General features: G+C 63.5%; 37 protein-coding genes, 1 tRNA gene and 1 pseudogene (1 of these 39 running past the window's edge). 13 read left to right on the top strand and 26 right to left on the bottom strand.

The features are described 5' to 3' along the window. On the top strand, positions 1-1,888 hold the 3' portion of the coding sequence (locus J9893_RS17825; protein WP_210599934.1) for a TonB-dependent siderophore receptor. The gene continues 257 nt to the left of window position 1, outside the view; only the last 1,888 of its 2,145 coding nucleotides appear in the window; its start codon lies beyond the left edge, outside the window; it ends in the stop codon at positions 1,886-1,888. 62 nt (positions 1,889-1,950) lie between these two features. Then, a complete protein-coding gene (locus J9893_RS17820; protein WP_328222756.1) occupies positions 1,951-2,739 on the top strand; it encodes a siderophore ferric iron reductase in 789 nt (262 codons plus the stop codon). Positions 2,740-2,812: 73 nt separating this feature from the next. Here J9893_RS17820 and J9893_RS17815 read toward each other — a convergent pair whose 3' ends face one another. Next, a complete protein-coding gene (locus J9893_RS17815; RefSeq protein ID WP_210599936.1) occupies positions 2,813-3,748 on the bottom strand; it encodes a LysR substrate-binding domain-containing protein in 936 nt (311 codons plus the stop codon). Positions 3,749-3,909: 161 nt separating this feature from the next. Here J9893_RS17815 and metE point away from each other — a divergent pair, with 161 nt between their 5' ends. Next, entirely contained in the window at positions 3,910-6,174 is a 2,265-nt protein-coding gene (gene metE / locus J9893_RS17810; protein WP_210599937.1) for a 5-methyltetrahydropteroyltriglutamate--homocysteine S-methyltransferase, read from the top strand. A 93-nt stretch (positions 6,175-6,267) separates the two neighbouring features. Here the strand turns inward: metE and J9893_RS17805 are convergent, their stop codons facing one another. Continuing rightward, on the bottom strand, positions 6,268-7,380 hold the full coding sequence (locus J9893_RS17805; protein WP_202041661.1) for a glycosyltransferase family 9 protein: 1,113 nt from the start codon (positions 7,378-7,380) through the stop codon (positions 6,268-6,270). Between the two features lie 177 nt (positions 7,381-7,557). Between J9893_RS17805 and J9893_RS17800 the strand changes: the two genes are divergently transcribed. Continuing rightward, the gene (locus tag J9893_RS17800; RefSeq protein ID WP_128272572.1) at positions 7,558-8,682 is read left to right on the top strand and encodes an HPP family protein; all 1,125 of its coding nucleotides are present in this window, start codon (positions 7,558-7,560) and stop codon (positions 8,680-8,682) included. Positions 8,683-8,759: 77 nt separating this feature from the next. Here J9893_RS17800 and J9893_RS17795 read toward each other — a convergent pair whose 3' ends face one another. From J9893_RS17795 to nrfA, 11 genes are all read right to left on the bottom strand, one after another. Further along, the gene (locus J9893_RS17795) at positions 8,760-10,013 is read right to left on the bottom strand and encodes a D-amino acid dehydrogenase (protein WP_042882483.1); all 1,254 of its coding nucleotides are present in this window, start codon (positions 10,011-10,013) and stop codon (positions 8,760-8,762) included. A 153-nt stretch (positions 10,014-10,166) separates the two neighbouring features. After that, positions 10,167-11,687 carry a cryptochrome/photolyase family protein gene (locus J9893_RS17790; protein WP_202041660.1) on the bottom strand — a complete coding sequence of 507 codons (1,521 nt, stop codon included), beginning with the start codon at positions 11,685-11,687 and terminating at the stop codon, positions 10,167-10,169. Beyond that, a complete protein-coding gene (locus J9893_RS17785) occupies positions 11,687-11,827 on the bottom strand; it encodes a DUF2256 domain-containing protein (RefSeq protein ID WP_080944260.1) in 141 nt (46 codons plus the stop codon). Before J9893_RS17785 ends, J9893_RS17790 begins: the two co-directional genes overlap by 1 nt. Before the next feature lie 161 nt (positions 11,828-11,988). Beyond that, positions 11,989-12,909, bottom strand: a complete 921-nt coding sequence (locus tag J9893_RS17780) for a serine hydrolase (RefSeq protein ID WP_029314613.1) — start codon at positions 12,907-12,909, stop codon at positions 11,989-11,991. A 349-nt stretch (positions 12,910-13,258) separates the two neighbouring features. Further along, entirely contained in the window at positions 13,259-14,449 is a 1,191-nt protein-coding gene (gene nrfF, locus J9893_RS17775; protein ID WP_210599938.1) for a heme lyase NrfEFG subunit NrfF, read from the bottom strand. Beyond that, the gene (locus J9893_RS17770; RefSeq protein ID WP_201996969.1) at positions 14,446-15,033 is read right to left on the bottom strand and encodes a DsbE family thiol:disulfide interchange protein; all 588 of its coding nucleotides are present in this window, start codon (positions 15,031-15,033) and stop codon (positions 14,446-14,448) included. The genes nrfF and J9893_RS17770 overlap by 4 nt, the downstream gene beginning before the upstream one ends. After that, a complete protein-coding gene (gene nrfE / locus J9893_RS17765) occupies positions 15,030-16,991 on the bottom strand; it encodes a heme lyase NrfEFG subunit NrfE (protein ID WP_202041658.1) in 1,962 nt (653 codons plus the stop codon). The genes J9893_RS17770 and nrfE overlap by 4 nt, the downstream gene beginning before the upstream one ends. A gap of 162 nt (positions 16,992-17,153) precedes the next feature. Beyond that, the gene (gene nrfD, locus J9893_RS17760) at positions 17,154-18,107 is read right to left on the bottom strand and encodes a cytochrome c nitrite reductase subunit NrfD (protein ID WP_202041657.1); all 954 of its coding nucleotides are present in this window, start codon (positions 18,105-18,107) and stop codon (positions 17,154-17,156) included. An 87-nt stretch (positions 18,108-18,194) separates the two neighbouring features. Next, the gene (gene nrfC, locus J9893_RS17755) at positions 18,195-18,869 is read right to left on the bottom strand and encodes a cytochrome c nitrite reductase Fe-S protein (RefSeq protein ID WP_201996961.1); all 675 of its coding nucleotides are present in this window, start codon (positions 18,867-18,869) and stop codon (positions 18,195-18,197) included. Then, positions 18,866-19,492 (bottom strand): cytochrome c nitrite reductase pentaheme subunit, encoded by a 627-nt coding sequence (gene nrfB, locus J9893_RS17750; protein WP_210599939.1) that lies wholly within the window; start codon positions 19,490-19,492, stop codon positions 18,866-18,868. The genes nrfC and nrfB overlap by 4 nt, the downstream gene beginning before the upstream one ends. 51 nt (positions 19,493-19,543) lie before the next feature. After that, positions 19,544-20,986 (bottom strand): ammonia-forming nitrite reductase cytochrome c552 subunit, encoded by a 1,443-nt coding sequence (gene nrfA, locus J9893_RS17745; protein WP_210599940.1) that lies wholly within the window; start codon positions 20,984-20,986, stop codon positions 19,544-19,546. A 739-nt stretch (positions 20,987-21,725) separates the two neighbouring features. On the opposite strand from nrfA, the pseudogene J9893_RS21790 reads away from it, so the two are divergent. Continuing rightward, positions 21,726-32,672, top strand: a pseudogene (locus tag J9893_RS21790) (retention module-containing protein). A 312-nt stretch (positions 32,673-32,984) separates the two neighbouring features. Here J9893_RS21790 and glpC read toward each other — a convergent pair. From glpC to J9893_RS17715, 4 genes are all read right to left on the bottom strand, one after another. Further along, entirely contained in the window at positions 32,985-34,187 is a 1,203-nt protein-coding gene (gene glpC, locus J9893_RS17730; RefSeq protein ID WP_042017056.1) for an anaerobic glycerol-3-phosphate dehydrogenase subunit GlpC, read from the bottom strand. Positions 34,188-34,238: 51 nt separating this feature from the next. Further along, positions 34,239-35,519 carry a glycerol-3-phosphate dehydrogenase subunit GlpB gene (gene glpB / locus J9893_RS17725; RefSeq protein ID WP_201996951.1) on the bottom strand — a complete coding sequence of 427 codons (1,281 nt, stop codon included), beginning with the start codon at positions 35,517-35,519 and terminating at the stop codon, positions 34,239-34,241. Beyond that, on the bottom strand, positions 35,509-37,188 hold the full coding sequence (gene glpA, locus J9893_RS17720) for an anaerobic glycerol-3-phosphate dehydrogenase subunit A (protein ID WP_201996950.1): 1,680 nt from the start codon (positions 37,186-37,188) through the stop codon (positions 35,509-35,511). Before glpA ends, glpB begins: the two co-directional genes overlap by 11 nt. 221 nt (positions 37,189-37,409) lie before the next feature. Further along, complete coding sequence (locus tag J9893_RS17715; protein ID WP_080768035.1) at positions 37,410-37,865, bottom strand: YchJ family protein; 456 nt, start codon at positions 37,863-37,865, stop codon at positions 37,410-37,412. A 128-nt stretch (positions 37,866-37,993) separates the two neighbouring features. On the opposite strand from J9893_RS17715, the gene J9893_RS17710 reads away from it, so the two are divergent. From J9893_RS17710 to J9893_RS17695, 4 genes are all read left to right on the top strand, one after another. After that, positions 37,994-39,661: a methyl-accepting chemotaxis protein gene (locus J9893_RS17710; RefSeq protein WP_010674921.1), complete on the top strand. Its 1,668-nt coding sequence runs from the start codon at positions 37,994-37,996 to the stop codon at positions 39,659-39,661. Between the two features lie 104 nt (positions 39,662-39,765). Next, positions 39,766-40,977 carry an ROK family transcriptional regulator gene (locus J9893_RS17705; RefSeq protein ID WP_029314606.1) on the top strand — a complete coding sequence of 404 codons (1,212 nt, stop codon included), beginning with the start codon at positions 39,766-39,768 and terminating at the stop codon, positions 40,975-40,977. Then, entirely contained in the window at positions 40,974-42,557 is a 1,584-nt protein-coding gene (locus J9893_RS17700; protein ID WP_201985394.1) for a sensor histidine kinase, read from the top strand. The genes J9893_RS17705 and J9893_RS17700 overlap by 4 nt, the downstream gene beginning before the upstream one ends. Then, positions 42,558-43,223: a response regulator gene (locus J9893_RS17695; RefSeq protein WP_201996949.1), complete on the top strand. Its 666-nt coding sequence runs from the start codon at positions 42,558-42,560 to the stop codon at positions 43,221-43,223. It abuts the gene before it with no gap. 137 nt (positions 43,224-43,360) lie between these two features. Here J9893_RS17695 and J9893_RS17690 read toward each other — a convergent pair whose 3' ends face one another. From J9893_RS17690 to J9893_RS17665, 6 genes are all read right to left on the bottom strand, one after another. Then, complete coding sequence (locus J9893_RS17690; protein ID WP_201985397.1) at positions 43,361-44,890, bottom strand: tripartite tricarboxylate transporter permease; 1,530 nt, start codon at positions 44,888-44,890, stop codon at positions 43,361-43,363. A 9-nt stretch (positions 44,891-44,899) separates the two neighbouring features. Beyond that, the gene (locus J9893_RS17685; RefSeq protein ID WP_201985399.1) at positions 44,900-45,361 is read right to left on the bottom strand and encodes a tripartite tricarboxylate transporter TctB family protein; all 462 of its coding nucleotides are present in this window, start codon (positions 45,359-45,361) and stop codon (positions 44,900-44,902) included. A gap of 57 nt (positions 45,362-45,418) precedes the next feature. Beyond that, a complete protein-coding gene (locus tag J9893_RS17680) occupies positions 45,419-46,384 on the bottom strand; it encodes a tripartite tricarboxylate transporter substrate-binding protein (RefSeq protein ID WP_201985400.1) in 966 nt (321 codons plus the stop codon). 171 nt (positions 46,385-46,555) lie between these two features. Then, complete coding sequence (locus J9893_RS17675; protein ID WP_201985402.1) at positions 46,556-48,088, bottom strand: lytic transglycosylase F; 1,533 nt, start codon at positions 48,086-48,088, stop codon at positions 46,556-46,558. A gap of 178 nt (positions 48,089-48,266) precedes the next feature. Continuing rightward, positions 48,267-49,952 (bottom strand): aspartate:alanine antiporter, encoded by a 1,686-nt coding sequence (locus J9893_RS17670; RefSeq protein ID WP_029314601.1) that lies wholly within the window; start codon positions 49,950-49,952, stop codon positions 48,267-48,269. A 770-nt stretch (positions 49,953-50,722) separates the two neighbouring features. Beyond that, positions 50,723-50,798, bottom strand: a tRNA-Asn gene (locus J9893_RS17665). A gap of 132 nt (positions 50,799-50,930) precedes the next feature. Between J9893_RS17665 and uvrB the strand changes: the two genes are divergently transcribed. From uvrB to J9893_RS17650, 3 genes are all read left to right on the top strand, one after another. Further along, a complete protein-coding gene (gene uvrB, locus J9893_RS17660; RefSeq protein WP_210599942.1) occupies positions 50,931-52,943 on the top strand; it encodes an excinuclease ABC subunit UvrB in 2,013 nt (670 codons plus the stop codon). Further along, positions 52,940-53,197 carry a DUF1232 domain-containing protein gene (locus tag J9893_RS17655; RefSeq protein WP_041215068.1) on the top strand — a complete coding sequence of 86 codons (258 nt, stop codon included), beginning with the start codon at positions 52,940-52,942 and terminating at the stop codon, positions 53,195-53,197. The genes uvrB and J9893_RS17655 overlap by 4 nt, the downstream gene beginning before the upstream one ends. 147 nt (positions 53,198-53,344) lie before the next feature. Continuing rightward, complete coding sequence (locus J9893_RS17650; RefSeq protein WP_010674909.1) at positions 53,345-54,007, top strand: DedA family protein; 663 nt, start codon at positions 53,345-53,347, stop codon at positions 54,005-54,007. 246 nt (positions 54,008-54,253) lie between these two features. On the opposite strand, the gene dsbB is transcribed toward J9893_RS17650, so the two are convergent. Together dsbB and nhaB are read right to left on the bottom strand one after the other, a co-directional pair. After that, the gene (gene dsbB / locus J9893_RS17645) at positions 54,254-54,775 is read right to left on the bottom strand and encodes a disulfide bond formation protein DsbB (protein WP_010674908.1); all 522 of its coding nucleotides are present in this window, start codon (positions 54,773-54,775) and stop codon (positions 54,254-54,256) included. A gap of 86 nt (positions 54,776-54,861) precedes the next feature. Further along, on the bottom strand, positions 54,862-56,436 hold the full coding sequence (gene nhaB, locus J9893_RS17640; protein WP_010674907.1) for a Na(+)/H(+) antiporter NhaB: 1,575 nt from the start codon (positions 56,434-56,436) through the stop codon (positions 54,862-54,864). Positions 56,437-56,769: 333 nt separating this feature from the next. Between nhaB and fadR the strand changes: the two genes are divergently transcribed. Then, positions 56,770-57,483, top strand: coding sequence for a fatty acid metabolism transcriptional regulator FadR (gene fadR / locus J9893_RS17635; protein WP_010674906.1), 714 nt, complete (start codon positions 56,770-56,772; stop codon positions 57,481-57,483). Between the two features lie 47 nt (positions 57,484-57,530). Here the strand turns inward: fadR and J9893_RS17630 are convergent. Further along, positions 57,531-57,671: transposase (locus J9893_RS17630; protein WP_210537842.1), on the bottom strand; the 141-nt coding region annotated here is incomplete at its 5' end.

Raw genomic sequence — 57,671 nt, 5'->3', positions numbered from 1 at the left:
CTACGTGCCCGGCGTCAACACCGAGCTGCGGGGCGGGGCGGTCAACCGGCTGGATCTGTTCAACATCCGTGGCTTTGACAACTACCAGAACTTCTATGACGGCCTGCTGCTCCAGTACAACGACTGGAACCTGCAACCCCAGATCGATCCGGTGGCCATCGAGCAGCTGGAGGTGTTCAAGGGGCCGACATCGGTGCTCTATGGCAGCATGCCCCCCGGCGGCATGGTCAACCTCATCGCCAAGCGCCCCCAGCGGGAGAGCAAGCACAACGTGAGCGTGGCGACCGGCACGGGCACCCTCAAGGAGATGACCCTCGACAGCACCGGTGCCATCAACGAGCAGCTTGCCTATCGGCTGGTGGGACTGGCCCGGGAGAAGGATGGCCAGGCGGTGACCTCGAAGGAGGAGCGCTACGTCTTTGCGCCGTCCCTGGACTGGCAGCTCGGCGAGCGCACCCTGCTGAACCTCAACCTTTACTACCAGAAGGATCCCGAGGCCGGCATCTACACCACTGTGCCCGCCAGCGGCTCGGCCAAGTCCAATCCCCTGGGGCAGCTTGGCAGCGACACCTTCCTTGGCGACGAGAACTGGAACGAGTACAACCGGGATGTGACCCTGCTGGGCTACAAGCTGAGCCACGACTTCAACGAGCGCTGGCAGGTGCTGCAAAATGCCCGCTACATGGATGCGTCCGCCTATCAGCGCAACACCTACAACGCGGCCCTGGCGGCGGACAACCGCACCCTGGCCCGCAACGCCTATCTCACCGATGAAGACTCTCGCGGCGTTGTCATCGACAACCAGCTGGCGGGCAAGGTACAGACGGGCTCTGCCCAGCACAACCTGCTGCTCGGGGTCGATTACCAGTACCTGGATGCCCATGTCCTCTACCGGGATACCCTCGACTACTCGGCGCCCAGCATCGACATTTTCAACCCGAACCATAGCCAGATAGTCCCAGGGGCACTCACTTTCAACTACCAGGATAAAAAGGTGATCCGTCAGTCCCAGACCGGCGTCTATCTGCAGGATCAGGTGCGCCTCGATCGGCTGGTGGCCATCGGCGGCGCCCGCTACGACCGCTACCGGATGGACACCGACAGCCGGACCCTCTATCAGGGGGCGGACAGCCAGTCCCTGGCCCACATCGATCAGGACAACCTCTCCTTCCGCGTCGGCGCCCTCTATGAGCTGGATGGTGGCTTCTCCCCCTATGCGAGCTATGCCGAGAGTTTCGAGCCGGTGCCGGGGGCGGACAAGCAGGGCCAGGCGTTCAAACCGGCGACCGGTCATCAGTGGGAAGGGGGCGTCAAGTTCCTCTCCGATGACATGAGCAAGACGGCGACCCTGTCGGCGTTCCACATCACCAAGAAGAACGCCCTGGTGACGGATCCGGACAATGTCTACGGGCCCAAGCTGCAGACCGGGGAGACGGTCTCCAGGGGCATCGAGCTTGAGGGGAGAGCCGATCTCACCAGCCAGCTGGATCTGGCCCTCAACTACACCCTGATGGACATGGAGATCACGCGTGACACCACCACGTTGCAGGGCAAGACGCCGGTCTGGGTCCCCAGACAGATGGCGTCGCTGTGGAGCAACTACTACCCCGGCGGCAACCTCGAGGGGATGCGGGTGGGCGCCGGCCTGCGCTACGTGGGGGAGGCCGAGATGGATGCCGCCAACACCGACAAGGTACCGGACTACCTCCTGATGGACATGTCCGCCTCCTACGATCTTGCCGCCCTCAGCGCAAGCCTGAAGGGGATGGGGGTATCGCTTGGCGCCAGCAACCTGTTCAACAAGACCTACTACTCCTGCTACGACCAGAACAACTGCTGGTTCGGGGCCGAACGAAGCGTGGAGGCGCGACTCAAATACGCATTCTGACCTTGCGCCCCGGCACGCGCCCGGGGCCCTTTCAACGAATGGGCGAGGAGAGGGGGCGCGGTGTGCCGCGCGGCCTTGGCCAGGAGAAAGCGGACGCGGAACGCGCCCTCGTCTCGGATCACCAGGCCCTGTTCGCGGCGGCGGCCAGCCTGATCCCATCCCTCAAGGGGAACCTGGTGGCAGCCGGTGACGTGCGCCCGCCACTCACGGATGTCGCCGGGGCGACGTCGGCCGCGGTGGCCGCAGCCCTCCATGCTCACTGGCAGCAGGCACACCCGGAGGCGGGGCCCGCCTACTGGCTCACCCGCAGCTGGGGCATGCTCTGCTGGCAGTCCATCTATCTCGCCATGGTGGCCGTCTACCGCCATCAGGCCGTGCCAGCCCTCGACAGGCTGGGACAGGGGCATGAGGCCGGCGTGGTATCGGGCTTTACCCTGCCGGCCGAGCCCATGATCAGAGGGGAGGCCGGCGTGTTGATCAAAACGGCCGGGGAGCGACTCCAGGCGCACTGGCAGGGGCTGTTCACCCTCCTTGGGACGGCGCAGCGGCTGCGCCCCGGTTTCGTGCGCCCGCTCCTGGCGGACGATCTGCTGGCGGCCCTGGTGCGGGTGCCCGATTTCTTCGGGGAGGTGAGTCGGGAGGAGGTGAGGGCCCATGCCCCCCTCTGGCTTGAATCCTGTGGCCTGCCGTCGGCACATCTGACGGGTTGGCGCGAGGCGGGGCTGCCTCGGGACGAAGCCTTCCCGGGCTATGTGCGCCAGCGCTGCTGCCTGCACTACAAGCGCCGGGATGGGGAACTGTGTGGCAACTGCCCGCGAAGGCTGGGTGGGGTGAGGGGTGACGAGTGCTGATACCCGACTCTTCGTCTGCGCTGGCAACCCGTGATGAAAGCCGCCTGATCCTGGCGGCTTTTTTGTGCCCGGCTTACTGGACAGCCATCCGGGTGCGGATGCGCTCGAACAGGCTCTGCAGGCAGGCCTGATCTTTGTCGGCGGCGCGCACGGCGCCATACATGTGGCGGCGAATGCCCTCCCCGAGAGGGCGCGCCTCAAGCAGGCCCTGGCGCACGAACTCCTCGCTGGCCCAGCGGGGCAGGGCGGCGAGCCCGAGCCCGGCGGCGGCCATCTGCAGCATGACAGAGGTGTTGTCCACCGGTTTGCAGCGGGCGGGCTCCACCCCGGCCGGTTGCAGGAAACGGCTGAACACGTCCATGCGCGCCCGCTCCACCGGATAGACCAGCAGCACCTCCGGCCGCAGATCGTCCGGTGCGATGCGCCGCTGCTGGCAGAGGGGGTGATCCGGCGCCATCACCAGGGTGAGATCGAAGGCGAACAGCGGCTCGAAGTGAAGATCCCCGCGGGCCTGCACATCCGAGGTGAGCAGCAGATCGAGCTGGCCGCCAAGCAGGGCACTGATGGCATCGAAACCCGGCACCGACTCCACCTCCAGATCCACGCCGGGCCACTGGCGGCGAAAGTCCGGCAACAGCGGCAGCAGCCACTGGATGCAGCTGTGGCAATCGAGGGCCAGATGCAGCCTGCCCGCCTCGCCGCTGTGCAGGGCGACCAGCTGGCGCTCGGTCTGGGCCAGGGCGGGCAGCACCTGACGGGCCAGGGCCAGCAGATGCTGGCCTGCCGCCGTCAGCACCAGAGGGCGGCTTTTTCGAAGAAACAGCTCCAGATTGAGGCGGGTCTCCAACTCCTTGAGCTGGTGGGAGAGGGCGGACTGGGTGAGGTTGAGGGTGAGTGCGGCCCCGGCCAGGGACCCTTGCTCGGCCAGGGCGCTGATGGTCTTCAGGTGTTTGAGATCGATGCCCAGATTGCTGCTCTGAGGGGGGCTGGATGGGGTGGGCGCGACCATGGCACTGCTCCTTTGTGCGTCAGTTGAGAAATTCTTGAGAGCCAGTTGAAGAGGATTCAATAGCCAAGGTCACCTTATCTTGTCATTTTGGATGTGTAAACATCTGGATGGCCAAACAATCCAGATCCTCATCAGATAAACGAGCATAAGGAATGGAACCTATGACCTTCGCACACACCCTGGGCTTTCCCCGTATCGGCGCCAAGCGCGAACTGAAATTTGCCCTCGAATCCTACTGGCGTGGCGAAACCACCCAGGCCGAGCTGGTCGCCGTGGGCAAGAGCCTGCGTGAGCGCCACTGGCAGGCCCAGCGTACCGCCGGGGTCAACCTGCTGCCGGTGGGGGATTTTGCCTGGTACGATCAGGTGCTGGGTACTAGCCTGCTGGTAGACGCCGTGCCTGCCCGTCACCGCCACGGCGACACCGACCTCGACACCTTGTTCCGGGTGGCCCGTGGCCGTGCGCCGACCGGCCCGGCGGCGGCCGCTGCCGAGATGACCAAATGGTTCAACACCAACTACCACTACCTGGTGCCGGAATTTTACAGTGACCAGCGCTTCAAGCTGGGCTGGAGCCAGCTCTTTGACGAGGTGGAAGAGGCCAAGGCCCTTGGGCTGCCGGTCAAGGCGGTGTTGCTGGGCCCCGTCTCCTACCTGTGGCTTGGCAAGGAGAAAGAGAGCGGCTTCTCCCGCCTCGAACTGCTGGATCGCCTGCTGATCGTCTACCAGGAGATCCTGGCCAAACTGGCGGCCCAGGGGGTGGAGTGGGTGCAAATCGACGAGCCGGCTCTGGCGCTGGACCTGCCGGATGAGTGGCGCCTGGCCTACCTCAAGGCGTATGAGCGCCTGAGCGGCCCCTGCAAGCTGCTGCTCACCACCTACTTCGGGTCCGTGGCCCATCAGCGGGACATCATCACCAGTCTGAAGGTGGACGGCCTGCACCTGGATCTGGTGGCGGCCCCCGAGCAGCTGGAGACCCTGGTCCCGCACCTGCCGGCCCAGTGGGTACTCTCGGCGGGTGTCATCAACGGCCGCAACGTCTGGCGTGCCAACCTGGCCAAGCTGGCGCCGACCCTCAAGGCCTTGAAAGAAAAGCTTGGCGAGCGCCTCTGGGTGGCCTCCTCCTGCTCCTTGCTGCACAGCCCGGTGGATTTGACCCTGGAGCACGAGCTGGATCCCCAGACTCGCAGCTGGTTCGCCTTCGCCCTGCAAAAGTGCTATGAGCTGGGGCTGCTGTCCGACTACCTGGACGGTGGCGCCCTGGACAAAATCGAGGCTTACAGCCAGCCCATCGTGGATCGGGAGTCCGACAGCCGGGTTCACAAGAAAGCGGTGCAGTCACGACTCGCCAGCCTGACCAACAGTGACTTCGATCGCCAGAGCGCCTACCCGGTGCGTGCCGACGCGCAGCGCTCGGATCTGAAGCTGCCGCTCCTGCCCACCACCACCATCGGCTCCTTCCCGCAGACCTCTGAAATCCGGGTGCTGCGTCAGGATTGGCGTGCCGGGCGCATCGATGACCAGGCCTACGAGGCGGGCATCCAGGCCCAGATCAAGGATGCCATCGAGCGCCAGGAGGCCATCGGGCTCGACGTGCTGGTGCACGGTGAAGCGGAGCGCAACGACATGGTGGAGTATTTCGGGGAACTGCTGGACGGCTTTGCCATCACCCGCTTTGGCTGGGTACAGAGCTATGGCTCCCGCTGCGTGAAGCCGCCGGTGATCACCCGTGACATCGACCGTCCGACCCCCATGACCCTTGAGTGGACGAAGTTTGCCCAGAGCCTGACCGACAAGCCGGTGAAGGGCATGCTGACCGGCCCCGTGACCATTCTCTGCTGGTCCTTCCCGCGGGAAGACGTGAGCCGCGAGCAGTCCGCCCTGCAGATTGGCCTGGCCATTCGCGACGAGGTGGCTGACTTGGAAGCCGCCGGCATCAAGATCATCCAGATCGACGAGCCGGCGATCCGCGAAGGGCTGCCCCTGCGCAAGCAGGATCACCAGGCCTATCTCGACTGGGCGGTGCGCGCCTTCCGCCTGAGCGCAAGCCCGGTGGTGGACAGCACCCAGATCCACACCCACATGTGTTACAGCGACTTCAACCTCATCATCGAGGCGGTGGCGGCGCTGGACGCGGATGTGATCACCATCGAGACGAGCCGCAGCCAGATGCAGTTGCTCGAAGCGTTCGAGCGCTTCAACTACCCCAACGAGATCGGCCCGGGCGTCTACGACATCCACTCGCCGAACGTACCGAGCCAGGGCTGGATTGAAGACCTCATCCGCAAGGCTGCACAACAAATCCCGGCAGACCGGCTCTGGGTGAACCCGGACTGCGGCCTCAAGACCCGCGGCTGGGAAGAGACCACCGCAGCCCTGAAGGTGATGGTCGATGCGACCCGGGCGCTGCGCGCCGAGCTGGCCTGAGGGCTTCCATTCACCCGGACGAGCGCCCGGTGAGTGTCACCAAGACGAGAGAGGGAAGGCGACAGCCTTCCCTCTTTTTTGCATGGCCGCTCCCTAGAGGGGGATCAGGGCGGGGTGGGAGGCGGGCTGGTAGCGGGTGGGGGAAACCGACATCGTCACCGGGTGAGGGGCGCTTGCGAGCGCCTCGGCCAGCCACTGTTGGTCGAGGGGGATGGCATTGCGATCCTCGATCACCAGATTGAGGTGCTGGGCACCCAGGCACCCGTAGCGGGCGGGGTCGGTCTGGGTAAAGAGGCCAAGACAGGGCACACCGCTGGCGGCAGCCAGGTGCAGGGGACCGGTGTCGGCGCTGACGAAGAGGGAGAGGCCGCCCGTGAAGCGGGCCAGCTCCCCCATGTTGCCAAGGGAAACGTGCACGTCCCCGAGCAGGTGCTCGGGGGCGGCGGGATCCGCGAGCTGGATCAGCAGGGCATCCGGGCTGTGACGGCGCAGATCCCCAAGCAACCGCTGCCACTGGGGCTGGGAGAGCCCCTTGCCCTTGCGGGCGCCGGTGAAAAAGCCGATCAGGGGACGGCCAGGATGGGCTCGTCGCAGCGCACTCAAGGCCGGGCTTGGCCCCTGCAACAGGCTGCCAAGGGGAATGGGTTCGGCCGGATTGCCCGGTATGCCGAGCAGTTGCAGGGGCTGGTGGGCGTAGTGGCACTCACTGTCCGCAGCCCGCGGACGCGGGAAGATGAGATCCCCGTGGCCATCGTCGAAGCCGCATTTCTCACGGGCCTGTACCCAGGCGGCGATGAAGTGATCCGTACTGGAGGCGAAGGGGACGTAGACCCTGTCGTAGTGTTGGCGGCGCAGACGCGAGAGTGCCGAGAGGGCGCCCGGCAGGTGTCTGCCCTGCAACCGGATCTGATGAATGTGCCGCAGGGGCAGATCGGCCAGGAAGGGGAGCAGGGCGGTGGGGCTGCACACCAGCTCCAGCTCGGCGTGGGGATGGGCGCGATGAAGCTGGTGCAGGAAGGGCAGCAGGAAGAGGTTGTTGCCGATGCGGTTGGTGCTGCGAATGACCAGGATCCGGCGGGGTGCCTGCGAAGAGGGCGGCAATGCGCTGCGACTGGCAAGCCAGCCGAGCAGGGTTCGCTCCAGTCCCGCCGTCCAGACCCGGCGTTGGCCGTCGAAGCGGCGCAGGGCATCGTTGAGGTGAGTCATACCGTTGGGCTCCAGTGTTGGGATGGCGTAAAGGGTGCCAGCGGACTCTTAAGACAATGTTAAGAAGGGAAAACGCGTGCGGATGATGGCCATGGCGGAGCGGGGGGCTGGTGCGGGACGGGGGAAAGTGGCTAGAATTGCGCATTTGAAATAAATGTTATCGTCCGCGGGAGCACCATGCAGTTCAGGGATTTTTTGCCGGTATCGACCAATACCAGCGTCAAAGAGAGTTGTTACGGCGCCCTTGGCGCCCTCATCGGCTTGCTCGGCACCGCCTTGCTGTGCCGCTGGGGGTTGGGGCTCGAGGTGCACTGGCTCATCGCCCCCATGGGGGCCTCCGCCGTGCTGCTGTTTGCCGCCCCGGCCAGCCCCCTGGCCCAGCCCTGGTCCATCCTTGTGGGCAACGGGGTGTCGGCCCTGATGGGGGTATTGAGTGCGAGCCTGGTGCCGGACATGGCTATCGCCTCGGCCCTGGCGGTGATGCTGGCCATCGCCGCCATGTTCCTCACCCGCAGCCTGCACCCGCCCGGCGGCGCCGTGGCCCTGACCGCCGTCATCGGCGGCGAGGGGATCCGGGCGCTCGGGGTCGGCTACGTGCTGCTGCCGGTGCTGCTCAACTCCCTGTTGCTGCTGAGTCTGGGCTTGCTCTACAACCGCGCTCTGGGGCGTCGTTATCCCCATGGCGGCAAGGCGGCGCCCAATCGCCACCAGACGGCGGATCCCCAGCCGAGTGCCCGACTCGCCACCCAGGACATCGACTTTGCCCTGCAAAAACACGGGGAACTGCTGGACATCAGCCGCCAGGATCTGCAGGAGCTGCTGCAGGAGGCCCAGCTTCACGCCCTGCGCGAGCGAGTGGGGACGGTACGGTGCCAGGATGTGATGTCGCGGGATCTCGTCGTGACGACGCCACAGGCGCTCGCCATGGAAGCGTGGCATCTGCTCTCCCACCACCAGATCAAGGCGCTGCCGGTGGTGGATGAGGGGGAGAGGCTGGTCGGCATCATCACCCTGCATGATCTGATGATCGACCGGGCGGGTCACCAGCCGAGGGCGAAGGAGGCCCTCGAGCAGCAGCAGGTCGCGGATCTGATGACCCGGGAGGTGCAGACGGCGCGGCGCTACCAGCCTCTCTACGATCTGGTGGAGGCCTTCTCCGACGGGGGGCTGCACCATATGCCGGTGGTGGAGGGGGAGCAGCTGGTGGGCATCATCACTCAGTCCGACATGGTGGCGGCGCTCTTCACATTGGCACTGAAACCCGGACTGACGAGCGAGGAGGCGACCCCGGTGTTGTCATAGCCAGGGGGGCAAGAAAAAAGAGGGCGTGCCAGGCATGCCCTCTTTTTTCGCAGACTTGCACAGACGGTGGCCAATGCCTAGCCGTAGCGGGCCAGGGTGAGCCCCTCGTCGCTGATATCCGGGGTATTGCCCGAGATGAGATCGCTGAGCAACTGGCCCGATCCTGCCGCCATGGTCCAGCCCAGGGTACCGTGGCCGGTATTGAGCCAGAGCCCGGGAATGGGGCTTGGGCCGACCAGGGGTGTGCCGTCCGGCGTCATGGGGCGTAGCCCGGTCCAGAAGGTGGCCTGCTCCAGATTTCCCCCCTGGGGGAAGAGATCCCTCACCACCATGGCCAGGGTATCGTGGCGTCTGGGGTTGAGCGCCAGGTTGAAGCCCGAGAGTTCGGCCATGCCGCCCACCCGGATCCGTTCGTCGAAGCGGGTGATGGCGACCTTGTAGGTCTCGTCCAGCACAGTGCTGCGCGGGGCACCCTCGGCATCCGTCATCGGCAGGGTGAGGGAGTACCCCTTGACCGGGTAGACGGGGAGCTCAATTCCGAGGGGGCGCAGGAAGCCGGTGCCATAACTGCCGAGGGCACAGACGATGGCGTCGGCTTGGAAGCGCTGCTCGCCGGCACGGACCGCCACGGCGCGTCCCTTCGCGATCTCGACCTCGTCGATGGCGCAGTTGAAGACGAAGCTCACCCCGAGCTTGCGGGCCTCGTCCGCCAGGGCCTGGGTGAAGCGGAAACAGTCACCGGTTTCATCTCCCGGCAGGCGCAGGCCCCCCACCACCTTGCCACGCACCCTTGCCAGGGCGGGCTCGACCTCCTCGCAGCCGTCGGCATTCAGAGACTGATAGGGGACGCCGTACTCCTCGAGCACGGCGATATCGCGCTGGCTGGCATCGAGCTGGGCCTGACTGCGAAACAGTTGCAGGGTGCCGAGCTGGCGCCCTTCGTAGTCGAGCGCCAGCTCGCCCCGCAACTGCTTCATGCAGTCGCGGCTGTATTCGGCCAGCCGTACCATGCGCCCCTTGTTGACCGCATAGGCCGCCGGCGTGCAGTTGGCGAACATCTTCAGCATCCAGCGCAGCTGGAAGGGGTCCGAGGTGGGCCGCACCGTGAAGGGGGCGTGCTTTTGCAGCAGCCATTTGGCGGCCTTGAGGGGAATGCCGGGTGCAGCCCAGGGGGAAGCATAACCCGGGGAGATCTGACCCGCGTTGGCATGGCTGGTTTCAAGGGCCACCCCGTCACGCCGCTCCAGCAGGGTCACTTTGTGACCGGCCTTGGCCAGATACCAGGCGCTGGTCACACCGACCACGCCACCACCGAGTACCACTATGTCCATCTTGTCTCTCCTTGACTGGGGCCTCCACCTTAATCAGCCGCCACAGGATATTCAACTGGTGTCGATGTCATTGGTGGTTATCGCTATTCACATTTTGTTAACTGGCTCTCAATGTTGTCATTTGCTCACTTTCTGGCATGAAATCCGGTCGATTCAGAGCCGCTCCAGGTGGAGCAGATGATGCTCTGCCGTCGTCAGGATGGCTTGCTGCTGTTCTGTGGTTTGGCCATCCCAGTTGGCATAAGGCAGGGCGAGGCGAGGGTTGTTGCCAAGTTTGGCCCGGTTGCGCCAGAGAAAGTGCCAATAGAGGCTGTTGAAGGGGCAGCTGTCCGGCCCGCTGCGGGCCTTCACCTGATAGTGACACCCCTTGCAGTAGTGGCCCATCCGCTCGAGATAGGCGCCGCTGCTGGCGTAGGGCTTGCTGCCCATCAGACCGCCATCGGCAAACTGGCTCATGCCGCGGGTGTTGGGCAGCTCCACCCACTCGATGGCATCCACATAGATACCCAGATACCAGGCATCCACCTCGTCAGGGTGGATCCCCGCCAGCAGGGCGAAGTTGCCGGTCACCATCAGCCGCTGGATATGGTGGGCATAGGCGTGCTCCAGAGACTGTCGAATGGCGTGACGTACGCAGGCCATGCTGGTTTCTCCATTCCAGAAAAAACCGGGCAGGGGTCGCTCGGCCCCGAGAAAGTTGGTGCGCTGATACTCGGGCATCTTTTCCCAGTAGAGGGCGCGGACAAACTCGCGCCAGCCGAGGATCTGGCGGATGAACCCCTCCACCTGCGCCAGGGAAATGGTGGCCTGATTGGCCTGCCAGTGAGCTTGCGCAGCGCGGATCACCTCGAGGGGATGGAGCATCTTGCTGTTCATGGAAAACGACAAGCGGCTGTGGAACAGGCTCCAGCCCCGCTCGCTCAGGGCGTCCTGATAGCGGCCGAAGTGGGGCAGGCAGTGTGCAAGGAAGTGTTCAAGCAGTGCGCGGCTCTGGCGCCGGGTGACGGGCCAGGGCAAGGCGCCCGCATCGGCTGTGCCAAGGGTGGCAATGCCGTGGCGGGTCAGCATGGCATCGATGTCGCTCACCTCGTTGGCAAAGGTGAGGGGCGCCGGGATGGGTTGGCTCGCCGGCAATTTGGCGCGATTCTCGGCATCGAAGTTCCAGCGCCCCCCAAGGGGCTGGCCGCGTTCATCGAGCAGCACCCGGTACTGCTTTCGCAGGACGCGGTAGAAGAACTCCATCCGGCTGTGGGGGTAGCGTCGCCAGCCATCGCGGGGGGTGAGAAAATGTTCGCTGTCCACCTCAGCGGTCGGGATGGCAAGGCCTGAGGCCCACTGGGTCAGCTGGCTTGCAAGGCGCCACTCGTCCGGGCTCTGCCAGGCGAAGCGATCGGCCTGATGCGCTTCGAGCTGAGCCGCCAGCAAGCTCGGCAAATCGGGCCAGGGGGCGCTCTCATCGAGAGTCAGGTAGCAGACCCGGTGGCCCGCCTTGGTGAGGGCGGCGGCGAAGGCACGCATGGCGGCAAAGAAGGCGAGCACCTTCTGGCGATGGTGGCGGCAGTAGTCGGTCTCCTGGCGCAGCTCCACCATCAGGTAACAGACAGCGGGATCCGGCGTGCGAAACCAGCTGTGACCTGCGTTCAGTTGATCCCCGAGAATGAGGCGCAGCTCCATCAGGGGTGCTCCTTCCGACGACGGCAGCGTTCGCTGCAATAACGTACTTCCTGCCAGCAGCGGGCCCACTTGCGCCGCCAGGCAAAAGGACGTTGGCAGACGGGACAGATCTTCTCGGGAAGATGGGGTTTGAGGTGCATGTGGCGGCCCTGTTGATGCCCTTGGTTTCTCTCTGCCTCCTTAACGAAGCACCATACGGTCGGGATCACTGGGAGAGCAGAAAGAGGCAATAGGGGGGGATTGCCACTCATGAAAAAGGCCCCCGAACCTGCCGGTTCGGGGGCCCTTGTTCTCGTAGCCGTTACTGGCTGCTGAAGAGCCTGGGCTGGGGAGTGGACTGCGCCGTCAGGGTCATGCGGCCCGAGGTTTCCAGCCAGCTCTTGATCTTTCTGGCATCGGCGACCCGTTCATCCGTGGTGTTGGCGTGAAGCAGCACCATGACCACGGGCTCGTTGTTGACCCGGGTTCCCATCACCAGGCAGCGCCCCGCCTCGCGGATATAACCGGTCTTGGAGACCAGAATGGGCCAGCTTCCTTCCCGTACCAGGCGGTTGGAGTTGAGGTAGTGCAGCTGGCGCTTGCCGTTGCGTACCAGACGCTGCTCGGAGGCGGTGTACTGGCGGATCAGCGGGTAGGTGGATGCGGCAGCAGCCAGTTTGGCGAGATCGTGTGCGGTGGAGACGTTGCGGGGGTTGAGCCCGGTGCTGTCGGCGAAATGAGTGCTCCACATGCCGAGCATGCGGGCCTTGGCATTCATTGCCTCGATAAAGGCTTTGCGACCACCCGGGTAGTGCCGTCCCAAGGCGGAGGCGGCGCGGTTTTCAGAGGACATCAGGGCGATGTGCAGCATGTCGGCGCGACTCAGACGCGAGCCCACCGCGAGGCGCGACCCGGTGCCCTTGAGTCTGTCCACGTCATCCATGGTGACGGTGAGGGTCTCGTTGAGGCGCTGATTGCCATCCAGTACCACCAGCGCTGTCATCAGCTTGGTGATGGAGGCGATGGACATCACCCGGTTGGCGTTGCGCTCTGCCAGGGTCTCGCCGGTTTTCGGGTTGACGACCACGTAGGCATCGGATCTCAGCGGCAGGTTGCTGCGGGGTTCGAGCAGGCTGTTGGTGGAAGAAGAGGTCGCAGAAAACGGGTTGGCATGGGCGCTTTCCATGCTGGCGGGAAGGAGGAAGGCGCCGAGCAGCAAGGGAAGAAAAGGACGAAGGTTCATGATTTGACTCTACTACGACTCACAGGGACATTTGGCTAAGTTATATGACGGTAATTGACGCTTCACAACGTCTGGTGGCCGGATATTTCCATTTTATGGGCCAGCGCACCTTGAAATCCCCCGCATCGGGGCTATTGGCCCGCAAAAGGGAGTCATAGAGGCCTGTCAGGCCATGCCAGACACGCCACCACGGGGGCGCACTATATGCTGGCGAGGGGCGGGATGACGACTCTTTTTGCACCTTTCGGCGCCTTGGGATGATGAAGGGGTCGTTAATGGCGACCATGGCGATAAAAACGGCGCCCGGCAGGGAAGATGGCCCGCTGCATTATCGCCGTTTTGCCCCGCGTCATCCTCCCATCATCCGCGCGGTCTGAATGGCCTCGATCAGCGCGGTCCGGTTGATACGGGGTCGCTCTTCATCGAGCAGTTGCTGCCACAGCGCAATGGCCTGGCTGTAGCGACCATGCAGGAAGTGATCGGAGGCGAGCAGCATCAGAGCGCTCACCTCACCCTTGTCCTGCTTGAGCGCGCTACCCAGCAGGCGCTGCGCCTCCGGGGTCAGCTGCTGGCCCGCCTGATAATAGAGCACGGTAGCCTGTGCGGCCTGGGTCGCCGCGCTGGCGCCCCCCTCCAGCAGAGCAAGACGCTGGTAGGCGAGCAGGGCATTGTCGTACTCGTCCCGATAGAGATAGAGCTGGCCGAGCGCCACCCAGCCGTCGAGATCGGTGGGGTTGGCTTGCAGGCGCTGGTGCAGGGCGCCCAGCTCCTTGTCCTGCAGATCCCGCGGGCTCAATCCCGCCAGCGGATCGGGGCGCGCCTGATACGCCTGCCACGCCTGATAGCGGCCGGTGCCGGCATAAATACCGGCCATCAGCGCCAGCAACAGGGCCCCAAGCAGCATCCAGGAGCGCAGCCAGGGCAGCGGACGGACGGTGCGGTCCTTGGCCAGCCGCTCGCGCAGGGCCTGCTCGGCAGGTGGGGTGGCGTTGGCGAGGCGGGCCAGCTCCAGCTCCCGGTAGAGGCGGCTGTGGGGGGCAAGCCCCGCCTGCTGCTCGGCCATGATCAGCCGGTTCAGCTCGGCCCTGGGGTCGTGAGCGAGCGCCCCCTCGGCTCTGTCGCCGACAAGCGGCACCCGCGCCGGTTGCCGGCGATGCAGGCTCCTGCGCAGGCGATGGAGCGCCAGCAGCAGCAAGAGGGCGGGGCCGCCCCACAGCAGCGCCGTGCTGCGCTTGAAGGGGGGATCGTAGCGCACGAAATCGCCGAAGCGCTCCGTCATGCGGGCGATCACCTGCTCATCAGACTGTCCCTCGTCCACCCAGCGGTAGACCTCAAGCCGCAGATCCCGGGCGATGGGGGAGTTGGACTCCACCAGGTTCTGGTTCTGGCACTGGGGGCAGCGCAGGGCGCGGGCCAGTTCCTGAGCGCGGGTCTGCCGCTCGGGGTGGCGAAACTCATAGGTGTCGACCCCGCTGGCAAGGGCCCCGATGCTCAAGGCCAGCAAGAGCGGTGCGGTCAGGGCGTGGCCGAGACGTCTCATGGCTTGCTCTCCCGCACTTGTCTCTCCACTTCTCTTTCCACTTCGGGCTGTCCGGCGGTGTTGCTGCGGGCCTTTGCAAGCAGGGGGGCAAACTGGCGTTGCCAGATGTCCCGGGTGAGCAAGCCGGTATGGCGGGTCAGCAGGGTGCCATCGCCGGCGAAGAGATAGGTCTCCGGCGTGCCGTATACGCCGAGCTCAAGGGCCAGTTTGCCGTCGGGGTCGGCCAGCACGGTGCGATAGGGGTTGCCCGCCTCGGTGAGCCAGGCGCGGGCGGCATCGCCCTTGTCCCGGTAGTTGAGGCCATAGAGGGGCACGGCACTGGCCAGATCACCCAGCAGCGGATGCTCGGCGCGGCAGTTGGGGCACCAGCTGGCCCAGACGTTGAGCACGAAGGGCTCCCCCTTGAGCGCCGCGGTGTGGATGGGGGCGCCACCAAGTAGATCGTCACTCTGCCAGGCGGGCAGGGTGCGCCCGGCGACGGCCTCATCCTGGCTGTAGGGGTTGTTGCCAAGGCCGAGCCAGAGCAGGGCACCGAGCCCCAGGGTGAGCAGGAGCGGTACGAACAGGCGCAGACGGGCGTTCATAAGGACTCCTGTTCAAGCCGAGGGCAGGGGGCGGTAGCTGGCGCAGGATGGTTAGCCAGCAGCGGCCGGCGGGCGAGCAGGCGCAGGGTGCCACCCGCCATCATCAACAGGCCACCTAGCCAGATCCAGCGCACCAGCGGCTTGTAGTGCAGCCGCATGGCATAGGCGCCGGGTCCCATCTTCTCGCCAAGCACCACGTAGAGATCGCCGAGTATTCCCCACGCGATGCCGGGTTCGTTCATGTTCATGGTGCGCACGCTGTAGTGACGCCGCTCCGGGATGAGCCGCGCCACCTCTTTACCGTCTTTATGCACGCTAAGCGTGATGCGCTCGGCGGTGTAGTTGGGGCCTATGATCGGCTCGCTCTCCTCATAGCGAAACTCGAAGGCGCCGAGCCGATAGGGCTGGCCTGCGGCGAGTACGGCACCCCCCTCCTGGCTGTGGTGACTCACCTGCGCGATGCCGAGGGCGCACACCGCCACCCCGAGGTGGGCCAGCAGGCTGCCGAACCGATTGAGGGTGAGCTCGCGCAGGGCGACCGGTTGCAAGAGCGGGAGCAGCAGGCTGGCCATCAGCCAGAGGCTCAACACGTTGGCCGCGAGCCCCAGCCAGCCGCCCCGCAGCGGCTCGGGATAGGTGAAGCTCAGCAAGGCGCCCCCCAGCAGGCCGAACAGGCATGGGAGCAGCACCTTGATGCGGCGCTGGACTGCCAGATGCTGCCAGCGCAGACGCGGCAGCTGGGTCATCAGCGCCATCAGGCAGAGGGCCAGCGGCACGAAGATGGTATTGAAATAGGGAGCCCCCACCGAGAGCGAGCCCAGATGGAGCGACTGGAACACCATGGGGTAGAAGGTGCCGAGCAGCACGCTGGCGCAGGCCACGCTGAGCAGCAGGATGGCGGCGCCGAGCAGCCCCTCTTTTGACAGCAAGCCAAAGCGGGCATAGGGGGCGCGAATGTCCGCCCGCAGGGCAAACAGGGTGAGGGCGCAGGTCAATAGCAAACCGAGCAGCAACAAGAGGGTGAGGCCGCGGCTGGGGTCCACCGCAAAGGCGTGCACCGAGGTGAGCACCCCGGAGCGCACCACGAAGGTGCCGAGCAGGCTCAGCGAGAAAGTAAAGATGGAGAGCAGCAGCACGGCGTGGCCGTAAGCGCCGCGCTTCTCGCACACCACCAGGGCGTGCAGCAGGGCGGTGCCGAGCAGCCAGGGCAAGAGGGAGGCATTTTCCACCGGATCCCAGAACCACCAGCCGCCCCAGCCGAGCTCGTAATAGGCCCACCAGGAGCCCAGCACGATGCCGGCGGTGAGAAACACCCAGGAGCCGAGCGCCCAGGGGCGGCTCCAGTGGGCCACGGCGCCATCGAGCCGACCCGAGTGCAGCGCCGCCATGGCGAAGGCGAAGTTAACCGCAAAGCCGACGTAACCGAGATAGAGCAGGGGCGGGTGAATGATGAGGCCGATGTCCTGCAGCATGGGGTTGAGATCGCGCCCCTCCAGCGGCCCCGGGAACTGGCGGTCAAATGGGCTGGAGAAGACCAGGGTATAGAGGCCGAACAGCCCGACGATGAGCCCCATGATGGCGATCACCCGAACCAGGATCAGCGAGTCGACCCGCTTCGAGCAGAGCGCCACCAGGGCGCCCCAGAGGGCCAGCGCGAAGACGAAGAAGAGCATGGATCCCTCGTGGCCCCCCCACACCGCCGCCAGCTTGAAGCCCAGGGGCAGGGCGCTGTTGGCGTGCTGGGCCACATAGACCAGGGTGAAGTCATCCTGGGCAAAGCAGCTGGCGAGCAGCAGCAGGGCGGCCACCAACAAGAGCGCGACCAGGATGGCCAGCGGCTTTGCGCAGCCCAGCAGCGGGCGTGAGGCGAGCCGCAGCCCCAGCCAGGGCAGCAGCCCTTGCAGCAGGGCGAGCCCGGTCGCCAGCAACAGTGAGAGATAGCCGAGCTCCGCCAGCACACAACCTCCAGTCAATCATTCGTCTATGTTATGCCGCAGCGTCTGCACCGTACCGGCGCTGGGGGATAACATCCACATTTCTGGCAACAATCAATCGCAACAACTCATTGCAACAAATAAGCGCCAGTCACCCGAGGGTGGCTGGCGCTGGTGATCATACCTTTAAACTACCGTCATCTGGCCGGCATAGAGCACGAAGTAGCGCAGCAGCAGGATCCCCACCAGGGTCAGGCTGCAGACCAGCACCAGATAGCCGTTCTTGGCCCGCAGCGGTGCGGGGGCCAGCAGGGCCAGCAGCTGGGGCAGCAGCATGCCGATCCCCACCACGCCCACCCAGAACACCTGGGCCCAGAAGCCGCTGCCGATGGCGGCCCACATGGCTGCCTCCTTCTGGCCGCCACCGAAGTAGAGGCCGGTAAAGAAGCAGACCAGCAGCAACACCTCCACCGCCAGCACCGGCCGCTCGAAGCGGTGGACAAAGCTCACTCCCTGGCTGTGATGGTTCTCCTTGAACAGGGTGACCGCCAGCAAGATGGTGGAGGCGATGCCGGAGCTGACGCCGGAGATGAGGAACAGCACCGGCAGCACCGGGTTGTTCAACAGCGGATAGGTCTTGAGCGCGGAGAGCAGGAAGCCGGTATAGGCGCCGAGCAGCACGGCGAGCAGCAGCAGCAGTGGTGCCAGGATCTGTTCAACGCGTGCCAGCCAAGCGATCAGCCCATCCACAAAGGCGAACTTCTCTTGCAGCAGGTGACGGCGCAATGTCTCGATCTCGCTTCTGAACACCACCGCCAGCCAGGCGAACAGCACCGCCATGTAGAGCTGGAACAGCATGACCCCCATGGACATCACGGAGTCGAACTGGTAGTGGAACATCAGCTTCCAGAAGGTCCAGGGACGGGCCAGATGGAAGATAAGGATCAGTAACCCCAGCACCACGCTCACCGGCGCCAGAATGGCGGTCGCCTTGATGATGCCGCTCTCGCTGCCGGCCCCCTTCTTGCGCAACAGCACCGAGAGGGTGGTGGCCCCGGCGGAGATGCCGAGCAGGAAGAGATAGATGGCGATCGGCCAGTCCCACACCAGCGAGGAGAAGTGAAATGCGTCATGCAACATGATCCATTCCTCCTTCTGTTACTGCGGTAGATGGCGATGGGTCACATCCCCAGACAAGGGAAGGGAAGTGAAACGCCTCTTGCATCGTCATGACTTTATCTCCCCTTTGGGCACGCGGTACATCTTGGGCGAGGTGCCGAGTGCCTGCTTGTAGCGATAGGTGGTCTCCTTCACCAGCCGTGTGGCGATGGGGCTGTCCGGGTCATCCAGATTGCCGAACACCAGCGCCTTGGTGGGACAGGATTCCACGCAGGCCGGCTCCTTGCCCGCCGCCAGGTTGGTCTTGCGGCAGAAGTCGCACTTGTCGGCCACCTTGGTCACAGGGTTGATGAAGCGCACCTGATAGGGGCAGGCGGCCAGACAGTACATGCAGCCGACGCAGAGATCCGGGTTGACGTCGACGATGCCATCCTCCTTGCGGATATGGGAGGCACCGGTCGGGCAGACATGCACGCAGGGAGCGTTGTCGCAGTGCTGGCAGGACTTGCGAAAGAAGTGGTACTCGGCATCGGGGAATTCACCGATGGGGCCGGAGCGGATGATCTCGAGGCGCGAGACCCCCTCTGGCACCTGATTCACCTCCCGGCAGGCATCCATGCAGGCGGTACAGCCGATGCAGGCCGTCTCGTCGTGGATCATGCCGTAGCGGATCCCGTCGATGGTCTGGCTGTGGGCGAGGGTGGTGGCACGAGCAGCCCCCGTCATCATGATGAGGGCCCCCGCGCCCATCCCCGCCATAAAGTGACGGCGAGAGCAGCTCATGGTGCCTCCTTGCCCGAGGTGGTGTTCGCCTTGGCCGCCTTGACGGCCTCATGCTGCTTGCTGTGGCAGTCGACGCAGAGCTTGATGCGGGACTTCTCCGGAATAGCCACCATGGGCTCCTTGGCCTGGTGCAGGGCGTGGCAGCTGGTGCAGGTGAGCTTGGTGGCGTGCACGTCGTGGGCCCAGAGCGCCTCGCGCAGCACTTTGGGCTCGTGACAGCTCATGCAGACCCCGTTCTGCTCGGCGATGGGGTAGCGCTCGGTGCTCTTCTGCTCGGCGATGGGGTAGCGCTCGGTGCTCTGTTTGTTATTGAAGCTGTCGCTAAAGCGCATCACGTCCTTGACCCCTTCCCGGTGTTGGGGGGAGGGTTGACCGTGGCAGTTGGTGCAGGTGACCGGCGCCAGGCTGTTGGGGTTGGTCGCCTGGCCGTGCTTGCCGTGCATGCCTTCGACCTGCTCCTTGTGGCAATCGGTGCAAGCCTTGTCGGCACTGCGCAGAAATTCCACTTCATGTGTAGTCGGTGCCGGGGCGGTTGCCGCATCGGCCGCCTGGCCCTGCAGGCTGGTGAGCAGCATGGCTGCCATCAGCATCAGTCGTAAGAAATCCATCGTTAAATCACCCATAGGAAGCCTCCATCCGGCGGCAGGCCCGGCTGTGCGGGCCCGCCTCCCTCGTCATTGTGCGAGCCGTCCGGCCGCTTTGGCCTCGGCATCCCAGGCGGGGACAGTGGTCTTGAGGAACTGGGCCTTGTCGCTGTTCATCTGCTTCATGTCCATGCCAAGGGCGGCCTGGGCCTTCTCCTTGGTGGAGATGTCAGGAATGGCGATCTCGTGGCTGATCCCCTTGGCGGCCAGGAGGCGTGCCAGCTTGGTGCGGGCGTCGGCTGCCTTGTCCAGGGCGGTCCCCAGCATGCGCAGCGCCACTTCCGGGGCGTGCATCTGCACCCCGTGGGAGGCGATGGAGAAGTCCCAGCGCCACTGGGCGTGACGGATGTCCTGCAGAATGTCCTTCATCTCGGCCTCGGTGGCGCCGGCATCCCAGGCGGCCTTGGCTTCGAAGTGGGCGTGTACCAGCTGCTTCTCGACCTTGAGCTTGATCTCGGTGACGGCCTCCTTGCGCTGCTTGACCACCCCTTGCAGCATCTCCTTGCTCTGGGTGTGGCAGCTGCGGCAGGTCTGATCGAAGCGATCGAAGGGGTTGCCCACCTTGTGATCCGTGTAGACCTTGCCCTGCTCGTTCTGCACCTTGGGCATGTGGCAGTCGACGCAGGCGACGTTGTTCTGGCCGTGAATGCCGGCGCGCCAGGTCTCGTACTCGGGGTGCTGGGCTTTGAGCATGGGGGTCTTGGAGAGGGCATGGGTCCAGTCGGCAAAGCCTATTTCATCGTAATACTGCTCCATCTGCTCAACTGTGGTGCCCTTGTCCCAGGGGAATTTCACCGCCTTGGTCGGGCCGCTGAAGTAGTACTCCACGTGGCACTGGCCGCACACCTGAGACTGCTGATCGAAGCGCCCCTGCTCCTTGAACGGCTTGCCGATGGCGGTCATGGCCCGGTCAGCATAGGGACGGGAGAGGTGCAGGGCGGGTTTGCCCTCCTTGAACTCTTTCGAGGCGGTGTCGTGGCAGTCGGCGCAGCCGATGGTGTTGACGATTTCCGGCCCACCTTTTGCCCACATCCCCTTGAAGTAGCCATCCTCACCCTTCTCGTCGATGACGCGGGCCACGTCCGGGCCTTTGCAACTCCAGCAGGCCATGGGCAGCGGACCGTCTTCGGCGGTCTTGGGGGCGCCGGTACGCAGGGTTTCCCGCACGTCGGTCAGGGCATAGAAGTGGCCGCGGGGTTTGTTGTAATCCTTGGAGAAGGGGTAGCCGGCCCAGAGCACCACCATCTGCGGATCTTCCGCCAGGGCATCGGTGCGCTCGCGACTCTCGCCGGTGGCCTTCCAGCTGCTGAACTGATCGGCGTGATCCTTGGCGAACAGCTCGCTGCGCGCCTCGATCTTGCCCTTGGGGGCACTGTCGTCTGCCTGTGCCAGACTGCCTGTACCCAGCAGGGCGGTCAGCAGCAGGGCCGCCAGCCCTGGTCGAAATAGCTTGTCATATGAACCCACGGTCATCACTCCCAGATAAAAAGTCCATGTCGGGCCTGACCGTTCCATCTTGGTGTGGACATCTGTGCTCATCATCGACGGGCATGGCAGGCCGATCCATTGTTATGGCTGCATATAAATTGGACTTTATGCAATTGATCGAGGGAATAATACCAAATGGGTAAAATGGATAATGATTTATCCCGACGGGAATTGCGCTAGATCAATTGCCATGGGGGGAGGATCCCAAAAGTGCGATCCAGGTTGAATTATTGAGCGTCATCGCGGGGTTACAGCCTCTCTTTTTCCACTGACGGGGGACGAAAGCGCGTCGTCACAGGATGCGTAGCAAGGCACAGGGGGCGCGCGAGGAGGGCTTTCTGCCCGCCCGGTCTGGACGGTGAGAGTAGATACCTGAATGCACATGCACTTTTTTGCCTGCGCCGGTCAGGGAGATCCCGCCTGCTGAAATAGTGCGGCGGGTCGGGAGAATCAGGGGTTGCCAGAAACTGTCGCGCTATTGGGAGCCAGAAGAGCCAGTTTTTTGCCCGGAATGGGCGGGAAAAGGTTTTTCTGTCTGCCTGCAATCAAATTCTCAGTGTTTAAGTGAATTTAATAGGAGGTTTAATAGAGTTTGCTTTCGATATTATCGAAAATGGAGAAGTGTTGTGCTGGGTTGCTGGCGGTAAAATAGCCATCTGTCACGGCGACTTTCCTTATTAAGCTTCATGTGCTGGGAAGTCAGTGTTTACCCGTTGGAGGATGTATGACCGAGCTGCGAATCGAGAAACCGACTCTTATTGCCAAAGTGGAAGGCACCGTTTTTGTAATGGATGCTGACGGCGCCCAGCGCCCTGCCACCCCTGGCATGCAACTGGAGCCGGGAACGCGCCTGGTCAGCGGATCCAACGGGCATGTCGAGCTGGTCGAGGCTGGCGGCGAGCGCCCCGAGCCCGCCCAGCCCGAGGCGGCACTGCCCGCCGGTGCCGATGCCGAGCTGGCGAGCCTGCAGGAGGCCATCCGTCAGGGGGCCGACCCAACCGAGCTGTTTGCAGAGACGGCCGCCGGTAATCCGGGCGCGGGCACCGCTGGCGGTGTGGTCGGCTCCAGCGCCGGCGGTTTCGTGGTGGTAGATCTCAACAGTGAGTACACCCTGGCCGATGCGGGGTTTGACACCGGTCATGAGGCGCGTCAGCCGGGCGACGAGCTGCTCTATGCCGAAGATCAGGATCTGCTGGCGGCCATCACCATCACAGAGCCCCAGACCGACGACAACATCATCAATGCCGACGAGGCGACCGGCGTCATCATCCGCGGCTTTGTCGAGGATGTGGAAGTCGGCCAGACCGTCACCGTCACCCTGATAGATCAGGATGGCAACCGCCTGACCACCACCACAGTGGTGCTGCCCGGCTTCGTCTGGGAGGCAAACTTCGGCGACGTCACCGGCAAGCTGGTGGACGGCCCCCTGACCATCCAGGCCGATACCCAGGATGCGGCTGGCAACCGGGCCAGCGACACCGGCCAGACCCTGCTCGACACCATCACCACCATTACTCTGGATTTGGCGGACGAGAGCGACACCGGCACCAGCCAGACCGATGACCTGACCCGCGACACCACACCGCTGCTGCAAGGGAAGGGGGAGCCTGGCGCTACCGTTACCCTGACCCTGGAAGGCAAGGTGATGGCCGTGCTCACCGTGGATGGCAACGGCAACTGGCAATATCAGATCCCCGATACCCTGGCCGATGGCGCCCATGATTTTCGCGTCGATGCGGTGGACATCGCGGGCAACCGGGCCAGCGACACCCTGACGGTGACGGTGGATACCCGTGCCGCCATCGACATCGACGATCTCGATACCGACAGCATCCTCGGCCATGACAAGGTCACCCTGAGCGGCAGTACCACGGACGTGGAGGCGGGGCAGCGGGTGACCATCACCCTGATTGGCCAGAATGGCCAGACCCTCTTCAGCGGCAGTGCCCTGGTGGGCAGTGACGGCCGCTGGCAACTGGGAGGCCTGGATCTCTCCAGCATCCAGGGCCCCTACGAGGTACGCGCCGAGGTGACGGATCTGGCGGGCAACCGGGTGATCGACGGGGCTCCCCTCATCGGTCAGAGCGATACCCTGACCCTCTCCGAGGCGGATCTCGCCAAGGGGCCGGTGAGTGCCACCGGATCCCTGCACACCGGAGCCGGGCTTGATGGCAACCTGCAGGTGAGTTTTGCCGCCGATCAAGGTGCCCTCAATCAGCTTAGCTTGACCAGCCACGGGACGGCGCTCGCCTACCAGGTCAGCGGCCAGACCCTCACCGCCAGCGCGGGGGGCGTGACCGTCTCACCCTGACCCTGGCCAACGACGGCAGCTATCGCATCGTCTGGAACCAGAGCCTGGATCACGGCCAGGATAGCCTGAGCCTGCCCTTTGCCCTGGAGTACCGCGACAGCGACGGGGATCGGGTGAGCGCCAATCTCACCGTCAACCTGGTGGACAGCACACCGCCGGACTTCACCATCGCCCCCATCAGCCTCACGGAGGATGATTTCACCAATCCGGCGGCGGTGGTGGGACAGAGCCAGTTCGTAGTGGGCCATCAGTCCGATCCCTTGGTGGCAACAAGTGCCGTCTTCGCGGATCAGAGTGCAACCCTGGCCCGTCTCAACGGCAGCGGTATCAGCAGCGACGGCCACGCCTTGACCTTCGAATTCACCGGTGATCGCCTGCTGACGGGTTATTACCTGGATGGGAATGGCAAGCGGGTCGAGGTGCTGAAGGCCGAGCTGACCGCCAGCCAACATGGCAGTGATATCGACGGCAATGTCACCGTCTCCCTCAATGGGCCTCTGGACCATGAGGGCAGCGACCAGCTCTCCCTCGGGCTCACCGTTTCCGCCAAGGAGATCGACGGCGACGAGACCCGCGCCGATCTGGTTGTCTCCATCAGCGACGGTGTGGATCCCCGCCTTGGCATCGACAGCGGGGTCACCTTGCAGGAGGGGGCCTCTGGCCAGACCCTGGATGGCCAGTTGCCGGTGAGCGTGGGCAGCGATCGCCTGGTGTCGCTCAATTTCGAGGCGAACCAGCCCGGCCTGAATGGCCTCACCAGCGGCGGCCAGCCGACTCACTATCAGGTCAACGGCAACGTCATCACCCTGCTGGATGCGGGCGGCAAGACCATTCTGACCGTGACCCTGGGGCTGGATGGCAAGTACCAGGTGGCGCTCGACGGCGTGCTGGATCAACCGGTCAGCACCAACAGCGTCAACCTGGGGCTGCAGGTGCAAGGCACCGACTTTGAAGGGGACAAGAGCAACCTTGGCACCCTCAATATTCATATCACCGACGGCGTGCTGCCCCAGGTCGACCCCGTCTCCCTCACCCTGGTGGAGGACAGCGACTGGAGCGCAGCCCAGACCCTCACCGGGGATCTGGCCATCACCGCCGGGGCCGATCCCCTGGTCAACATCGCATTCGATGCCAGCCAGCCCGGCCTGCAAGGGCTCACCAGCGGCGGCCAGCCCGTGGTCATCACCATCAGCGGCAACAGCATCAGCGGCGCCGTCAACGGCCAGAACGTCTTCACGTTGACGCTGGATCAGAACGGTCACTATGTCTTTACCCTGAACCAGCCGCTGGATCAGGGAAGCGCAGACAGCCTGCTCAAGGCGGGCTTTACCCTGACCGACAGTGACGGAGATAAAGTCTCCTCCACCTTGAGCGTTGCCATCGGCGATGGTGCCGACCCGGTGATCAGCGCCGTGACCGGCACCAGCCTGACCGAGGCCAACCAGGGCGCTGCCGCCGTGGTGGGCCATATGAGCTTCACCGTGAGCCACGGCTCGGACGCGCTCGATGCGAGCAGCCTGAAGTTCGATATCGCGGCCATCCAGAGCAGTCTGCATGGCAAATTCAGCAGCCACGGCAGTCCGGTCACCTTCACTCTGGACACCAACGGCGAACTGGTGGGCACCAGCGCCGACGGTCGCGAGGTGCTGCGCGCCGAGCTGGATCTGGTGGAGAGCAACGGCGACTGGAGCGTCACCGCCAAGGTGACCTTGAGCGGCGAGCTGGATCACCAGGGCAGCGAATCCCTCGACCTGCCGCTCACCGTCACCCTGACCGACAAGGACGGAGACAGGGTCTCCACCGACTTGCCGCTCACCATCAAGGATGGCCATGCGCCGCACTTCGTGGCGGGCAGCGGGGTGAGCCTGGATGAGCGTGGGCTCGACGGCAGCAATACTCTGACCGGCACCGGCCACTTCCAGATCAATGCGGGCTCGGATCGGGTGAGCGAGGTGTCGTTTGCCGACATCAGCGAGCAGCCGGCCCTGACCGCCCTGGGCCAGAGCGTCAAATACGAGCTGGTGGACGGCGATGCCAGCATCCCGGGCAACCAGGTGCTGAAGGGCTATGTGGAAGTCAATGGCCAGCGCGTCGAGGTGCTTCAGGTCGAACTGGTGGGCAAGCTGGACAACGCCGCCAGCAACGATTTTGACTACAAGGTGACCCTCTATCAGGGGGTGCACCAGAGCGGTGGCAACGCCACCGACCTGCCGTTCAAGCTCAACATCGTCGACAGCGACAAGGGCAGCGGCAACAACGACAGCACCACGGGTACCCTCACCATCCGCATTTCGGAAGGGGACAAACCGACCCTCAACCTGACCGGTGTGACGGTGAGTGAAGGGCGCTTCGATGGCGCCGGCAACAACCAGACCGGCGATGATCAGCATGCCACCGGCACCCTGACCATCACGGCGGACTCCGATCCCGTGGTGGACGTGCGGCTGACCCTCTCGGGCCAAGTCGTGGATGGGAGTGGCAAGGCCATCACCCACAACGGTGAGACCCTCACCTGGCAAGAGGTGGCGGGCAGCAACGGCCACAGCTTCCAGGCAGTGACTGCGAGCGGCACCCTGGTGCTGACGGTGACCCTGCCGAGCGTGCCGGGGCGCATCGAAGCCCACACCCAGGCAACCCTCGATTACCAGGTGACGGTACACACCAACCTGGATCACGGTGCCGACGACAAGCTCAACCTGAGCCTGCCGGTGAAGGTGACCGACAGCGACGGCAGTGTGATCACCGGCAGCACCACGGCGGTGATCACCGATGCGGCGGATCCCGTGATCACCGCCATCGAGGGGGTGACCGTCAAGGAGTCAGACCTCAACGGGGGCAGTGGCCAGCATGGAGGCACCAGCCCGTCAGGCACGGGAGAGGTTGCCATCGGCCAGGTGACGATCGCCGCCGGGAGTGACCGGGTGGTTTCCCTGCAACTGGATGTGGCCCGCTTCAACGCCCTCAATACCCTGACGTCGGGGGGCAAGGCGGTCACCATAGGGGCAGACAGCCAGCCGGGTGTCTACCTTGGCAAGGACAGCGCAGGCAAGCTCATCTTCAAGCTGACCCTGGATGTGTCCGGCCGCTACACCTTCGAGCTGACCGGCAACCTGGATCACAGCGTCCAGGGCAAGGATCTGCTGGATATCCAGCTGCCCTTGCAGGCACGGGACAGTGACGGGGATCTGAGTGCCGAAGTGATCGGCCATGTGAGCGTGCAGGACGACGTGCCCGTGGCCGTGGACGCGAGCAAGACCCTGAATGAAGGGGCGAAAGTGACCGGCGATCTGCTGGCCACTGCCAGCGAGGGGGCGGATGATGCGGTGGTGAGAGCGGTGACCATCAATGGCACCGAGCACCCCATCGCCGCCACGGGCAACACCACCATCTCGGTGACGGACGGCACGGGGCAGATCATCGGTACCCTGGTGATCAATGCCGAGGGTGACTACAGCTTCACCGCCAAATCGGGCATCGATCACAGCAACAGCACCCTGGTACAGCAGATAGGCTTCCACCTGGTGGATGGCGACGGAGATACCGACGACGGTCTTCTGACCCTGACCATCCGGGACGAGGCGGGCATGTGGAGCAGTTGCTTATCCAGGCGCCAGCCAACGCCCAGGGCACCTTCTATTTCAACGGCGTCGCACTGACCACCATCACCCAGGGGGGCAAGACCTGGTATGAGGTGCCGCCCGCGGCCATGGTGGCGGTGGCCAACACCGATGACAAGTTCCAGCTCACCGGTGTCACTTTTGTGCCAAACCACGACTACTCGAGCTACAACAACGGAGGCGCTGCGCTGCGCTTCCCGGTGCAGTTGCAGGTGGGGGTCACCGAGGGGAGCAAGCCCCCGGTGCTGACCGGCAATCTGGACATCACGGTGCAGGGCATTGCCGACAAACCCCTGTGGGATGCGGGCAACACGCACCAGCACTACACCGCGGACGAGGACAGCAGCGGCATCGCCCTCAACGTCAAGGCGGGCCTCACCGATACGGACGGCTCCGAGACCCTGAGCTACCAGATCAAATGGGCGTCCGGCCAGGGCACGCTGACCCTGAACGGCAAGGTGCTCACCCCGGGGGCGAACGGCCTCTATACGGTGGCTGGTGGCGACATCAACAAGGTGACGGTGGTGCCCGGCAAGGACTACAGCGGTGACATCAAGCTCATTGTGACCCCGGTGAGCACGGAGAAGACCCGGTGGTGACCGGCAAGGAGACGGCCCTCGGCGATCCGCTGGAGGTGATTGTCAACGTAAACCCGCTGGCGGACGACGCCAAGCTGACGGTGCGCGAGATCCAGGGCAAGGAAGATACCCTGATCGATCTGGGCAGCAAGATTGGGCTCGCCCATCTGGGAGACACCACGGATGGCTCCGAGCAGCTGTTCGTGCGCATCAGCGGCCTGCCCGCCGGTGCCACCCTGCTGCTGGGCGGGGTGGCGGTCACCCTGGATGCCAACGGCTATTACGAGGTGCCCTATGACCGCATCAATGACCTCAAGCTGCTGCCGCCCAAAAACAGCAACGTCGATTTCGATCTCACCATCAAGGGGGTGGTGAAGGACACCGCCATCCTGACCGATGCCAGCGACCAGACCCACACCGTGGTGAACGAGAAGGAGACCGGCAGCCAGAGCCTGCACGTGGATCTGGTGGGGGTAGTGGATGAACCCCATTTCGATCTCAATACCACCGACTGGACCCAGGATGGCAACGGCTACAGCATCACCATCCAGGAGGATGGCCGGGCACCGCTGGACTTCAAGCTCACCTCGGGGGAGTGGACGGATACCCCGCTCGATCACTCGGAAACCCTCAACCTGGTGCTGGAAGGGCTGCCGGAAGGGGCCAAGGTATTCGACGGCAGTGGCAAGGAGCTGACCCTGACCTTCGCCGGGCTCGATGGCAAGGGCAATCCCCTCTATCAGGTGGATGTGACCAGCCTTGGCAACCTGCAGATCCAGCCGCCCCCCAACAGCACCGCCGATCTGCACTTGGTCGGCCACGTGGTGGTGACCGAGAATGACGGCGACCACAAGAGTTTCGACGTGCCCCTCACCATCAAGGTGGAGCCGGCCATCGACGCCACCGACTATGCCAAGACCAGCCATGGCCTAGAGGATCAGTTCACCGTCCTCGACTGGCAGCCTGACCTGACCGACGGCGCCGAGAAGGTGACCCACCTCAGCCTCTCCGGTATCGAACCCGGGTATGAAGTCTGGATCCGCGTGGGTGGGGTCGAGACCCAGCTGACCGTGAGCGGCGGCGCCGTGGACTTGAGCGACGCCGAGCTGCAAAGCCTGCTCGGCGGTGGCCAGCTGCTGGTGAAAGGGCCCGAAGACAGCGACAGGGACACCACCCTCCAGAGCCATGTCACGGTGACACAAGTGGATGTGGACTCCAGCGCCACTGCCCAGAAGGTGATCGACGGCACCCTGCATGTGGATATCCAGGCGGTGGTGGAGCCCGATGCCAACCTGGTGCAGACCGGTCAGCTGGAGAGCCCGGACGGGCACGACATCCCGCTGGACGGCGTCTTCGTGTTCGAGGATCTGGACCCCAGCAGCGATGAGGTCATCGACTACCTGGTGATCAGCGATCTGCCCCCCGGCTTCGTGGTGGTGGGGGGGATCAACGACGGCCAGGGCAACTGGACCGTGCCCCACGACGCCCTCGGCAGTTATGCCTTGCGCTCGCCGGATGGCTTCACCGGCACCGTCACCTTCAAGGTGAGCGCCAGGGTGGTCGACCTTGGCGACAACAACGAGGGGGATGTGAGCGCCCCGGCCTATCGGGAGATCACCGCCAGCGCCGACTTCCATGGCGCGACCCACTCGGGTCAGGTGGCCGCCGATGTCGATTTTGACAACAGTACCCCCATCACCGGGGTGGAGGATCACGGCGTCAACTTCGGCAGCCAGCTCAAGCAGATGGTGACCCTGGGCACGGCGGACAGCGGGAACGACGAGCTCAGCATCGTCATCACTGGTCTCCCCCCGGGCGTCAACGTGCAGGGGCTCACCTTCGACTTTGTCAACGGCGAGTACCTCATCAAGCTGCCGGGTGGCCTCGATGATCTCGACCGCCTGACCCTGACCCTGCCGCAAGACTATGCCGGTGACGGCCTGCACTTCAATGTGCGCCTGGTCAACACCGACACCGTGAGCGGTGACACCAAGATGGTGGAGAAGGACGTCACCCTCTCCATCACCCCGGAGGTGGACATCAACGGCAGGGCGGACGGCCTGCCCGAGCTGCAACTGAACGTGAAGGACATAAACGGCGACGGCCAGCCTGACAACCTGGAAGACACCGACATTCATCTCGATCTCTCGGTCAAGCTCGCTGACATCAGCCCCTCGGTGGCCGATGGCGGTCTCGAGACCGTGGAGCGGGTGGTCGTGACCGTGGATCCCCAATATGGTCACTTCCTCGACAAGAACGGCCAGCCGGTCTCCACCCTCACGGTGAACGACCCGGCGGACCTCAAGGATCTGGTGTTCGTGCCCAAAGAACACTTCAGCGGCAAGGTGCCGCTGGCGGTGACGGTGGATATTCTCGATACCGCCACCACGGGCACGGATCGGGGGAGCTGGAGCGGCAACGTGAACTTCGAGGTGCTGCCGGTGAACGATCCGGCCAACCTCACGGTCCAGAACGTCACGGGCCAGGAAGATGGCAGCGTGAGCCTGGGGGGGCTGGGGGCCAGCCTCATCGACAACGATGGCTCCGAGCAGATCGTCGGGTTGCAGATCAAGGGGGTGCCGGATGGCTTCACCCTGTCCGCCCCGGCGGTCAACAACGGCGGTGGGGTGTGGCAGGTGCCTGTGGGCACCGACTTCTCCAAGCTGACCCTGATCCCGCCTGCGGACTTCAGCGGCACCGTGAGTCTGACCCTGAGCGCCTTCACTCTGGACAAAGGGCTGACCTTGCCCCTTGAAACCAGTGCGGGCTTCACCGTCACCGTCAATCCGGTGGGGGATGCGGTCATCACCGACATGCAGGAGCAGGCGAGCGGCACCGAAGGGGATGTGATCACCCTGAACCTGGGGGTGGAGACCCGGGATACCCAGGCTACCGGCGGCAATGCCGGCAATGTGCACGAGAACGGGCCCGAGCAGGTGCGCGTCACCCTGGAAGGGGTGCCGGACGGGGCAGAAATCCGCCTGCCGAGCGGGGTGAGCGGCACCGTGGTGGATCTCGGCGGTGGCCGCTGGCAGGTCACCACGGATGGGGGCAAGCTCGACGCGGTGGAGCTGGTGACCAACGACGCCAACGGCGCCATGGCGATCAAGGTGACGGCCCAGAGCCTGGACAACGGCGCCCTCGGCCCCGAAGTGAACGGCACTATCCATCTCGATGTGAGCCCGGTCAACGACGCCCCCGTCAACGTGCTGCCCGATGATCCCCAGGTGGCCCAGGAGGACGAGCCGTTCGTCATCCAGGGTCTGCAGGTCAAGGACGTGGATGCGGGCAACGGCATCATGGAAGTGCGCCTCTCGGTGGAGCACGGCACCCTGACCCTGCCGGCCGGGAGCGGTGTGACCCTGACCGGCAACGGCACCGGCGATGTGGTGCTGACCGGCACCCTGGCGGATCTCAATGCCCTGCTTTCGGGCGGCGTCACCTATCAGGGCGACCCGGACTTCCATGGCAATGACGCCTTGACCATGGTGACGGACGATCGGGGCAACACCGGCAGCGGTGGCGCCCTGAGTGACACCGATGTGCTGCCCATCCAGGTACAACCGGTCAACGATGCTCCCGTCAACCAGCTGCCAACGACGCCCCAGGTGGCGCAGGAAGATCAGCCCTTCACCATTCACGGGCTGCAGGTGAGCGATGTGGATGCGGGCAACAGCCCCCTCTCTGTCACCCTCTCCGTGCTGCACGGTACCCTGGAACTGGCGGCGGGCAGTGGCGTGACGGTGAGCGGCAGCGGCAGCAACACCCTGGTGCTGAGCGGTTCCCAGGATGCCATCAATGCCTTGCTCGCAGGGGGCGTGACCTATCAGGGCGAGCAGGACTTCAATGGCCAGGATGCCCTGACCATGGTGACCAATGATCTTGGCAACACCGGCAGCGGTGGCCCTCTGAGCGATACCAACGTGCTGCCCATCGAGGTCGAGCCGGTCAATGATGCCCCTGTCACCCAGGTGCCGGGCTCATTGCAGGTGAAAGAGGATGGCTCCCTGTCGCTCACCGGGATCAGCGTGAAGGACGTGGATGCGGGCAGTGCGCCCATCTCCATGGTGCTGCGGGTGGAGCACGGTGTGCTGACCCTGCTGGGGGCGGCAGGGGCCGTCTCGGTGCAGGGGGCGGGGACCAGCGTGGTGACCCTGGTCGGGTCGCTCGATGATCTCAACGGCCTGCTGGCAGGCAACCTGCACTACGAGCCAGCCAGGGACTTCTGGGGTCAGGACAACCTGAGCATCACCACCTCGGATCAGGGCAATACCGGCGCCGGTGGCGTCCTGACCGACAGTGCCCAGATTGCCATCCAGGTGACGGCCGAGCCGGACGATCCCCAACTGGGGGTCGGCACCCACGATATCCTTGCGCTGCAAGGGGCCTGGGTGCCGCTCAACCTCAGCGCCAGCGTGGTCAATCCGGCCCCGGGCGAGCTGTCGGTGCGGATCCAGAACCTCGGCAACGCCCAGGTGGTGGACGAGCACGGCCAGAGCGTCGGCCACGCGGATGGCAACGACTGGTTGCTGCCGATGGACCAGTCCGTGCCCATCTACCTCAAGGATCTGCCGGCGGGGGATCATGCCCTCACCCTGAGTGCCGAATCCAGCCTGGGTGGCGGCACCCTGAGCTCGGCCACGGAGACCATCACCATCCACAGCCAGAGCGGCCACGATCTGCTGGGCTCGGATCAGGGGGACTGGCTGTTCGGCTCCTCCGGCAATGATCGCCTCCTGGGCGGCATGGGGGATGATGTGCTGCGGGGCGGTCAGGGCAACGACATCCTGACCGGTGGCGGCGGCAGCGATCTCTTCGTGTGGGGCAGTGGTGACGAGGGGACGACGGCCTCTCCAGCGATAGACACCATCACCGACTTCCGTCCCCAGGAGGGGGACAGGATCGATCTGGCGGACCTGCTCAAGGGGGTGACCGACAACAGCGTGGATGGCCTGCTGGGTCATCTCCAGGCATCGGTGACCAGCACCGGCAATGGCCTGAGTGACGTGAGCCTGTCGGTCTCCCCGGCGGGGGATGGCAATGTCACCCAGCAGATCACCCTGAAGGACGTGGATCTGAGTGGCTGGAACCTGAGCGGCTCCTCCTCTCACGACATCCTGCAATCCATGCTGGATCAGCACAGCCTGATCATCCAGCACCCCTGATGGGGTGAGATGATGCAAAGAGCCGGCGAATGCCGGCTCTTTTTTTGGCTGAATATGCTGGCTTGATGTTTTCTGGTGGTGGTAATGGGAGATGGATTTTAACGGGGTGGGTGTTGTTGCTTTTCACTGTGTGGGTGGTTCAAACAACCAAAAGGTTCGCCGTCCGGGCCTCCCATCGGGCTGCCCGGGCGGTGTCAGGGCCTTGCCGCGCCGATCCCGGTCAATGCCGGCCAGAGGGGGCGCAGGCATTGACCGGGGCGTGTCTATTCCAAGCCGGTGCCCGTGATGATGGGCGGACCGGGGGGATGGCGGTCAGGCCAGCGCCCGTGCCAGCAGGTGCACCGGGTGTTCGCAGCGAAACGCCGTGCTCATCTCGATCTGCCACTTGCAGGTCTCGCAGTCGGTGATGACCAGATCGGGTTTGAGCCGGTTTATCTGATCGAACAGCCCCTGACCGATGGCCTGGCTGGTGTCGTAGTTCTCCGACTTGAAACCGTAGGTGCCGGCGATGCCGCAGCACTGGGAGTCCAGCACCGTTACCTTGACGCCGGGGATGGCCCGCAGCAGTTCGAGGGTATAGATGACGCCCCCCATCTTCTCCAGGTGACAGGGGGTGTGGTAGGCGATGTGCAGATTGAGGGGCTTCATGGCCGGTTTGTTGCCCCGATCGAACTCGTTCCACAGGAAGCGGGTCACCAGGGAGATGCGATCCCGCACCTTGTGGTTGTCCTGCTCCAGCAGGTGGGGATATTCGTCCCGCAGGGTGAAGCCGCAGGTGGAGGAGGTGGCCAAGAGCGGCATCTCGTTGCCGAGCAGGGTGTTCTCCAGCTGCTGGATGTTGAAGGCCGCCTGCTGCTTGGCCTTGTCCATGAAGCCGTTGGCAATCAGCGGCACGCCGCAGCACTTCTCCCGCGCAAGCAACTGGACGCCGATGTTCATGGCGTTGAGCACCTGCACCAGCTCCTTGCCGAGCTGCGGATGGTTGTAGTTCACATAACAGCCGTGGAAGTAGGCGATCTGGCGCGCAAAGCGGGCCTGAGTCGCTTTCTGCTTCTTGTACCAGCCGCGGAAGGTGCCTTGTGAATATTTGGGCAGGTCCCGGTGGGAGGAGACCCCCAGCGCCTTGTCCAGCACCTGCTTCATCGGCTTGAGGCCGGTGGTGAAGTTGACCACCGGGGCCATCAGGGTGGACATGCTGCCCATCAGATCCGTGTGGGAAAGCACGAACTCGCGGATCCCCGGTTTGAAGCCGCTGTACTGGTGCTTGGCCTTGGCGATGATGTCGCCGATGCGCACCCCGCTCGGGCAAGCCACTTCGCAGCGCTTGCAGTTGGTGCAGTACTTGAGGGCGCTGTCAAAGAGCTCGGGACTCTTGATGCGCAGCCGCTCCCCATCCGGGCCCGCCTGCTTGGGGCCGGGGTAGGCCGGGTTGGCCTTGGCCACCGGGCAGTAGGCGGTACAGACGGTGCATTTGATGCACTGATCGAAAGTCTGGTTGGCATGATCCAGTAGCATGTCAGTTCTCCTCCCGTTGGGTGTGAAGGCACGGGATATGGGGCGAAATCATCATTGGGCTGAACTCAAAATGTGACCGGCGGCCTGCCAGCCGGTGGCAACGGCCACGCCGGAGCCGGAACCTTCTTTAATGGGGTCATAGTGCGCCAGCACGCTGCCGGCGCCGTAGAGGTTGGCGAGGGGTCTGCCACCGCGCAGCACCCGCAGCCGCTCGTCGGTCTTGACCCCGAAGCCCATGAAGGGGTGGTGGTCGAACAGGCGGCGGCCGGCCCAGGCGTCGCGCTCGGCAAGGCTCAGTACGTCGGCATCGAAGATGGGTTCACGAATGCCCCCGAGGCGCGACTCCAGCCCGCGGCTGAAGAAGCTGCCGGAGGCGAGCACGAAGTGGTCCGCCTCGAACAGCTGATCCTCCCCGTGCTGGCTGTGCACCCCGATAACCTTGTCGCCGTCATAGCGGGCGCCCAGCACCCGCTCGCTGGTGAGGAAGGTGCCGCCAAGGGCCATGAAGCGGCGCTTTAGGGCCTCCTGCATCCGCATGCCGATGAGGGACGGCGGCATGGTGGCCACCTCCTTGATGGTGCAGCCGGTGCGCCGTTCCAGCTCGCTCAGACGCGGGCCGACCAGCCCCAGCGACAGGCAGGCGGGCAGCACGATATGGCGACAGTCGGGCACGCCGCATCCCTGCACCATGCGGCTGATCTCGCGGGCCAGATCCGCCAGCAGGTCCTGCTGGCCAGGCCCCTGCTTGTCGAACAGGCGGGCGATGTCGGCGGAGCGAAACTCGTGGGGATTGCGGCTGAACTGGGCGAGCTGGGGCTGGCGAATTTCCCCGGTCAGGATGCGGCTGTGGGCAAAGCGGGCGTGGGTCGCGAGATTCGCCGCCGCGAGCGCCGGGTGAAAATCGCGAAACCCTTCCAGGGTGGCGAGCAGGATGGCGTCGGGAGCGGGGGCATCAGTCACGCAGGCACAAGTGTCGGGGGAGAGCCAGGTGGATTTCAGAGTGCCGATGGGGGTCAGCCGCTGGTGGTTGTGCTCCTGGCGCATCAGGGGCAGCTCCTCTTCTGCGCAGTGGCGTTGCAGGTCGGCCAGACTCCCCTCGATATTCTGCATCCCCACCTTGCTGTAAGGGTGATCCGGATGGGCCGCCATGAAGGCGGGCAGGGCGGCGCGGGGATCCCCGTCGCTCTCCAGCAGATCCACCGAGCCGGAGGAGAAGTGCAGGGCGCTCTGGCCGGAAGCCATCAGCAGGGTCTTCTGGCCCGCCTCGGCCAGGCGCAGGGCTGCGGAGAGGCCCGCCATGCCGCCGCCGATCACGATGCTGTCAAATTTCATGGCTGCGCTCCTTGGTGGAATTGGCGGTGCTGGCATCGAGCGGGAAGGGGGGCTCGCTCACCAGGTGGGGGGCCGTCCACTCGCCAAGGCCGAACAGCCCTTCGTAGATCCAGTAGGTAAATTCGGCTTCCCGCAGGGCATCGCCCCACAGCACCGGCCGGGTGCCCTTGTAGCGCTCCTCCAGGAACTGGCGCAGCATGACGCAGGCCTGACGACCGTCCGCCTTGCCATACTCCTGCATCAGGCCGGCGGCGCGATAGGCGCACAGCTCCCCCTGACAGGGGCCCATACCCAGTCGAGTGCGGCGGCGCAGATCCACCAGGTTGTCCACGTCGAGCTCCCGCAGGGCGTATTCAATCTCGCCCGCGGTCACCATCTCGCACTCGCAGATGAGGGCGTTGGCCTTGGGATTGTCGCGGAAAAAGGCGATGACCCGCTCGCCGTGGCGGTACTGGGCCGAGCCTTCGGCGGGTACCGAGAGACCGGGGGCGGAGACCTTCTCCGGATCCCGCGAGCCGGGCAGGCTCAGCTCGGCGGTGCGGCAGGGCTTGCTGTTGCCAAGCTTTTTGGCAAGCAAGTCGGTGGCCCATTCGGCCATCAGCCGGTAGGTCATCAGCTTGCCGCCTGTGATGGTGTTGAACCCCTGGAGGCCGTCACGTTCGGCGTGATCCAGCAGCACAATGCCACGGCTGATGTTGCGGCCGGACTCGTCGCCATCCATCGCCACCAGGGGGCGCACGCCGGCGTAGGCCCGCAGCAGACGGGTGCGAGCCATGATGGGGGCCAGTTTTATCCCCTCGCGCAGCAGCACCTCCACCTCCTCGGGCTCGACGGTGAGCTGGTCAATCTTGTGGTAATCGATGCGACTCGACGTGGTGCCGATGAGGGAGATGGTATCGCCCGGCACCAGAATGTCCGCGTCCGCCGGTTTGCGGCAGCGGTTGAGCACCAGCTGGTTGATGCGGTAATCCATGATGAGCAGGGAACCCTTGGCGGGGAACATGCGGATGCCGAGATCGGCGTACTCGCAGATCTGCTGGCCCCAGATGCCGGCGGCGTTGATCACCTCCTGGCACTCCACCTCGAACGCTTCGCCGGTGCGGGTGTTGATCGCCTTGACCCCGTGCACTCTGTCTTGGGTGCGCAGCAGCCCCAGCACCTTGCTGTGAGTGAAGATGCGGGCGCCGTGCTCCTTGGCATCCAGCACGTTGGCAGCGGCCAGGCGGAAGGGGTCGACCGTGCCGTCCGGCACCTGAATGGCGCCGATCAGCGCCGGGTTGACGTTGGGTTCAAGGCGCAGCGCCTCGGCGGGATCCAGCTGGCGGGCGTCGATGCCCGCCAGGGCGCAGGCGTCCATGAAGGTATTTTGAAAATGGATGTCATCTTCCGGCAGGGTGATGAAGAGGCCGCCGGTGTCCTCGACGCAGTGGCTGGCGATCCGCTTGAGGATGCGGTTCTCCTGAATGCACTCGCGGGCGGACTCCTGATCCGTCACGGCGTAGCGGGCGCCGGAGTGGAGCAGGCCATGGTTGCGGCCCGTGGTGCCGGCGGCGATGTCGTCCCGCTCAAGCAGGATGCAGTCGATGCCGCGCAGTGCGCAATCGCGCATGATGCCGGCGCCGGTGGCGCCCCCCCCTATGATGACGACTTGTGTGGTGATTCTTTTCATTCTTGCCCGTCTCATCTCTTCCAGATGAGGCCAGTGTGGCGCCTTCACGACGTAAAATGTTTGATATGGGCCAAATTAATGTTCGTAAACGCTCACTGAGTGTGAGGCGATGAGCGAAATGTGATGAACCTCACGTCACCGTCGAGGCGGGCAGGGGAAAGCATGACGGGAGGGGAGAAGGCCAGCCCGGGGGCTGGCCAGAGGGCGGCGTGGGGGAAACCTCAGCCGCAGCACTTCTTGAACTTCTTGCCGCTGCCACAGGGGCAGGGGTCGTTTCGCCCCACCCGCAGCGGCGCCGGATCCTGCTCGCCGTCGGTGTAGACCCAGCGCCCCTGATGGCGCACGAAGCGGGAGCGCTCATGAAGGCAGTGACGTTCGTCCCCCTCCAGGAACCAGGCTTTGAATTCCACCATGCCGAGGGTGTCATCGGGGCCGCCCTGGCTGGCGAGGATCTCGAGGCCATCCCAGCGGGTGTCGGTCGATGAGAGGTCGGCCGCGGTCAACCCGTTCAGATAGTCCGGGTGCCAGCTGTGTACCAGATATTCTCCCAATCCCAGCACGAAGGCGCTGTAGCGGGATCGCATCAGCTGCTCCGGGGTGGCGGCGGGCTGACCTGCGTGGAGTACACCGCAGCACTTGGCAAGAAAAAGAGAGGAACCGCAAGGACATAGGTTCATGAGTCAGCTCATCTGGTCGATAATTAAAGGTGGCGGGATTGTAGCGAACGCACTTCCCTTTCGGCCAGCTTCCCATGCCGTTTAGGCAGACATCATGCAGCAATGAACACAGCACAAAGGGTGACACAATGACACTTAAGCAGAAGATCCTGTTACTGGGGGCCATCCCCGTGCTGCTGATGGCCCTGGTGGTCAATCTCAGCAACTACCTGGTGGCCAGGAGCGATCTGGAGTCGGATCTGGTGGTGGCGCGGGAGAGGGCAATCAAGGAGCGCAAGGCGCTGCTCAGCAGTTATCTGATGCTGGCCAAGACGGCCATCGAGGGCAGCTACGGCAAGCCTGACAGCCCCGAAGTGCGCCAGCAGGTGAAGGAGATATTGCGGCCGCTGCGCTATGGCAGCGACGGCTACTTCTTCGTCTACGACTATCAGGGCAATACCGTGCTGCTGCCGACCCGGCCCGAGATGGAGGGGAAGAACCGCTGGCAGGACAAGGATACCAAGGGTGCCTTCCTCATTCAGGGGATCATCAAGTCGGCGCGGGAAGGAGATGGCTTCTCGGAGTACTGGACCAACAAGCCCTCTATCGGGCGGGATGCCCCCAAGCTCTCCTTCAATCTGGTGCTCGACAAGTATCAGTGGGTCGTGGGCACGGGCTTCTACATCGACGACATCGACAATGAGCTGGCCACCCTGCGCAGCGAGCGGGAGGAGACCATGTATGGCTCCCTGAAAACCGGGGTGCTGTTCATCCTGGTGATCCTGGGGGTGACCCTGGCGGCCACCGTGGTGATCGGCAACCGGGTCACCCGCCCGCTGGCGGATGCGGTTGCCGCACTCAATGACATCGCCGACGGGGACGGGGATCTGACCCAGCGCCTCAAGGTGCAGAGCAAGGACGAGGTGGGGCAGCTGGCCGCCGCCTTCAACCGCTTCGTCGAGCGGATCCAGTCGGTGGTGAGCCAGGTGGGGGAAACCAGTCACCAGTTGCTGGGGGCCGTGGATCGGCTGCATAGCCTGAGCGAGCATGCGGACAGGCAGATGCAGGGCCACGGCAAGGAGACGGATCAGGTGGTGACCGCGGTGACCGAGATGAGCTCCACCGCCCAGGAGGTGGCGGCGAGCGCCTCCAACGCAGCCAGCGCAACCAGCGATGCGGCCCGCGAGTCCGATGCGGCCCGCGGCGTGGTGAACAGCGCCATCGGCAGCATCAACCGGCTGGTGGACGAAGTGCATGTGGCGGCCGGGGTCATCGAGCAGCTCGCCCATGAGACCGGCAAGATAGGCTCCGTGGTGGAGGTCATTCGCGGCATCGCCGATCAGACCAACCTGCTGGCCCTCAACGCCGCCATCGAGGCGGCCCGGGCGGGCGAGCAGGGGCGCGGCTTTGCGGTGGTGGCGGACGAGGTGCGATCCCTCGCGGGCCGTACCCAGCAGAGCACCAAGGAGATCAACGAGATGCTCCAGCGCCTGCAGGGCGGGGTGAAACAGGCGGTGGAGGTGATGCAGGCCAGCGAGGCACGCAGCCAGGAGACGGTGCAGGAGGCGAGCCACATCGCCAGCTCCCTGGACAGCATGGTGGCGGCGGTCGGCACCATCAACGACATGAACATCCAGATCGCCACGGCCGCCGAGGAGCAGCACGCGGTCTCCGAGGAGATCAACAAGAACCTGGTGGCCATCCAGCAGATCGTCAGCGAGCTGACCGAGGCGTCCGGGGAGTCCAGCACCACCACCCGCGCCCTGGCAGGCACGGGTGACAAATTGCGCCAACTCGTCTCCCGCTTCCGTTACTAATCACATTTTTGCCGTCTGGACAGGATTTCCAGACGGCAAATTTGGGGATCGGCGCAGAATGTGTGAAAATCGCGCCATTCGTTCCTTTCGTTAGCCCCAACCCTATGAATGAGATCGTGAAAGGCAGTATCGATTTGATCCGTCAGCTCAACTACGGCCTGGTCTATGCCAGCCTGGAGGAGCACAAGGAGCTGTCCCGTACCGATCTGTCCCGTCTGACCGGCCTGTCGCCGGCCAGCATCACCAAGATCACCCGCGAGCTGCTGGACGGCGGCCTGGTGGTCACCTGCGGCGAGAGCTCGGTGGGGCGTGGCCGTCGCCAGACCCTGCTGCGCATCAACGAGCGCCGCTTCCAGTTTCTCTCCATGCGTCTGGGGCGCGGCTATGTTGACATGGCCCTGTTTGACCTAGCTGGTCACTCCCTGGCACGCCATCGCCATGTCTTCAACGAGGCGGAGCGTGCCGAGCTGCTGGCCAGCCTGGTGCGGGCTATCGAGGGCTTTTTGCCCAAGAAGGCGCTGCGTCTGGCCTGCATCGCCCTCTGCCTGCCCGGCCAGGTGGAGCGCCACTCCGGCATGGTCAAGCATTTTCCCTATTACGATCTGCGCAACTGGCCCCTCGGTCCCACCCTGCAGGAGGCCTTCTCGGTACCCGTGCTGGTGAGCGGCGACGTGCGCACCTGGATCCAGGCCGAGCGGGAGTGGGGCGCCGCCAGGAACTGCTCGGATGCGGTGCTGGTGTTCGTGCACAACGACATCGGGGTCGGCATGGTGGTCAATGGCCAGCTCATCGAGAGCGAGTCGGCTCTGCTCGGGGATCTCAGCCACCTGCAGCTCGAACCCTATGGCCAGCGCTGCTACTGCGGTGGCTTTGGCTGCGCCTGCACCCTGGTGACCAATCAGGCGCTGGAGGCGCAATATCGGGAGCTGCGCGAACGGATGCAGGAGTTCGATCTGCCCGAAAGCGTCACCATCCGCGAGCTGTGCGAGCTGGCGCTGGCTGGCAACAGCCTGTGTCAGGACATCCTGCACCAGGCAGCAGGCCGCCTCTCCCGGGTGCTGGCGAACCTCATCTGCCTGCTCAATCCGGGCAAGCTGCTGCTCGGGGGGGAGATCACCCGGGCCGATCGACTGCTCTTCCCCATGTTGCACCAGTCCCTGGCAAGCCAGTTGCCCGCCGAGTACCTGGTGCGCCTGCAGATTGAATCCACCCACTTCTACGAAGATCCCACCAAACCCACCTCGGTGCAGGTGCACAAGGCCCTGCGCGATGGCAGTCTGCTGCTCGACTTGTTGCGAGGCGACAAGGAGGCATGAGGCTCGGGTTGCAAGGACGCTTCCTGCTCATTCTCTGTCTGGTCAGTCTGTTGCAACTGGTGTTGCTGAGCGGTGCCAGCTACTACTATGTCGCCGAGCAGCGCTACCGTGAGGTGGGGGATCAGGCCCTGGATGTGGCACGGCTGGTGGCGCGGGAGTCCGGCGTCATCGCCGGGGTGAAGCGGGCGGATACGGTCCGCCTCAATGCCCTGGTGGAGCGGATCCGCGCCGAGGTCGGGGCCAGCTACATCGTCATCGGGGACAGGCAGGCACGCCGCCTGGTGCACCCCAATGCGGACCGGATTGGCAAACCCATGGTGGGTGATGATCCCGAGCGTGCCCTGCAGGGGGAGGCCTATATCTCCAGGGCCCAAGGGTCCCTTGGGGTCTCGGTGCGCGGCAAGGGGCCCATCCGGGACGAGATGGGCAAGATCATCGGGGTGGTGTCGGTCGGCTATCTGGTGCGGGACATCGATGCGGATCTGCAGGGCTATTTGCGCTTTGGCCTGGCCATGACATTGCTCATTGTGGTACTCAACAGTGTCGCCGCCGCCTGGCTGGCCCGGCGCTACAAGAAGGCGATTTTCGGCTTTGAACCCGAGCAGATGGGGCGTCTCTATGCGGAGCTCGACTGTACCCTGCGCACGGTGCGCGAGGGGATCCTCACCATCGACGAGCAAGGGCGCCTCACCTCTCTGAACCCCAACGGCATCAAGCTGCTGCGCCTGGACGACACCACTGCCCGGGCCGCCATTGGACAGCCCATCGGTCACCTGCTGCCGGGCAGTCGCATGCTCTCCATCCTGCAAGAGCAGACCCCCCAGTTTGACGAGGAGATCGTGCTCAACGGCCAGTCCCTCATCGTCAACCGGTTGCCGCTGGTGCGCGAGGGCAAGCTGATCGGCGCCGTGTCGAGTTTTCGGCGCAAGGACGAGCTGGCGGAACTCAGTGCCCAGCTCTCCCAGGTGCAGGCCTACAGCGATCTGCTGCGGGTGCAGACCCACGAGCACAACAACCAGCTCGGGACCATCGCCGGCCTCATTGAGCTCGGTGCCACCCGGGAGGCGCTCGCCTTCATCGGGCGGGAGGCGGCCACCGAGCAGACCCTGCTCGGCTTCCTGATGGGGGCCATCGCCAAACCCAAGGTGGCGGGGTTGCTGCTCGGCAAATACCACAGGGCACACGAGCTCGGTCTTGAGCTCGTGATCGATCCCGATGCCCGTCTGCACGACATTCCTGCCCGTGTCAGCGGTTCCCAGCTGGTAACGGTGCTGGGCAACCTCATCGACAACGCCTTCGAGGCGACCCGCCGCCACGGTGCGCCCTATCAGCCCATCCGGGTTTCCCTGAGCGATCTGGGGCAGGATCTGGTGCTGGAGGTGGAAGACGGGGCTGGCGGCATCGACCCGCAGTTGGCGGACAGGTTGTTCGAACAGGGGGTCAGCAGCAAGCCCGAGCCAGGACACGGTATCGGGCTCTCCCTGGTGCGCAAGACCCTGGATGCCCTGCAGGGGGAGATCACCATCGAAGCCACGACGCAGGGAAGTTGCGTCGTCTGTTACATTCCCAAGGAGGTGTGAGTGATCAAGATCCTGATCGTCGAGGATGATCCCGCCATTGCCGAGATCCACCGCCGTTTCGTGCAGCGCCTCCCCGGTTTCGAGGTGCTGGGGGTGGCGTTGACCCTGTTCGATGCCAGGGAGCAGATAGGGATCCTCCGGCCCGATCTGGTGCTGCTGGATGTCTGGTTGCCCGATGGAGAGGGGTTCTCGCTATTGAGAGAGCTGCGCCAGGCGGGGGCGAGTCTGGATGTGATCCTGCTCACCGCGGCGCGGGAAGCCGCTGCCCTGCAGGAGGCGATGCGCCTCGGGGTGGTGGATTTCATCTTGAAGCCCGTGGTGTTCGAGCGGCTGCGCGACACCCTGGAGAAGTACCGTCAGAGCATCGCCGCCCTGGCGGCGTTGGCCGACATCGACCAGCAGGCGGTGGACACCCTGTTCGGTACGCCGTTGCAGCAGGTGGCGGCAGAGGGACTGCCCAAGGGCATCGATGCTCTCACCCTGCAGCGGGTGCTGACGGCCCTGACTCCGGAGGCCGCCAGTGCCGAGGAGATAGGCAGCCGGATAGGGGTGAGCCGGACCACGGCACGCCGCTATCTGGAATTTCTGGTGGGGCAGCAACTGGCGAGCCCCGAGCTCGAATATGGCACCGTCGGGCGGCCGGAGCGGCGTTACAGCAAGCCGTGATCCGGTCGCCCGGAACCTGTTGTCCAGACAAGAAAAGAGCGCCTTTCGGCGCTCTTTTTATCAGGATTTGCTTCCCGTGGGCATCAAGGTCTCTGCGCGTGATGGTCAGGGTTCAGAGGTGGCAGAGGATCATCGATTCAGTGGCTGGTGGCAGGCTCCACCTTGGGGGCCCGGCGAGCCTGCCACCACTGCCAGACGGGCAGCAGCAACATGGTCAGGGTGATCACCGTGAAGGCGAGGGTGATGGGGCGCTCCCACAGGAAGCTCAGGCTGCCGTCGTTGATCACCAGGGCCCGGCGCAGGTTGTCCTCCAGCATGCCTCCCAGGATGAAGCCGAGCAGCATGGGGGCCATGGGGAAGGTGAGCAGGCGCAGGCCGATGGCGATCAGTGCAACGATGGCCATCACATGGATGTCCATGGTGTTGAAGGAGACCAGATAGACCCCGGTCAGGGAGAACAGCAGCACCATGGGGATGAGCACGGGGCGCGGCACCGCCAGTACCCGGGCCAGGTAGGGGATGAGGGGGAGGTTCAGGATCAACAGCACCACGTTGCCCAGATACATGGAGATGATCACCGACCAGAAGACGTCCGGATGCTCCATGAACAGACGTGGGCCCGGCTGGATGCCGTAGGCCACCAGGGCGCCCAGGATGAGGGCCGTGGTGCCGGAGCCCGGGATCCCCAGGGTCAGCAGGGGCACGAAGGAGCCGGTGGAGGCGGCGTTGTTGGCCGCTTCCGGGGCGGCCAGACCGCGCAGGCTGCCCTTGCCGAACTGCTCCTGGCGCTGTTTGCCGGCGATGTTGCGCTCGGCGCCATAGGCCATGAAGGCGGCGATGGTGGCGCCGGCCCCCGGCAGCACGCCGATGAGAAAGCCCAGCACCGAGGAGCGGGCGATGGGGGGCGCTATCTCCCTGACCTCCTCCTTGCTCAGCTTGAGGCTGCCGAGCTGCTGCATCTGCCTGGCTTCTTCCTCGCTGTTGTCCTTGCCGGGGCGCAGCACCGCCATCAGGATCTCCGCGAGGGCGAAGGTGGCCATGGCCAGCAGCAGGAAGGAGAAGCCGTCACGCAGGTCTGGCAGGCCGAAGGTGAACCTGTCTACCCCGACGCTGCGGTCGATGCCGATGGTGGAGATCATGATGCCAAACAGCGCCATGATCAGCGCCTTGAGCACCTGCCCCTTGCCGGCAAAGGCCGCCACGGCGGAGAGCCCCAGCACCATGAGGGCGAAGTAGTCCGCCGACTGGAAGGAGAGGGAGACCTTGGCCAGCAGCGGCGCCGCCACCATCAGCATGATGGCGGAGAGGGTGCCGCCGGTGAAGGAGGCGTAGGCGGCGATGGCCAGCGCCTTGCCCGCCTGTCCCTTGCAGGCCAGTGGATAGCCGTCGAAGGCGGTGACCACGGTGGCGGAGCAGCCGGGGGCGTTGATCAGGATGGAGGAGGTGGAGCCCCCGAAGATGGCGCCGTAATAGACGCCGGCCATCAGGATGATGCCGGAGGAGGGATCCAGGCCATAGGTGATGGGGATCATCAGGGCGATGGCGGTGACGGGGCCCAGGCCCGGCAGCATGCCGATAAAGGTGCCGATGAAGCAGCCAAGCACCACCATCATCAGGTTGACCGGCAGCAGTGCGGTGCCGAGTCCTTGCAAGATTCCGTCTAACATGGTGACTCCTTAGAAACCGAGCAGGGTGAACAGGCGACCCGGCTCCAGATAGACGTTGAGCCCCTTGGTGAGCAGGGCCCAGAAACCGATGGAGAAGGGGACGCTGATCATCAGGCCGTAGCGCAGGCTCGGCTCACCCAGTACCCGGATGCCCACGCTCAGGAAGGCGATGGTCGAGAGCACGAAGCCAAACCAGGTGAGCCCCAGTCCGTAAATGATCATGAGCCCGAGCAGGATGAAGACCCGGCGCCAGTCCCCCTCTTCCCGGCACAGAGGCTCACCCCCGGGAAAGAGCACCAGCAGCAGGGAGAGCAGCGCCCCGATCCCGGCCAGGGCATAGGGCAGGGTACTGGCGGTGAAGGGTTCGTATTCGTCGCCGGGGTAGCCCGGTATCTCGGTGGCGTAATAGCCGTAGGCGAGGGAGAGCAGCAGAAACAGCAGGCCCCCCAGTCGCTCCTTGGTGATGTTCATCTCTTGACTCCAACATGAGCGGCGGGCCTGCGCCCGCCTGCGATGTGACAACGAGGGTTACTTGATGAAGCCGAGCTCGCGCATCAGGCCGCCGATCTGCTGCTCCTGGCCGTCGAGGAAGGCGGTGAACTCGGGACCGGACTTGTAGAGGTTGGTCCAGCTGTTGCGGCTGCGGACCACTTCCCACTCCGGCTTGTCGTACATCTGCTTGAGCAGGGCGGCAAACTCGGCGGACTTTTCCGGGCTGATGGTGGGGGAGGCGAAGTAACCGCGCCAGTTGGCGAAGACGGTGGGATTGTTCTGCTCGCTGAAGGTGGGGATCTGCTCCGCCCCCGGTAGGCGCTTGTCGGAAGTGACCCCGAGGATCCGCATCTGGCCCGACTTGACCGCTTCCATCGCCTCGCCAAAGCCGGTGGAGATGGCCTGGGTCTCCCCGGCCAGCACGGCGGCCATGGCGCTGCCGCCAGCATCGTAGGCGACGTAGCGCAGCTTGCTGGCGTCGGCACCGGCATTCTTGAAGGTCAGGGCGGCGACCAGGTGATCCAGGCTGCCACGGGCTGAGCCACCGGCGATCTTCACCTTGGCCGGGTTCTCCTCGTAGGCGGCCAGCAGTTGGGCCCAGTTCTGATAAGGGGAGTCCGCCTTCACCGCCAGCGCCTGGTAGTCGGCGATGATGGCGGCCACTGGCGTCAGGTCACGGAAGGACTGGGGCAGCTCCTTGGAGAGGGATTTGACGATGATGGGGGTGGAGTTGACCATCAGAGTCTTGTCGGACTGGGCCGAGGTCTCGATGAGGTGGGCGATGGCCTTGGCGCCTCCACCGGCGGACATGTTCTGGTAGGAGACGGTCTTGACCAGACCGGACTTGGCCAGCACTTCACCGGTGCCGCGGGCCGTGGTATCCCAGCCGCCGCCAGCGCCGCCCGGGATCAGGAAGTGGACTTCGTTGATCTGGGCGTGGGCGCCGACGCTCAGTGCGAGCAGGCTACCGATCAGGGTGCGTTTGAGGGTTCCTTGCAACATGGTGCTCTCCTTGTGATTGTTGCAAGAAGGTTAATTAATTATGTCTGATTGGAAAACAATCTGACCGTAATGGCTATTAAGGCTGTTGTGCCCATTGTGTTCATTCTGGTCACGGGCCACAGAAGGATGTGCACAGAGACGAGGCGCCATGGGCGCCTCGTCCGGCAAGGATCACTGGGTCGGTTTCGCCGCCGATGTGCTGACGTCCTCCTTCGCCTCCTGTTTCAGGGCATCGCTCGCCTGCTGGCGCAGGGCCACCTGCTCCATCACCAGCTTGTAGGCGATGTAGTACTTGTAGATGTTGCCCACATAGGTGACCGTCTCGGGGCCGATTTTCTCTGCCGCCACGTACTCGACATTGTGGAACCAGACGTTGGGATCCAGCCCCCGTTTTCTGGCCTCGGTGCGGAGCCGCGCCACCCGGGCGGGGCCGGCATTGTAGGAGGCGAACGAGAAGAGGGCCTTGTCGAGGGCGGTCATGGGCTCGTCCGCATAGTAGTGATCGATCATCCAGCGCATGTATTTGACGCCGCCGTGAATATTGGGCTCGAGCTTGCGGATGTCGCCGACCTTCAGCCCCTTGCCGGTGGCGGGCATGATCTGCATGATGCCGATGGCGCCCACATGGCTGCGGGCCTGGTGGTTGAGGGCGGACTCCTGGTAGCCCTGAGCCGCCATCAGCAGCCAGTCCATGTCATAGCGTTCGCCATATTCACGGAACAGCTCGACCACCTGCAGGAATTTCTTGCGCTCCGCCTCGACGGCGGCGCTTTTGACGAACTTGTTCTGCTTGAGATAACGGGCCAGGATCTCATCCCCCGTCGCCTTGCCGCGCAGCGCCTTTATCTGCTCGTTGAGCATGGCGAGCAACTGGGGGCTCTCCTTGCGCACCGCCCAGGCGATGACGCCCCCTTCCCGGAACACGGGGGTGTCGTGAATGGTGATCCCGGGGAAAATCTTTTGCCAGAAGCGGGCCTTGTGCTCGTCCATGACGATGAAGGGGAGCAGGCCTGCGTTCACCATCTCCACCAGATCTTCATCTTCGAGCACCTCCGAGGCGGGCTGGAGGTCGATGAGGGGCTCTCCCGCCGACTTGCGCGCCTGGTTGTAAGCCATGAGGCTCTCGAAATAGCTCGAGGAGGGGCGCACGTAGATGCGTTTTCCCCCCAGATCGGCGGCGCTTTCCACCTTGGGCGAGTAGGGGCCGGAGACGAGCAGCTCCCGCACGTCTTGCAGCAGGGGATCGGTGAAGGTCACGCCCTGCTCCTTGCGCTTGTCCGTGATGGTGAGATTGGCGGCGGCGATGTCCCCCTTGCCGGCGATGAGGGCGCTCAGCAGGGCTTCCCGGGCCACGGGAATGAAGACGAAGTGCACCTTGAGGTGGCGCTTGATGGCCTTGTCCTTGCGCAGTTGCTCGTTGAGCCGCTTCTCGACCTGGACGAAGGCGTCGTAGGTGGCCCCCCGTTGCACGCCCTTGTTGATGAAGTAGCCGGTCTTGTTGTAGGTCGTCAGTACCCGGATGGAGCGGCGCTCCAGCATGGCGTCAAGGTCGCCCAGCATGGGTTTGGCAAGCTCGTTGCCCTCGAAGCTCAGGGCGCTTTTTTCCGTTTCCTCATTGGTGGCCGCCTGCTTGTCGGATTCGGCCCCCCAGGCTGGCGTCAGGGAGCAGAACAGCCAGATCACGACAATCCATAAGCATTTCATAACGTACACCTCACTCGTTTTATTGAGTGTAAGTGGCGCCTTGCGGGTGATTTAGCTTATTGGGTTTGATAGAGAAGGCCCCATAGCACGATTTCCACTATTCAACCCCCTGGCCGTCTACCCATGAAAAAAGGAGCCCCGAGGCTCCTCTTTTTCTGCGTGTTGCGGGCCCGCCTGGCTAGAACCAGAAGCCGATGATGAAGGAGCCCGCCAGGGTCAGCATCACGTTGGCCACCGCATAGGTGCCGGCGTAACCGAGCGCCGGGATGGAGCTGTTGGCGGCCTCGTTCACCACGTCCATGGCCGGGGCGCAGGTTCGGGCGCCGGTGATGGCGCCGAGCAGCAGGGCGGGGTTCATTTTGAGCACCCAGACCCCGAACAGGTAGCCGACCAGCACCGGCAAGGTGGTGACCAGCATGCCGGAGAAGAGCACCACCATCCCCACCTCGCTCAGGTGATCCAGGATGCCACCCCCCGCCTTGAGGCCGGTGCTCACCATGAAGACGGCAAGGCCGAGATCCTTGGCCAGACGCAGGGCGCCAGGCGGCACATAGCCTACCGTCGGGTGGTTGGCCCGCAGGTAGCCCATCAGGATCCCCGCCAGCAGCAGGCCGACGGCGTTGCCGAGGCCGAACTCGATCTGGCCGAACACCAGGGAGACGGAGCCGATGAGCAGCCCCAGCACGAAGAAGGTGGCAAAGGCCACCAGATCCGTGGTCTGGCTGTGGATGCTGATGAAGCCGATCTTGTTGGCCAGCAGCTTGACCCGCTGCTTCTCGCCGCTGATCTGCAGCACGTCACCCTTTTGCAGCATGATATTGCGATCGAACGGCATCTCGATCTGGGAGCGCACCACCCGGTTCAGGAAGCACCCCTTCTCGGTGAGGTTGAGCTCCACCAGGTGGCGACCCACCACGGCATCGTTCTTCACCACGATCTCTTCGGTGACGATCTGGAGGTCAAGCAGGTTGCGATCGAACACCTCTTTGCCGTTGCGGTAGTTGACGTCGAGCTTCTCGTGGCTCTCGGGGTAGCCCACCAGAGCTATCTCGTCCCCTTCCTGAATGACGGCATCACCGTCGGGGCTCGCCAGGATGCCGTTGCGGCGAATGCGCTCCACATAGCAGCCGGTGTGGGGATAGATGCCGGTCTCCCGCAGGGTACGCCCCCCGATCCAGGCGGCGAGCTCTGGGCCGACCCGATAGGCGCGGATGATGGGCAGATAGGTCTTGCGGCTCTCGCTGTCGGAGAGCCCCCGCTCGCGCGCAATCTTCTGCGCTTCGGTATTGAGATCCAGCCTGGCCAGGGAGGGGAGGTAGCGCACCACCAGCATCAGCCCCACCAGCCCCACCAGGTAGGTCAGGGCGTAGCCGATGCCCATGTTGTCCAGCACCGACTGCATGTCGGTCTGGTGGGGCAGGTTGAGCAATCCGCTTCGCAGGGCGTCCTGCGCCCCCACCAGGGCCGGCGTGGAGGTGAGGGAACCTGCCAGAATGCCGGCGGCCATGCCGGGCCCCAGATTAAAGAACTTGGCGAGCCCCACGGTCAGCAGCAGGGCCGACAGCAGGATCACCAGGGTCAGGGTGATGTAGTGGATGCCGTCGCGAAGGAAGACGCTGAAAAAGTGCGGCCCCGCTTCAATTCCCACACAGAAGATGAACAGCATGAAGCCGACGTTTTCAGTGGAGGTGGAAAACTGGAATCCCATCTGGCCAAACAGCAGGGCGGTGAAGAGCACGCCTATGGTGTTGCCTATCTGGAAGTTGCCGATGCGTACCTTGCCCAGCAGCAGCCCGAAGGCTAGTACCACGAACAGCAGCAGGGAGTCGCTTTGATGTAGCAGTGTCACGAAATCTATGGTCATGCCCGGAAAAACCGAGGATAAAAGTGAGGCCGATATTGTGCCGGATCCTGTATCAAGAAAGAAGCGCCAAAGCGGATTAACAGCCAGTTAAGTGCTGGTCTCTTCGATGAAGATAGGGATGCGAGGGGGGGCTGGGGAAAACACCTCTATTTTACGCTGCAAGGCCCGCTGTCAATGAGTGAAATATGCTGTCGAGCAGAGAGGGGATGACGCTCTGTGGACAATTTATTACCTGCTGCATGGGGAGCAAACGGGCATGTTTTTCAGCATTTTCCACTGAGGAAATTGAAGGGTAACAAAAGAGACTCATGACTCATCCGGCGAGGGCTGACCCGTAGGACGCGGCATAGCGAAAAAAAATCCCCCACAGGCAGCACCGCGAGTCGATTCATCCCATTTAGGGGGGAAGGGAAAAACAGCAGAAAATGGGGAAGAGCGGGGGCAGCCATCGCAAACCGGGGACAATGGCTGCCAGCCCAGATGAACCGTGGCTTTGGTCAAGTTACCCACAGAAACTGTGGATAACCCTGTTTATGAAACTTGGCGATCAGGCTGAAAGCCGCGCCAATACTGGGCTGCAAGGACTGTTCAAAAAATACCTGCAATAAATTGTTTCTATAAAAATCAAATAGTTATGCGCAGCAGAACAAAACGCTGCTGGTCAGTAACGGGATATCAAAAGGGAGTCAGGCCGCAGGGGAGGGCTTGTGCATTAAAATTGGAAGAGGAAAGCACTAAAGTGGATAACTTGCACCGAGATGGTGAGGAATTGGCTCCCCCGACTGGACTTGAACCAGTGACATACGGATTAACAGTCCGCCGTTCTACCGACTGAACTACGGGGGAACATCAGGCAAGGAGGTGCATCATACAGAGGTCGTATTTCAGGGTCAATAGCCATCAGGGAGGGTGAGCGGATACCCAGCTCCTTCAACTCGGGGTACACTGCTCCCTTGCCGTTTTTTGCCGGGAGTCGTCATGAGCAAGTTATTCCAGTTGGCCAGCCAGTTTCAACCCGCCGGGGATCAGCCGAGGGCCATCGCCCAGCTGCTCGATGGCATCGAGTCGGGACTGGCCCACCAGACCCTGCTCGGGGTGACCGGTTCGGGCAAGACCTTTACCATGGCCAACGTCATCGCGACTCTTAATCGTCCCACCATGATCCTGGCCCCCAACAAGACCCTGGCGGCCCAGCTCTATGGGGAGATGAAGGAGTTCTTCCCCGACAACGCGGTGGAGTATTTCGTCTCTTATTACGATTACTACCAGCCCGAAGCCTATGTGCCGACCACGGACACCTTCATCGAGAAGGATGCCTCCATCAACGATCACATCGAGCAGATGCGGCTGTCAGCCACCAAGGCGCTGCTGGAGCGGCGCGACGTGGTGATCGTCGCCTCGGTATCGGCCATCTATGGTCTGGGGGATCCCCAGGCCTACCTCAGCATGATGCTGCACCTCAAAGTGGGGGACGTGATCAATCAGCGGGATATCCTGCGCCGCCTCGCCGAACTGCAGTACACCCGCAACGACATGGCCTTCCAGCGCGGCACCTTCCGGGTGCGGGGGGAGGTGATCGACATCTACCCCGCCGAATCGGACAAGCTGGCCCTGCGGGTGGAGCTGTTTGATGAAGAGGTAGAACGCCTCTCCCTGTTCGATCCCTTGACCGGCGCCATCGAGCAGACGGTGGTGCGTTACACCATCTACCCCAAGACCCACTACGCCACCCCGCGGGAGACCATTCTGGGTGCCATCGAGCACATCAAGGAGGAGCTCAAGGGGCGGCGCGAGCAGCTGATGAACCTCAACAAGCTGGTGGAGGAGCAGCGCATCAGCCAACGCACCCAGTTCGACATGGAGATGATGCAGGAGCTGGGTTACTGCTCCGGTATAGAGAACTACAGCCGCTACCTCTCCGGCCGCGCACCGGGTGAGCCGCCGCCCACCCTGTTTGACTACCTGCCGGGGGACGGCCTGCTCATCATCGACGAATCCCACGTCACGGTGCCGCAGATCGGCGCCATGTTCAAAGGGGACAGATCCCGCAAGGAGACCCTGGTGGAGTACGGCTTCCGCCTTCCATCGGCGCTGGACAACCGGCCCCTCAAGTTCGACGAGTTCGAGGCGCTGATGCCCCAGACGGTGTTCGTCTCGGCGACCCCCGGCCCCTACGAGCTGGAGAAGTCAGGCGGTGACGTGGTGCAGCAGGTGGTGCGTCCCACCGGCCTGCTCGATCCTGAGGTGGAAGTGCGGCCGGTCAGCACCCAGGTGGACGATCTGCTCTCCGAGATCCGCAAGCGGGTGGCGGTGGAGGAGCGGGTGCTGGTCACGACACTGACCAAGCGGATGGCGGAGGACTTGACCGAATACCTGGCGGATCACGAGGTACGGGTGCGCTATCTGCACTCGGATATTGATACCGTGGAGCGGGTGGAAATCATCCGCGACCTGCGCCTTGGCAAGTTCGACGTCTTGGTGGGCATCAACCTGCTGCGCGAAGGACTCGACATGCCGGAAGTCTCCCTGGTGGGCATTCTGGATGCGGATAAAGAGGGCTTCCTGCGTTCCACCCGCTCCCTCATCCAGACCATCGGCCGGGCAGCGCGCAACCTCAACGGCAAGGTGATCCTTTACGGGGATACCATCACCAACTCCATGAAGGTTGCGATCGAAGAGACCGAGCGGCGCCGCGCCCTGCAACACGCCCACAACCTGGAACACGGCATCGTGCCGAAGGGGCTCAACAAGGCCATCGGCGATGTGATGGACATGGGGGGCAGCCGCACGGCGGGCAAGGCGGGCAAGGGGAGTCGCAAGGCTGCCGAACCGCAAGGGGAGTACCATGCCCGCTCTGCCAGCGAGATCAGCAAGGAGATCAAGCGGATGGAAGAGCAGATGTTCCAGCATGCGCGGGATCTGGAGTTCGAACAGGCGGCGGCGCTGCGGGATCAGATCCAGCGGCTGCGCGGCGAGCTGATCGAGTCATGAGCACCAGACGCTGGCTCATCTGGCGGCGTTTGCGCCGCCTCTATCAAGGCTTTCGCCACCCAGGCACGCCCTGGTGGGCGAAGGGGCTGGTGATCCTTATTCTGCTCTATGGCATCAGCCCGGTGGACGTTGTCCCCGATGTGGTGCCTCTCCTTGGCTGGCTCGACGACGCTACCTTGTTGCTGCTCCTCTTGTGGGGCTGGGAGAAATGCTTGCCCGGCGAGGTGCTTGCCGCTCTGGACAAGGCCGAGTGAGCAGAAGCCTACGTTCAGGGAGAGGGGAAAAGAAGGGGGGACTGAATGACTCCCTTCATGGGATTCGAAAAAGGGGACCATGGGGAGATTGTGAGCCAGGTCTCATTGGCGTAGACTCCACGCCGTTCACTTCATGGGTACCAAAAAATGGATCTGATCCTCTTTGCCATCGACTTTATTCTGCACGTTGACGTGCATCTGAAAGAGCTGTTCGAGAACTATGGCGTCTGGGTATACGCCATCCTGTTTCTCATCATCTTCTGTGAAACCGGGCTGGTGGTGACTCCCTTCCTGCCGGGGGACTCCCTGTTGTTTGCTGCAGGTGCCCTCACCGTGGGCAGCGTGTTGGACGTGCACACCCTAGCCGCCGTGCTGATCATCGCCGCGGTGCTCGGCAACGTGGTGAACTACACCATAGGCCACTTCTTCGGTGAGCAGCTGTTTCGCAACCCCGATTCCAAAATCTTTCGCCGGGACTATCTGGTCAAGACCCATGCCTTCTATGCCAAGCATGGCGGCAAGACCATCATCATCACCCGCTTCCTGCCCATAGTGCGCACCTTCGCCCCCTTCGTGGCGGGCATGGGGGCCATGACCTATCCCCGCTTCCTGGCGTTCAACCTGGTGGGGGGGCTCTTGTGGGTGCTCTCCTTCGTCTATGCCGGCCACTTCTTTGGCAATCTGCCGGTAGTGCGCCACAACTTTACCCTGCTCATCTTCGGCATCATCGCGGTCTCCTTGTTGCCCATGGTGATCGGCATGGTGAAGGCCAGGAGAAGTGCCAGCAAGGCTACCTCCGAAGGCGCGTGACATCGCCGTGCACGACATGAAAGAAGGGAGCCGATGGCTCCCTTCTTGTTGGTAGGCCGAGTGGCAGGTCGCTGCTGCGCCCTTTGACCCGCTTGTGGCCTGTTACGATGATGCACACCCGCAGGCAGCCACTTCATTGGCAGAACAGGGAGAAGGAGATCCGGCCCTCTGGGCATGGGGTCGTGAGGCGATAAAGAGGAAATAAAAAGGGAGCCATGGGCTCCCTTCTTAGGGTCGAGTGACGAACTAGTTGCAGCAGCGCCCTTTTATCAGGTTGCCAGCAGCCACGATGACGAACACCAGCAGATAGGCGGCAAAGATGACCACGAGCCACTGCGGCATGGAGAAACCGAGGAACTGCCAGCTGATCTCGCTGCAGTCGCCGTCCGGGTAGAACATCCAGGGAACCCACTTATCCAGTGGTGCCCAGGCAGGGAAGTCAACAAATCCCTCGCATACGTTGAAGGGGGAGGGGTTCATCTGGTAATCCACATGCTTGAGCGCCAGTTTCAGGCCCCAGAAGGCGCTGTAACCCCACAGGAGCATGGCACTCCAGCGCAGGTACCAGCGCTCTGGCGCGACCATGCCGAGGAGGCCGGCCGTGAGTACGCCGAGGAGGGCGATACGTTCATAAATGCACATCACGCAAGGGTGCAAACCCAACACGTGCTGGAAGAAGAGGGCGCAGAGTTCCAGCGCGAAAGCGGAGGCTGCCAGCAATCCCCAGGCCAGACGATGACTGGCAATGCGGCGAAGATACTCGATCATCTGATTGATCTCTCAGAGAAAAATAGTGGCTTAATTAGAGCAGAGCCCCATCTGAAAAGAAAGGGGCCGAACAGCCCCTTTCATGATCAGTGTGTGGACGGGGTGGGCAGTGGCAGTGCCCCATGATCCAGCAACCACCCTGCCTGATAGAACCATTCGGTTGCAGGACCGAGGAGCAGTTCCACGGAGAAGAAGCCGACAAGCCCCAGCACCAGGGTATAGGGCAGCGCCATCCAGACCATGCGGCCATAAGAGAGGCGCAGCAGGGGAGCGAGGGCCGAGGTGAGCATGAACAGGAATGCGGCCTGGCCATTGGGGGTGGCGACCGACGGCAGGTTGGTGCCGGTGTTGATGGCCACGGCCAGCAGATCAAAATGCTCGCGGCTGATGGCGCCGTTGATCAGGGCGGTCTTCACCTCGTTGATGTAGACGGTGCCGACGAAGACGTTGTCACTGACCATGGAGAGCAGACCGTTTGCCAGGTAGAAGAGGGCAAGCTGATCCTCCGGCTTGGCCGCCAGTACCCACTGGATCACCGGCTTGAACAGCTGTTGATCGATGATGACCGCCACCACGCTGAAAAAGACGGTGAGCAGGGCGGTGAACGGCAAAGCCTCCTGGAATGCCTTGCCAAGCGCGTGTTCTTCAGTCACGCCGGTGAACGCCGTCGCGAGCACGATGACCGTCAGGCCGATCAGCCCAACTGCAGCCAGATGGAGGGCAAGACCCGTGATAAGCCAGGTGGCAATCAGCGCCTGGACGATCAGCTTGGCCTTGTCCTGCGGGGTACGTTGTGCGTCTTCGTCTCGCTCGTAGGATTCCATGATGTGACGCACGGGCTCGGGCAAGCGGGCGCCATAACCGAACCAGCGGAATTTTTCGACCAGGATGCAGGTCAGCAGGCCACAGATGAAGACCGGGATGGTGACTGGCGCCATGCGAATGGCAAATTCACCGAAGTGCCACCCCGCCTGTTCACCGATGATGAGGTTCTGGGGTTCGCCGACCAGGGTGCAGACGCCCCCCAGGGCGGTACCGATGGCGGCGTGCATCATCAGGCTGCGCAGGAAGGCACGAAATTCGTTCAGATGCTGGCGGGAGAGCTCGTCAATCTCTTCGTCATCATGATGCAGATTGCCGGACTCATCCCGGGAGGCCACCTTGTGGTAGATAGCGTAGAAGCCGGTTGCGACGCTGATGACCACGGCGATCACGGTCAGGGCATCAAGGAACGCGGAGAGGAATGCAGACACCAGGCAGAAGGCGAGAGAAAGCAACGTTTTGGAGTGGATGCGCACCAGCATCTTGGTAAAGACGTAGAGCAGCAACTGCTTCATGAAGTAGATGCCGGCCACCATGAAGACCAGCAGCAGAAGCACTTCGATATTGGCCACCAGCTCATGTTTTATCTGGTTGGCGGAGGTCATGCCGATGAGCACGGCTTCGATGGCCAGGAGTCCGCCCGGTTGCAGCGGATAGCACTTGAGGGCCATGGCCAGGGTGAAAATAAACTCGACAACCAGCAGCCAGCCGGCCAGGAAGGGATCAACGTAGAAAATGATCGGGTTGATCAGCAGGAATAGAACGATGGCAATTTTGTACCATCGCGGAGCATTGCCCAAAAAGTTCTTTGTAAACGCGCGCCCTAGGCTGATTGGCATAATGATGGTTCTCTGTTCTGTTGTTGATATCTGCGTCTATGCAGTCGAGCCCGACCCGAGCCGAACATCCGGATATTCACCTGTATCAGATTGATTGCACATGATTTTAATCAAGGGAGCGATAACTATAAATAAGGTCGCTGAACTTGCCCAGCGAGCAAACGCTTATATTCCCATCATTTGGTGTTGGTTGACTCCTCACTTGTCGCCGCATACATATTTTTAACAAAAAGATCGGGGTAATGTGAGCAGAGGACCGACCTTCTGCTTGCCAGCATGACCGGCTTTGCTATTATTCGGGGGCCTTTTTACGCACTACAACAGAGTCATTACATGGTCATTAAAGCGCAAAGCCCTGCCGGGTTTGCCGAGGAATACATCATCGAGTCCATCTGGAACAATCGCTTTCCTCCTGGATCCATTCTACCGGCGGAGCGCGAGCTGTCCGAATTGATCGGCGTGACTCGCACTACCTTGCGTGAAGTGTTGCAGCGCCTTGCCCGTGATGGCTGGCTCACCATCCAGCATGGCAAACCGACCAAGGTCAACAATTTCTGGGAAACCTCCGGTCTCAACATTCTGGAGACACTGGCACGTCTCGATCAGGACAAGGTGCCGGATCTGGTGGCACAGCTGCTCTCCGCCCGGACCAACATCTGCACCATCTTCATCCGTGGCGCCATTCGCAACAACCCGGAACAGGCCGCCGAGATCTTGCGGGGTGCCGATGATGTGGAGAACACGGCCGAGGCCTATGCGGACTTCGACTACCGTTTGCATCACCAGCTTTCATTTGCCTCGGGCAACCCCATCTATGCCTTGATTCTCAACGGTTTCAAGGGCTTATATAGCCGGGTTGGCCGCTACTACTTCTCGGACAAACAGGCGCGGGAAACCGCAGATGCCTACTACAAGACGCTGCGCAAGCTGGCCGAAACTAAGGATCACGAAGCCGTGTTCATGACGGTACGCCAGTACGGCATCGAGTCTGGCAAGCTTTGGACCCGTCTGCGTCAGGACATGCCAAGCAACCTGTGTGACAACTGATTGCCCTGATCCAAGAAAAACGCGCCTGATGGCGCGTTTTTTTTGGTTCATCGCGGCTTTCCGGGGAAGGCCGCCTTGATTTTCAGAAAAAAGTATTCTGAGTCCCTAAATCCATATGCCATGCGCTTTATCACTTTGATCTTGTTGTTCACCCCTTCCAGCACACTCGTGTGCATCGGGTAGTTTGC

The sequence above is a fragment of the Aeromonas sp. MaB10011B genome, from assembly GCF_017939325.1.
GTDB classification, from domain to species: domain Bacteria; phylum Pseudomonadota; class Gammaproteobacteria; order Enterobacterales; family Aeromonadaceae; genus Aeromonas; species Aeromonas caviae.
The sequence above is the reverse complement of the archived record's forward strand: the minus strand, read 5'-3'. Positions and strand labels throughout refer to the sequence as shown.

Excerpts from the sequence above, each read along its gene's own strand:
- J9893_RS17805 (WP_202041661.1), bottom strand. The coding sequence starts at position 7,380 with ATGACTCACCTCAACGATGCCCTGCGCCGCTTCGACGGCCAACGCCGG.
- nrfB (WP_210599939.1), bottom strand. The coding sequence starts at position 19,492 with ATGGGTGATTTAACGATGGATTTCTTACGACTGATGCTGATGGCAGCC.
- J9893_RS17685 (WP_201985399.1), bottom strand. The coding sequence starts at position 45,361 with ATGAACATCACCAAGGAGCGACTGGGGGGCCTGCTGTTTCTGCTGCTC.
- J9893_RS17655 (WP_041215068.1), top strand. The coding sequence starts at position 52,940 with ATGAGCACCAGACGCTGGCTCATCTGGCGGCGTTTGCGCCGCCTCTAT.
- J9893_RS17780 (WP_029314613.1), bottom strand. The coding sequence starts at position 12,909 with ATGAACCTTCGTCCTTTTCTTCCCTTGCTGCTCGGCGCCTTCCTCCTT.
- fadR (WP_010674906.1), top strand. The coding sequence starts at position 56,770 with ATGGTCATTAAAGCGCAAAGCCCTGCCGGGTTTGCCGAGGAATACATC.
- J9893_RS17680 (WP_201985400.1), bottom strand. The coding sequence starts at position 46,384 with ATGTTGCAAGGAACCCTCAAACGCACCCTGATCGGTAGCCTGCTCGCA.
- J9893_RS17705 (WP_029314606.1), top strand. The coding sequence starts at position 39,766 with ATGAATGAGATCGTGAAAGGCAGTATCGATTTGATCCGTCAGCTCAAC.
- nhaB (WP_010674907.1), bottom strand. The coding sequence starts at position 56,436 with ATGCCAATCAGCCTAGGGCGCGCGTTTACAAAGAACTTTTTGGGCAAT.
- nrfF (WP_210599938.1), bottom strand. The coding sequence starts at position 14,449 with ATGAGACGTCTCGGCCACGCCCTGACCGCACCGCTCTTGCTGGCCTTG.
- glpC (WP_042017056.1), bottom strand. The coding sequence starts at position 34,187 with ATGCTACTGGATCATGCCAACCAGACTTTCGATCAGTGCATCAAATGC.
- nrfA (WP_210599940.1), bottom strand. The coding sequence starts at position 20,986 with ATGACCGTGGGTTCATATGACAAGCTATTTCGACCAGGGCTGGCGGCC.
- J9893_RS17795 (WP_042882483.1), bottom strand. The coding sequence starts at position 10,013 with ATGGACATAGTGGTACTCGGTGGTGGCGTGGTCGGTGTGACCAGCGCC.
- uvrB (WP_210599942.1), top strand. The coding sequence starts at position 50,931 with ATGAGCAAGTTATTCCAGTTGGCCAGCCAGTTTCAACCCGCCGGGGAT.
- J9893_RS17770 (WP_201996969.1), bottom strand. The coding sequence starts at position 15,033 with ATGAACGCCCGTCTGCGCCTGTTCGTACCGCTCCTGCTCACCCTGGGG.
- nrfC (WP_201996961.1), bottom strand. The coding sequence starts at position 18,869 with ATGAGCTGCTCTCGCCGTCACTTTATGGCGGGGATGGGCGCGGGGGCC.
- J9893_RS17690 (WP_201985397.1), bottom strand. The coding sequence starts at position 44,890 with ATGTTAGACGGAATCTTGCAAGGACTCGGCACCGCACTGCTGCCGGTC.
- J9893_RS17670 (WP_029314601.1), bottom strand. The coding sequence starts at position 49,952 with ATGACCATAGATTTCGTGACACTGCTACATCAAAGCGACTCCCTGCTG.
- J9893_RS17715 (WP_080768035.1), bottom strand. The coding sequence starts at position 37,865 with ATGAACCTATGTCCTTGCGGTTCCTCTCTTTTTCTTGCCAAGTGCTGC.
- J9893_RS17785 (WP_080944260.1), bottom strand. The coding sequence starts at position 11,827 with ATGCACCTCAAACCCCATCTTCCCGAGAAGATCTGTCCCGTCTGCCAA.
- J9893_RS17650 (WP_010674909.1), top strand. The coding sequence starts at position 53,345 with ATGGATCTGATCCTCTTTGCCATCGACTTTATTCTGCACGTTGACGTG.
- glpB (WP_201996951.1), bottom strand. The coding sequence starts at position 35,519 with ATGAAATTTGACAGCATCGTGATCGGCGGCGGCATGGCGGGCCTCTCC.
- dsbB (WP_010674908.1), bottom strand. The coding sequence starts at position 54,775 with ATGATCGAGTATCTTCGCCGCATTGCCAGTCATCGTCTGGCCTGGGGA.
- J9893_RS17700 (WP_201985394.1), top strand. The coding sequence starts at position 40,974 with ATGAGGCTCGGGTTGCAAGGACGCTTCCTGCTCATTCTCTGTCTGGTC.
- J9893_RS17790 (WP_202041660.1), bottom strand. The coding sequence starts at position 11,687 with ATGGAGCTGCGCCTCATTCTCGGGGATCAACTGAACGCAGGTCACAGC.
- J9893_RS17710 (WP_010674921.1), top strand. The coding sequence starts at position 37,994 with ATGACACTTAAGCAGAAGATCCTGTTACTGGGGGCCATCCCCGTGCTG.
- glpA (WP_201996950.1), bottom strand. The coding sequence starts at position 37,188 with ATGAAAAGAATCACCACACAAGTCGTCATCATAGGGGGGGGCGCCACC.
- J9893_RS17800 (WP_128272572.1), top strand. The coding sequence starts at position 7,558 with ATGCAGTTCAGGGATTTTTTGCCGGTATCGACCAATACCAGCGTCAAA.
- nrfD (WP_202041657.1), bottom strand. The coding sequence starts at position 18,107 with ATGTTGCATGACGCATTTCACTTCTCCTCGCTGGTGTGGGACTGGCCG.
- J9893_RS17675 (WP_201985402.1), bottom strand. The coding sequence starts at position 48,088 with ATGAAATGCTTATGGATTGTCGTGATCTGGCTGTTCTGCTCCCTGACG.
- J9893_RS17815 (WP_210599936.1), bottom strand. The coding sequence starts at position 3,748 with ATGGTCGCGCCCACCCCATCCAGCCCCCCTCAGAGCAGCAATCTGGGC.
- metE (WP_210599937.1), top strand. The coding sequence starts at position 3,910 with ATGACCTTCGCACACACCCTGGGCTTTCCCCGTATCGGCGCCAAGCGC.